The sequence below is a fragment of the [Mycobacterium] fortunisiensis genome (assembly GCF_019050325.1).
Taxonomy (GTDB): Bacteria; Actinomycetota; Actinomycetes; order Mycobacteriales; family Mycobacteriaceae; genus Mycobacterium; species Mycobacterium fortunisiensis.
On the sequence record NZ_VOMB01000010.1, the window covers coordinates 286,117 to 338,742 of the forward strand.

Consider the following 52,626-nt stretch of genomic DNA (forward strand, 5'->3'; position numbering starts at 1 on the left):
TGGAACCACAGGACGTGCTCGACGCGATGTTCCGGGATTTCTTCCCCGAGGGGGTGGGGGCGTTCGAGGTGCCCGACGGGCAGTCGGCCCGGCCCATCGTGGCCGCGGCGATGCGGGAGAACCTGGCCCAGACCACCGGGGCGGATCTCTCGGGGACCAGCGATTCGGAGATCCTGGACGCGATCCAGTATTTCGTGTTCCCGAACATGGTTCCGTGGGCCGGTGTCGGCGCTCCGCTGACCTATCGGTTCCGGCCGTACGGCAACGATCCGAACCGGTGCATCTTCGACATCCTGATGCTGATCCCGCTCCCGGCGGGCGTGCCCAAACCCAAGACGGCGCCGCCACATTGGCTCGGAGCCGACGAGGATTACAGCGCCGCGCCCGAGTTGGGCGGCTTGTGTGCGGTGTTCAACCAGGACCTGGCGAACCTGCCCCGGGTGCAGCGCGGACTGCGATCGATGACCAAACCCGGTGTGACACTGGCCAATTACCAGGAAGTCCGGATACGGCAGTTCCACCAGGACCTGGATCGGTACGTGTCCGGTGACGACTGAACTGCCACTGGGCGCCCCGCCGGAGGCCGAGCTGCGCGATGATGGGCCGATGAGCGAGGTCACCACCGCCAGATCGGGTCCGGGCCGGCCGGCAGGCACCGACAGCGTCGACACCCGGCAGCGGGTGCTCGACGCCGCCTGCCGATGTTTCGCGCAGCACGGCTACGGGCCCGCCACCAACAACCTGATCGCGGAGATGGCCGGGGTCACCGCGGGTTCGCTGCACTACCACTTCGGTTCCAAGAGCAAGCTCTTCGAGGCCGTGTGTGACTACGTGTACGGCAAGATCGTCGCGCGGTCCGTGGAGGCGTTGGCCGGTCCGCACTCGGTGCGCGGCCTGTTGCGGGCCGTGCTGGCCGAATCGATGCGGATCAACCACGAGTCGCCGGAGCTGGCCGGATTCGTGGCCACCGCGCCGATCGACGCCCGTCGTCACACCGAGCTGTCCGAGGCCTTCACCAAGCAGGCCGAGGCCATGACGACGACGTTGTCGAAGGCGGTCAGTTCGGGTCAGCGGGCCGGACTGATCCCGCAGGAACTGGATCCGGTCGCCGTCGCGGGCATGATCAGTGCGATCGTCGATGGCTTCGCCCACGCCGCGGCCAACACCGACGTCGCGGTCATGGACTCGATGAACCAGCTGTTCGGCAGATTGCTCCTCGAACCTGACGGCGCGCCGTAGTCGATGCTGACCACGCCCGTACCCGACTGCGCGGCCACCGTCGCCCGGCTGCGCGAGACCTTCGACACCGGGCGAACGCTGGACCTGACCTGGCGCCGGGCCCAGTTGCGGGCACTCGCGGCGATGCTGACCGACAATGGTGACGCCATCGTGGACGCGGTGGCGGCCGACCTGCGCCGCCCACCGTTCGAGACCTGGCTCGCCGAGATCATCGCGACCGTGAACGAGGCCCGCCACGCCGCGCGCAACGTGGGCCGCTGGACCAGGCGCCGCCACCGGCGCCTCGAGTGGACCCAGCTGCCCGGCCGGGCCTGGATCCACTACGAGCCCTACGGCACGGTGCTCGTCGTCGGTCCGTGGAATGTCCCGTTCCAACTCACCCTGACGCCGGCAATCGGGGCGATCGCCGCCGGAAACACCTTGGTGCTCAAGCCATCCGAGCTCGCACCTGCTTCCTCGGGATTGCTGGCCGAGCTGGTGTCGCGCTATCTCGATGCCGATGCGGTGGCCGTCGTCGAGGGCGACGGCGTCGTCACCCAGGAGCTGATCACCCAGGGTCTCGACCGGGTGCTGTTCACCGGTGGCACCGCGATCGGGCACAAGATCATGGCGGCCGCGGCCGATCACCTGACCCCGGTCACGTTGGAGCTGGGCGGTAAGAGCCCGGTGATCATCGCCGAGGACGCCGATCTCACGACGGCCGCGCGCCGGATCGCCTGGATCAAACTGATGAACTCCGGCCAGATCTGCATCGCCCCGGACTATGTCCTGGTCCACGCCCGGGTGCGGGACCGGTTCGTGGCCGAGATCCGCACGGCCATCGCGGATTTCCGGCGCGGGCAGCGGAACGGGTTGCCGATCGTCAACGAGCGGCAGTTCGCCCGGTTGGCGGGGGCACTGGCCGCCACCGCCGGCGACGTCGTGACGGGTGGCGGGGCCGATGCCGAGCGACTGGAGATCGCGCCCACGGTGATCGTCGACCCCGACGCCGACGAACCCCTGATGACCGAGGAGATCTTCGGCCCGGTGCTGCCGGTGCTGACCGTCGAATCCGTCGAGCAGGCGATCGAGTTCGTCCGGCAGCGACCCAAACCCCTTGCCGCATATCTGTTCACCGCATCGTCGGCGACGCGTGAGCAAGTGGTGCGCCGGGTTTCGGCCGGCGGCATCGTGGTCAACCAGCTGCTACTGCAGGTGGCGACCGCGAAGATGCCCTTCGGTGGGGTCGGGCCGTCGGGGATGGGCGCCTACCACGGCAGGTTCGGGTTCGAGGAGTTCAGTCACCGTAAAACGGTGCTGACCAAGCCAACTCGCCCGGATCTCACGGCGATGTTCTATCCGCCTTATGCGGACAAGAGATTACGGATGTTGCGCCGTCTGGTGTGACACCTGTCAGCCCTCGACGAACCCTGGAGAACCCATGGATACCAGCCTTGTTCTGGACAGCCCGTTTCTGACCGGCCACCACCAGCCCAACCGGATGGAGGTCGACGCCCCCGATCTGGTGATCCGCGGGCGGCTGCCGGAGGACCTGGCCGGGGTGTTCTACCGCAACGGCGCCGAGCCGCTGTACCCGCCGACCGACGAGGACTACCACTGGTTCGACGGCGACGGCATGGTCTACGGGTTCTTCATCGAGAACGGCCGGGTGTCGATGCGCAACCGGTGGGTGCGCACCGACAAGTTCCTGCTCGAGCAGGGGCAGGGGCGCCGGCTGTTCGGTGTGCTGGGCAACCCGATGACCACGGACCCGTCCACCGAGGGCACCCGCTACAACACTGCCAACACCAACGTGATCATCCACGGTGGCAAGCTGCTGGCGCTGATGGAGGGCGCGCCGCCGGTGGCCCTGGAGCCACGCACACTGGACACCCTGGGCGAGGAGACCTACGGCGGCCTGATCACCACGACCTTCTCGGCGCATCCCAAGGTGGATCACGCGACCGGCGAGCTGATCAACATCGGCAACGCGGTGCACGGCCTGGGTGGGGATCCGGTGATCCGTTACGACGTCCTCGATTTCGACGGTGTACCGGTGGTCACCGAGTTGATCCCGGTGCCGCACATGACGATGCTGCACACCTTCTTCGTCACCGAGAACTGGGTGGTGTTCCCGGTGATGCCGCTGGAACTGAGCCTGCAGCGAGCCATGCGCGGTGGGCCGATGACGGCCTGGGTGCCGGGCCGGCCGAGCAAGCTCGGGTTGATGCCGCGGCGGGGGACCGCGGCCGACGTGCGCTGGATCGAGGTGGAGCCGCGGCACATGCTGCACGAGGCCAACGTGTGGGAGGACGCGCAGGGCCGGATCGTCGCCGACGTGGCGGCCGCCGAGGGCACCGCGCTGTTTCCCGATGTCGACGGCAACCGCGCCAGTCATGCCGAAACCCAGCAGAGCCTGCGCCGCTGGACGATTGACCCGAAGGCGCCGACGGACACCCTCAACGAAGAGATCCTCAACGACCGCGACATCCAGTTCCCGCGTCCCGACGACCGGTTGATGGCCCGGCGTAGCCGCCACGCTTTCGCAAACAGCAATCTGAACTCGCGTGACGGCCGGGTTGACGGCATGGATTCGGCGCTGCGGGTGGACACCGTGACCGGGGCCGAGGACCTGTACCACTTCGGTGCCGGGACCGCGGCCGGGGAGTTGATTTTCGCGCCGCGAGTCGGCAGTGCCGGTGAACTCGACGGCTACGCATTGACTTTGGTGCACCGGGCCGGCGCCGCGGAAAGCGAGCTCGTGGTCTTCGATGCCGCCGACATCGCCGGCGGGCCGATCGCGAGGGCGGTCATCCCGTTCCGCGTTCCCAGCGGGTTCCACTGCAGCTACTACAGCGTGGACAGCCCGCTGTACCAGCAGGCGTTCGTTTCCCGCCGAGCAGACGCATAGGTACCCGGGTAACGACCGCCTGAATCCAAGGACGTTACGGGGTACCGCAGCGTCTGCTCGGCGGGGAAATTGGGCCCACAAAACCGTCGTTGACATCGAGAAGTGATCTCTGTTACTAATTAATTATCTGACCGACCAATAGTATGGGGAGCTGATGACGTCAACGGCACACATCGGCCTCGGGGTCACCGAGCTGACGCAGATCTTCACCACCGCCACGCGGATCAAGGTGTGCGACGAGAAATTCCGTTCACTGATCCTGACCGGCCAGGTCAGCGCCCAGTACTACTCACCGCGCGGCCAGGAGATCGTGTCCTCGTCGATCGGCGCGCTGCTGCGGCCGGACGACTATCTGGTCACCACGTACCGCGGCCTGCACGACCAGCTGGCCAAGGGCGTGCCGATGCGAGAGCTGTGGGCCGAGTTCTTCGGTAAGGCCACCGGCACCTGTAAGGGCAAGGGCGGCCCGATGCACATCACCCACCCCGACTCCGGGCTGATGGTCACCACCGGCATTGTCGGCAGCGGGCTGCCCATCGCCAACGGTTTGGCACTGGCCGCTCAACTCCAGGGCGGGGACCGGGTCACGGTGGTCAACTTCGGTGACGGAGCGACCAACATCGGCGCGTTCCACGAGGCCTGCAACCTGGCCTCGCTGTGGAAGCTGCCGGTGGTGTTCTGTTGCCACAACAACCGCTACGCCGAGCACACGTCCTTCGAGGACGGCACCAGTGTGGACCGGGTGGCCGACCGTGCGGCGTCCTACAAGATGCCCGGCGTGCGGGTCGACGGCAACGACCCGGTGGCGATGTACGGCGCGGCGCGCACCGCGATTGAGCGGGCCCGCGCCGGTGAGGGCCCAACCCTGTTGGAGGCCATGACTTTCCGGTTCTACGGTCACCAGATGTCCGACCAGAACGAGTATATGAAGCCCGGCGAACTCGACGCCGAACGCGCCGCCGACCCGGTGCTTCGGTTGCGGGCCAGGGTGATCGAGGACCGGGTGCTGACCGAGACCGAGGTGGAGGCCATCGAGGCGCAGGCGAAAGCCGAGGTGGCCGACGCCTTCGAGTTCGCCGAATCCAGCCCGGTTCCCGAACTTTCCGAACTGTTGACCGATGTCTACGAAGGGGTCTGAGGTGAGTCAAGAGACCGTCCCGATGCTCGGGTTCCAGGCCCTCGGCAGTGCGCTCGACGACGCGCTGTCCCGCGACCCGTCGGTGATCCTGCTCGGCGAGGACATCGCCGATCCCAGCGGCGGCGTGTTCAAGGTGTCCGCCGGGTTGTCCACCAAGTACGGCACCGACCGGGTGCGCGCCACCCCGATCAGCGAGCAGGCCATCGTCGGTGCCGCGGTGGGCGCCGCGATCGCGGGCATGAAGCCGGTGGCCGAGATCATGCTGATGGACTTCCTGGCCGTGTGCCTGGACCAGGTGTCCAACCATGCCGCCAAGCTGCGCTACATGTCCGGTGGGCAGACCGCCGTACCGCTGACCATCCGGTGTGCGGCGGGTGCCGGGATGCAGTTCGGCGCACAGCATTCCGAGATGCTCGAGGCCTGGCTCACTCACGTCCCCGGTCTCAAAGTGGTGGTGCCGAGCAATCCGGCAGATGCCAAGGGGCTGCTCACGGCGGCGATCTTCGATCCCGACCCGGTCGTGGTCGTCGAGCAGAGCCTGCTGTATTTCGCTCCGCCGCAGCCGGTTCCGGTCGGCCACCACGTGGTGCCGCTGGGCTCGGCGGCGACCGTCCGGCCTGGCGACGACATCACCCTGATCAGCTACGGCAGGCAGGTGCACACTGCGCTGGCCGCCGCCGAGGAACTCGCCCAGCAGTCGATCGACGCCGAGGTGATCGACCTGCGTTCGCTGGTACCGCTCGACGAGCGCACCGTGCTGGAATCGGTGGCCCGCACCCGCCACGCCGTGGTGATCCACGAAGCGGTGCGTCGCGGCGGATTCGGTGCCGAGCTCGCCGCCCTGATCACCGAGAACCTGTTCGACGAACTCGGGGCACCGGTGGCGCGGGTGACCGGCCCGGACACGCCGATCCCGTTCGCGAAGGTGCTGGAGGACGCGTTCGTGCCCGGTCAGGACGCCATCGTGGCGGCGGCCACCCAGGCGGTATCCCGGTCGCGGGCCACTGCGGGATCGAACGGCTGACGTTCGTGGTCCATGCGATCGACCAGTACGCTCGCCGGGAAGCCCAAGCGGTCGCACTGTCGGATGGCACCACGTCGTGGACCTGGCCGCAGCTGGACGAACGACTGAACCGGACGGTCAATTGGCTTCTGGCGCAGCATGTTCCACCCGGGCGACGGGTGGCGGTGATGGGCGCCAACAGCGTGCACGTGGTGCTGGCGCACTTGGCGACGACCTACGCCGGGTTGTCGACGGTGCCGGTGAACTACCACCTGACCGCCGACGAGGTGGGTTACATCCTGCGCGACGGCGCGGTGCACACGGTGCTGTGCAGTGCCGAGGCGGCCGCCACCGTGCGTGCCGCCGACGCCGATGTCCAGGTGCTGGCCCCCGATGAGCTCGACGCCGCGACGGCTCGGTATCCCGCCACCGCACCGTCGGCGGAGATCGCTCCGGCCAAACCGCTGTACTACACGTCGGGAACCACCGGATACCCCAAAGGTGTCGAACTGCCGGATCAGATGTTCCCCGGTGGCGCCTCGATGATCGAATATGTGCAGCGCGTGGTCGATTCACCGATCCGCACCCCCGGCAAGCACCTCGTGGTCGCCCCCATGCACCACACCGGGCCGATGGCCGGAGTGCGCGGCATCCTGACCGGCCAACCGCTGGTGATCCTGCCGAGGTTCGACGCCGAGCGGGTGCTCGCCACGATCGACCGCGAGCGTATCGAGGCCACCATGATGGTGCCCACCCACTTCTCCCGGCTGCTGCAGCTGCCGGCCGGGGTTCGCGACCGCTACGACGTCAGCAGCATGCGCAGCATCGTGCACACCGGGGCGGCCTGCCCGGTCGAGGTAAAGCGGGCCATGATCGAGTGGTTCGGCCCGATCCTGACCGAGGCGTACGGCTCCACCGAGGCCGGGACGGTAACCTTGATCAACTCGACCGAATGGTCGGCACATCCCGGGTCGGTCGGACGGGCCATGCCCGGCTACGAACTCAGTATCCGCACCGAGCGCGGCGAGGTACTACCCAGCGGCACAGCGGGTTTGGTCTGTGCGCGGTCCACGACCGGGCACCGCCCGGCCTATCATGGCGATCCGGAGAAGACCCGGCGCAGCTATGTGGCCGACGGGGTGTTCGCACTGGGCGAGATCGGCTACCTCGACGACGACGGTTACCTGTACCTCACCGACCGGGCCTCCGACATGGTGGTCAGTGGCGGGGTCAACGTCTATCCCGCGGAGTCGGAGGCCGTGCTGCGCCGGCATCCGGCGGTGACCGATGTCGCCGTGATCGGTATCCCGCACGAGGACCTCGGCGAACAGCTGTGCGCCCTGGTGGTCAGCACCGCAGAGATCGAGCCCGCCGAGTTGGTGGCATGGACGCGAGAACGACTGGCGCACTACAAATGTCCGAGCCTGATCGAGATCGTGGACTTCGATCTGCGCTCGGTGATGGGAAAGCTGAACAAGCGGCAGCTGCGGGATCGGTATCTGGCCCGGACAGGTGCTCTCACGACACCGGCCGGGAGGCCCTGATGACCGCCGAACTGACCCGCGAGGCCGCACCCGCGGAGTTCGCCTTCACCGAGGAGCACGCTGCGCTGCGCGACGTGCTCGCCGAGTTCTTCACCGATCCGGGTGAGAAGGCTTGGCGCAGACTGCTCTGCGATGTCGGCGCCGACGAGGTTGTCTTCGATGTCACCGGCTCCGGCACCGGCACAGGCGGCTCGGCGACGGCGATCGACCTGGCGATCCTGGCCGAACAGGCCGGCGCGGCACTGTTCGGCGGCCCGCTGCTGCCCGGGGTCGCGGCCGGTGTGCTGGCCGCGAGCGTCGCGAAGCCGGCCCTGCTCGACGGGCTGCGCGACGGCACCCGCACGGTGACGGCTGCCGTGGATGCGCGTTTGAGCACGAACTCCGCCGGCGGCATCGACGCGACGGTCGCGCCGGTGTGGAATGCGGCCGCCGGCTCAGCGGTCCACGTGCTCACCGGAACTCTCGACGGCACACCGGCGGTCGCGCTGCTCACCGACGGCGGCGAGGTCGAGGAGCTGGCCGGTCTGGATCTGTCCCGGCCGATCGGCCGATTGACCGTCCGTGGTGTCCGGCCGGCCGTGCTGCTGTGCGGCGAGGAGGCCACCGCGGTGCGTGCTGTGCTGACCCGGCACACCGACCTGGTGGGCGCGGCCGAACTGCTGGGCGTGGCGCAGCACGTGCTGGATGCCACCGTCGAATACGTCGACAAGCGAATCCAATTCGGTCGCAGCATCGGGTCCTTCCAAGCGGTCAAACATCGTCTGGTGGACCTGCTGGCGGCCGTCGAACTCACCCGCTCCGCCGTCTACGGCGCGGCCTGGCGGCTGGTGGGTGACCCGCAGGCACTGGGCACCGACATCGACCTGGCGGTGGCGGCGCTGCTGTCGCGGAAGACCGCGGTCGCGGTCACCAAGGCCGCCGTCCAGCTGCACGGTGGCATCGCGATCACCTGGGAACACTGGGCGCACCGCTACCTGCGGCGGGCCAATTCGGTGGTGGCGCTGAGCGGTTCGCCCAGCGCGCACCGGGCCCGGCTGGCCGACCTGATCGATCGACGGGATGGGTGACAGTGCCTGAGCAACCGCAGTCCGAACACGCCGACGACGGCCTGCGTGAAGCCATCGAGGCGTGGGTGCGCGAGAACCTCCCGGAAAATTCTCGCGACGCCGACGCGGCCTGGTACGCGACACTGGGCCGGCGCGGCTATACCGTGCCGCACTGGCCACCAGAGCACGGCGGCCTCGGCTACACCGAACAGCAGGCCGCCGTGGTGCGCTCGGTCCTGGCCGCCCACGGCGCCGGGCTGCCCGACCACTACTTCGTGCCGTTGATGCTGATCGGCCCGGCCATCATGGCCTGGGGCACCGCCGAACAGCAGCAGCGCTACCTGCCCGGGATCGTCGCGGGTGCGGACATGTGGTGTCAGCTGTTCAGCGAGCCCGGAGCCGGCTCGGATCTGGCGAGCCTGGCCACTCGCGCAGTCCCCGAAGGGCTTTCGTGGCGGATCAACGGGCAGAAAGTGTGGAGTTCGTTCGCCAGTGAATCGCGCTACGGGATGCTGCTGGCCCGCACCGACCCGGATCAGCCGAAGAATGCCGGGATCACGTGCTTCCTGGTCGACATGGCCGCGCCGGGTGTGACGGTCCGGCCGCTGCGTCAGCTCACCGGCGACGAGCACTTCTGCGAGGTGTTCCTCGAAGATCTGGTGTTGGGGCCCGAGACGGTGCTCGGGGAGGTCGACGACGGGTGGCGGGTGGCGATGTCGACGCTGAACGCCGAACGGTCCGGGCTCTCGGAGACCTCCAGCGCCAGCGGAGTCCCGCTGGCACCGGTGCTGGACCTGGCGCGGCGCACCGGAGGCTGGGACGACCCGGTGGTGCGGGATCGGCTGGTGGACCTCTACGCCGTCGAGCATGCGCTGGCATTGACCAACCTTCGGTCGCTCGCCGAATCCCGCACCCCGGCAGGATCGCCCACCGGCTCGATCACCAAACTGGTGTTGTCCGAATTGTCCCAGAACATCGCCGAACTCGGGTTCGAGCTGGCCGGCGCCGAAGCCGCCTACTGGGATGGGCCGATGCCGCCGGAGACGCACAACCTGCTCGACAGCCGCCGATTCACCATCGCCGGCGGTACGTCGGAGGTGCAGCGCAACATCGTCGGCGAGCGCGTGCTGGGCCTGGAACGCGAGATCGACCCGGGCCGTGGTAAGCCCTGGCGTGAGCTGCGGCGCAGCTGACATGCCGACCGTCACCGTGCGGCCGTCGGGGATCTCCTTCGAGGCCGCCCAGGGGCAGACGGTGATGGCCGCCGCGCAGGCGGCAGGCATCCGGTGGCCCACGGTGTGTGGCGGCAACGGAGACTGCCTGGTCTGCCACGTCGGCGTGCTCGAGGGTCCCGAGCACCTGTCGGAGCCGTCGGCCACCGAAACCCTGGCGGTGCGCAACCTCACCGGCGATCGGGGTGGACGCGGCGAGCACGTGCGACTGGCCTGTCAGGCGACCGTGCGCGGTGACGTGGTGGTGGAAAAGCGTGGTGTGCGCAAGCAGCGCACACCATCGGAACATCGAACAGGACAGGAGGAGTCGGATGGCTGAGGTCATCGATCCCGACATCATGGAGATCGTCGACGGCCGGCTCCGGTTGGTCGGTGGCCGCTGCGGGGCCTGCGGCGAGATCGAGTTCCCGCGCAAGCAGTCCTGCCGGGACTGCGGCGGGGGCGACATCGACGCGGTCGGCCTGGCCGATCAGGGGGTGCTCTGGAGTTGGACCGTGCAGCGGTTCCCGCCGCCGAGCCCGCCCTACTTCGGATCTGCCGACGACTTCGAGCCGTTCGGGGTGGGCTATGTGGAGTTGCCCGGCGAGGTCATCGTGGAGGCCCGGCTGACCGAATCGGATCCGAGCCGGCTGCGGATCGGCATGCCGATGGCGCTGGCCACCGTCGAGGTGGTCACCCAAACCGGGGAAGCCACACGCACTTTCGCTTTCGCGCCGGCTGAGCAAGGAGGAGATCGGCCATGAACTCGGTGGCGATCATCGGTGTCGGTTGCCGGCCGTTCGGCCGCTACCAGGACACCTCGGTGCGGCAGGAGGCGGTGGCCGCGGTGCGGCAGGCACTGGCGGACGCATCGGTGACCTGGCCGCAGATCGACTATGCCGTGGGCGGCAGCATGTCCGCCGGGTCGGCCGACACCCTGGTCTCGGATCTGGGTTTGACCGGGGTCCCGTTCGTCAACGTGTTCAACGGCTGTGCGACGGGCAGCAGTTCGCTGATCTCGGCGGTGCACACCATCGAGGCCGGGGCGGCGGATCTCGCGCTGGTGGTGGGCTTCGACTCGCACCCGCGCGGCGCCTTCGCGATCGATCCCGCCGCGATGGGTCTCGGGGACTGGTATGGCCCGTCGGGTCTGGCGCTGACCTCGCAGTTCTTCGCCCTGAAGATTCAGCGGTACCTGCACGAGCACGGCGTGCCGGAGCGCCTGCTGGCCAAGGTGGCGGCCAAGGCGTTCCGCAACGGTGCGCTCAATCCCAATGCCTGGCGGCGCAAGCCGCTCTCGGAAGCCGACGTCGACGCCTCGATGATGCTGTCGGATCCGCTGCGCCAGTACATGTTGTGCTCGCCAGGTGACGGTGCCACCGCGGTGGTGCTGTGCAGGGCCGGGAAGGCCAGGGAGTTCAGCCCACATCCGGTGTATGTCGCCTCGGCGGCGGTGCGGACTCGTCGCCCCGGCTCCTTCGAGGTGCTCAGTCCGTCGCTGTCGGTGCGGCGCGGGGTCAGCCCCACCGTCGACGCGGCCGCCGCCGCATTCGAGTTGGCCGGCATCGACCCCGCCGAGGTGGACCTGGCCCAGCTGCAGGACACCGACGCCGGCGCGGAGATCATCCACATGGCCGAGACCGGGCTATGCACCGATGGCGAACAGACCGAGCTGATCGATTCCGGCGCAACCGAACTCACTGGGCGGCTACCGATCAACACCGATGGCGGTTGTCTGGCCAACGGTGAACCGATCGGCGCCTCCGGGCTGCGCCAGATCCACGAGAATGTCCTGCAACTTCGCGGTGCCGCCGGCGAACGCCAGGTGCCCGGCGCGCCCAAGGTGGCACTGGCGCACGTCTACGGCGCACCGGGGCTGAGCGCGGCCACGATCCTCACCCGGTAGCGGTGCGAACGATGAAGGTGATCGTCGATCAGGACCGATGTGTCGGAAACGGGATATGTGAGGCGCTGGCCCCCGACCTGTTCGAGGTCGGTGACAGCGGTCAGGCCCACCTGCTCGTCGACGAGATCCCGTCCGAACACGAACAATTGGCGCACACCGCAGTGCAGTCCTGCCCTGCGCTGGCGCTGCGCATCGACTGCTGAAACCCCGAAAGGCTGCACCATCATGGAAATCAAGATGCCCAAGCTCGACGTGACGATGACCGAGGGGACCTTCCTCGGCTGGTTGGTGCCCGACGGCACCACCGTGGAGGAGGGGGAGGACCTCTACACCGTCGGCACCGACAAGGTGTCCGCCGACGTTCCGGCGCCCACCGCCGGGGTATTGCGCTACGGCTCGGCTGCCGAAGACGAAACCTACGCGGTGGGAACCACTTTGGGTACCTTGGAGGTCTAGTCGACCGGGCTGGTCACGCGGACGAACTGGAGGCCGGTGTTCTGTCCGCGCGCCAGCCGGTTCATCGCCGCAGGGGTGCTGTGCAGGCCGGTGCTGAACTCCTCCCGGTAGATCAGGCTGCCATCGAGCAGCCACGGGGTGACGATCTCGCGGAACTCCGCTCGGCGCGACATGTAATCGCGCACGATGAAGCCCTGGATCCGGCCGCGCTTGTTGACCAGGTTCATCAGCGAGCGTCCCGCGGTCTGCTCGTTTCCGTTGTAGGTGGAAACCATGCCGCACAACGCGATTCGGGCATGGGTGTTGATCCGGTCGATGATCAGGTCCATGATCGGTCCGCCGACGTTCTCGAACGCGATGTCGATGCCGTCCGGGCACAGTTCGTCGAGGCGGGCCGCGACGTCTTCGCCCTTGTAATCGATGGCGTCGTCCACGCCGCAGGAGTCGCGCAACCATGCGCACTTGGCCGGCCCACCGGCGATGCCGATCACCCGCAGGCCGAGCTTCTTGCCGATCTGGCAGACCAGTGAGCCGACGCTGCCGGCCGCGGCGGTGACGACGAGGGTCTCCCCGGCGGCGGGCCGACCGACATCGGTGAGGCCGTAGTAGGCGGTGAGCCCCTGCAGGTCGAGCACGCCGAGGTAGGCGGTCAAACCGATGTCCGGGTGCGGATCCAGCGCCGTCCACGCGCGCTCAGGTCCCACCGAATACTCCTGCCAGCCACCCATTCCGGTGACATGGGTGCCGACCGGAAGGCGTTCGGATTCGGAGTGCTCGACGACACCCAGCGTGATGCCGCGCATCACCTCACCCAGCGGTTGCGCCGGCAGATAGGTGTCCTCGGCGTCCATCCAGATCCGCATCGAGGCCGGGACCATCAGGTAGATGTTGCGGACGACGACATGGCCGGGGGCCGGCTCCGGCACCGGTTCGGTTCGGACGTCGAAGTGGTCGCGCTCGACCAGGCCGGAAGGTCTGGAGTGCAGACGCCAGGAAGTGTTCAGCAGTGGGGTCACGGGTTCCGCCCTCGAGATGGCTCCAGCCACAAATATATTGGTCGAGCAATTAGTTTAGGTGAATCGCCGGCGCCGATGGGCAGAAGACGGTGGAGCGTCGCGGCTACGGCTTGAGCAACGCGACGACCTTGTCCTCCAACGCCACCGGATCGGCATTCGGATCGGCGGGCTCGGTGTGGGGGAGGGCAGCGTCGGGATCGGCGAAATCCCGATAGGTCTTGTCGCCGGCCAGCGCGGCCAACAGGTACCCCGTGAGCAGCCCCCGCACCGTCTTCTGGGTGTCGCGGTCGGCCCCGGGCAGTCCGACGAAACGGGCCAACCGGCGGCCCTCGACCAGACCGCCGGCCTTGGCCTTGCTGACCGTGCGCAGCGTGGCACCGTCCCAGGCCCGGGCCAACTCGACAGCGTTCGAACGCAGCGTCATCGGATCGCCCGGCGCCGTCAGCACCAGGCCGGGCACCTGGAGCGTCGCCGCCGGTTCCTCGGCCGCCGGCGTGGTCACCGTCGGGAACAGCGACACCACCGCCTTCGGCCGGTGCACATCGCCGGACATCCCGGCGGCGGCGAACACCGCGGCCGAACCGCCGAAGCCGTGTCCCACCACGGCGCGTTTGCCCGGGTGCACGCTGATCTTGCCCGGCCCCAGCCGCACCCCGGTGATGATCTCGAGGGCCGCGCCCAGGTCGAACGCGAAATTGAGCACCGAGGGCGCCAACCCCTTTTCGGTGTCGGGGGCCGCGGCCACGATGCCCCAGGACGCCAGGTGTTCCAGGGTGCGCGTGTAGTTACCGGCCTGGGCCATCCAGTCGTGACCGAAGACCACGCCGGGCAGGTTCAGGCCGGATTCCGGCGTGTACACCACGCCCGGCATGCCGGCGAAAGCCAGGTCGCCGCGCAGCACCTTGTGCGGTCCGCGCCGGGTCAACCGTCCGAAAAGCTTCTTTGTGCTGGCCACGCGTTGACCGTAGCGCAGGGTGCCGGATCTGCGCCCAGGCAAATCGGGCCAATCGGCCGACTGCACTACCCTGGGACCCTATGTGTGGAATCGTCGGCTACGTCGGGGCGCGCCCGGCCCGCGGCATCGTGGTCGACGCGCTGCGCCGGATGGAATACCGGGGCTACGACTCCGCCGGGATCGCGCTGCTCGACGGCCACGGCGGGATGACGGTACGCCGTCGCGCCGGGCGGCTGGCCAACCTGGAATCCGCCCTCGCCGAGACCGACGACGGCGTGCTGACCGGTACGACGGGCCTGGGGCACACCCGGTGGGCCACCCACGGCCGGCCCACCGACCGCAACGCCCACCCGCACCGTGACGCGGCCGCCCAGATCGCCGTCGTCCACAACGGCATCATCGAGAACTTTGCGGTGCTGCGGGCCGAGCTCGAAGCCGACGGGGTCGAGTTCGCCAGCGACACCGACTCTGAAGTGGCCGTGCACCTGGTGTCCCGTCAGTACCGCGACGGGGCGACCGCCGGGGACTTTCCCGCCTCCGTTCTGGCCGTGCTCCAGCGCCTGGAGGGCCACTTCACGCTGGTCTTCGCCAACGCCGACGATCCGGGCACGATGGTCGCCGCCCGCCGGTCCACCCCGCTGGTGGTCGGGATCGGCGACGGTGAGATGTTCGTCGGCTCCGATGTGGCGGCGTTCATCGAGCACACCCGGCACGCCGTGGAACTGGGCCAGGACCAGGCCGTCGTGCTCACCGCCGACGGCTACCGGATCACCGACTTCTTCGGCCGCGACGATCTGCAGGCCGGCCGGGACTACCGGGAATTCCACATCGACTGGGATCTGGACGCTGCCGAAAAGGGCGGCTACGACTACTTCATGCTCAAGGAGATCGCCGAGCAGCCCGCCGCGGTCGCCGACACCCTGCTGGGGCACTTCGTCGACGGCCGCATCGTGCTCGACGAGCAGCGCCTCTCCGACCAGGAACTGCGCGAGATCGACAAGGTCTTCATCGTCGCCTGCGGCACCGCCTACCACTCCGGCCTGCTGGCCAAATACGCCATCGAGCACTGGACCCGGCTGCCCGTCGAGGTCGAACTCGCGAGTGAATTCCGGTACCGCGACCCGGTGCTGGACCGCAGCACGCTGGTGATCGCCATCTCGCAGTCCGGCGAGACGGCCGACACGCTCGAGGCAGTGCGGCACGCCAAGACGCAGAAGGCCAAAGTGCTGGCGATCTGCAACACCAACGGCAGCCAGATCCCGCGTGAGGCCGACGCGGTGCTCTACACCCGGGCCGGGCCGGAGATCGGCGTGGCCGCCACCAAGACGTTCCTGGCTCAGATCGCGGCGAACTACCTGGTGGGGCTGGCCCTGGCGCAGGCCCGTGGCACCAAGTACCCCGACGAGGTGGAGCGCGAGTACCGCGAGCTGGAAGCCATGCCCGAGCGGGTGGGCCGAGTGCTGGCCGGGATCGAGCCGGTGTTCCAACTGGCGCAGCGGTTCGCGACATCGCCCACGATCCTGTTCCTGGGCCGCCACGTCGGTTACCCGGTGGCCTTGGAGGGCGCGCTCAAGCTCAAGGAGCTGGCCTACATGCACGCCGAGGGCTTCGCCGCCGGCGAGCTCAAGCACGGTCCGATCGCCTTGATCGACGACGACCTGCCGGTGATCGTGGTGATGCCCTCACCCAAGAACGCGGCGATGCTGCACGCCAAGCTGCTCTCGAACATCCGGGAGATCCAGGCCCGCGGCGCCGTCACGATCGTCATCGCCGAGGAAGGCGACGACACCGTCCGGCCCTACGCCGATCACCTGATCGAAGTGCCCGCGGTACCAACCCTTTTGCAGCCGTTGCTGTCGACGATCCCACTGCAGGTGTTCGCCGCCGGAGTGGCCCGTGCCCGCGGCTACGACGTGGACAAGCCACGCAACCTGGCCAAGTCCGTCACGGTGGAATAGCGCTCGCGGTCTGATGGATCTGCGGGTTCCACGGGTCAACATCGCCGGCAGGTGGGACCGAAGTGGACTCGGGGCCTTCGCCTCCGAGGCGGCGTTCGAGCACTTCCTGGCCACCTACCGGGCCGGTATGGCAACCCTGCCGCCCTTCGAACTCTTCGACGTGCCAACAACGTTCGGCACCGTCCGGGCCTATCGGTTCGCCGGACCGGACACCGGGGCGCCGGTGGTGTTGTTGCCCGGCCGCAACGCCTCGACCCCTATGTACCGCACCAACCTGGGGCCGCTGCTGGAACACCGCACCGTCTATGGCATCGACCTGCTCGGTGAGGCCGGTCTGTCGGTGCAGCACAAGGTGATTCAGAGTGGGTCGGATCAAGCCCACTGGCTCGACGAGGCGTTGATCGGTTTGGGTCTGGGCAAAGCGCACCTGCTCGGTGTGTCCATGGGCGGCTGGACCGCCACGAACTGTGCGGTGCAGCGGCCGGGGCGAATCGCATCGCTGACCTTGCTCGATCCGGTGTTCACCTTCACCGGTGTCACCGCCAAGGCGATACTCGCCTCTGTGGCGTTGCTCGCGCCGGGTGTCCCCGAACGTTGGCGCCTGCGGGTGCTGAGCTGGATATCCGGTGGCGCCGACATGGACGCTGCCGCGATCGAAGCCGCGTTGATCTCGGCTGGCTCCAGGGATTTCACGCTGCGCACACCGACGCCGAAACTGTTCACCGATGAGCGGCTGCGGGGTCTCGACGTGCCGGTGCTGGCGTTGATCGCCGGCCGCAGCGTCATGCTCCACCCGCAGCGCGCCGAGGCGCGGGCGCGCGCGCTGTTGCCCCGCGGTCAGGTCGAACTGTGGTCCGCTGCCTCCCATGCGATCAACGGCGAATACCCGGACGAGATCGCCGAACGGACGGGGCGCTTCTGGGGCGAGGTCGACAGCCGAGAGTGAGTCAATACAGCTCGTTTTCGTAGTGATCGTCGATCACGGCGTGAAGTGAGCCGGCCAGGTCGCCGAGTTTGTCGGCCATCTTCGCCGCGCTTTCGGTGATCGAGAGGGTGTAGAAGTCCCCGCCCAGTGTCACGGCGTCGGCCAGTCCCCGGCTGTCGCCTTCCCAGAGCTTGGCCCGGATCACGGCTTTGCCGCACTGCCCGAACACTTCGCGAATGCGCACGATGGTGGCCAGCACCGCGGGTTTACCGTCGGCGCTGAGCATTTCGAGTAGCTCCGGGTCGTCGGTGACGAATGCGTCCCCGTTCACCCGGATCACCTCACGGATGCCCGGTACGAAGAAGACCAGCCCTACCGCGGGATGTGTGGTGATGTTCTCGTGGGTGTCGGCGAGCTTGTTGCCCGGCCGGTCGGGGATGGCGAGCGTCCACGGGTCGAGGATCCGCACCGACCCCGGTGGGTCCCCGCGCGGGCTGGTGTCCAATTGACCGTCGGCACCCACGGTGGCCATGCAGAAGAACGGACTGTGTGCGATGAACCGCGCCGAGAACTCACCGAGTCTCGGCTCCTTCTTCTCCGCGATGAACCGCTCGGGGTACCCAACGATCTCCCTGACGCGCTCCATGGAGATCGGGGAGTACGAGTCTGCTGCTGTGCTTGTGGTTTTCATCATCGAATCCCTAGACGTCGAGAACCAGCCGGGGAGTTTGTGCCCGGGAAACGCAGATGAACATGCGATCGTTGGCGGTGCGCTCGGACCCCGAGAGGATGTCGTCGCGGTGGTCGGGCACGCCCTCGATGACGGCGGTCTCACAGGCGCCGCAGATCCCGGACCGGCACGACGATGGCACGTTGATCCCGGCGCCCTCAATCGCGGTGAGAATGCTCTGGCCCACTTCGACGTTGACCGTCTTTCCGGACGCTGCGCACACCACTTCGACCGGCTTGTCTTCGGCGGATGCCGCCCGCTGGCGGGGCTTGAAGCGCTCGAGATGCAGACTGTCGGCCGGCCAATGGGCGGTGGCGTCCTGAAGTGCCGACAGCAGCGCCGAGGGGCCACACGCATAGATCTTCGCGCCGGGCTGGACGTCAGCGAAGTACTCACCAACAGGGATACGGCCGTCGGTATCAGAGGCATAGAAGTCGACGCGGGTTCCGTATTCGCAGAGTTCGTCCGCGAAGGGCATAGCGGCCGCGGTGTGCCCGCCGTAGAGCAGTTTCCAATCCAGGCCCCAGGACTCGGCCCGGCGGATCATCGGGAGGATGGGGGTGATGCCGATTCCGCCGGCCACGAACACATATGAAGTGGCCCGATGAAGCTCGAAGGTATTCCGCGGTCCGGTAACCGTAAGTTGTTGTCCTGGTCGCAAAAAAGCGTGCACATACTCGGAGCCGCCGCGGCTGGTGCGTTCCCGCCGTACCCCGATGCGGTAGTACGACCGCTCACCGACCGGCCCGCACAACGAGTATTGGCGCCGGATGCCGGTCGGCAGGAGCAGATCGATGTGGGCGCCTGGCTCCCACGCCGGCAGCAGCTCGCCGGATCGCGGCTGCAGTTGCACGGACACCACACCGTCGGCCTCCCATCGGAGTTGGCGGACGGCGACGCCGATCTCGTCGGCTGTCAGTTCGCTTGCCACTTCCGCCCTCCTCGGTTATTAACAATGTTAATTGCAGGTCGGAGCGTAGTGTTAACATCGTTAACGTGTCAACCGCCTCGACTGGCCGCGATCGCGTGGCGCTGGCCAACCTCTCGGTGGACCGCGTGGTCACCGAAGCCCTGGCGCTGGTCAACGAGGGCGGGCTGGAAGCGCTGACGATGCGCCGGCTGGCCGACCGGCTGCGTGCGCATCTGCCGACGATCTATCGGCTGGTCGACGGCAAGGATGCCCTGATCGACGAGATGGCCGAGGCGATTCTGGCGAAGGCGCTCGATAACGCCGAGACTGCCGATCCGCAGTGGAGCACTCGCGTCAAAAGCCTTGCCGCGGGCCTGCGTTCGGCGCTGCTGGCACAGCGTGACGGAGCCCGTATCGTCGGCGGCAACTACGCCGCCAAGCGGGCCAACCTGACTTTCGTCGACACGCTCGTCGGCGGTGTCCAAGCCGGTGGCCTCACGGGTGAACGCGCCTTGTGGGCAGCGAGCTCACTGTTCTGCTACGTCCTCGGCGAAGTCCTTGAGCAGCAGGGCGCCGCCGGCGGCGAGACCGAGATGCTCGAAGGCGTGGTTCGCGCCGGGGACTACCAGCACCTCGCGTCCAGTCCCGTCGAGCAGTTGCTGGACTTCGATGCACGGTTCGAGTTCGGGCTGGCGCTGCTCATGTCGGGCATGCACCCCGGGGACCGCTGCGGCTGACCGGCGCCGGCAGCCGTGACGTCGCATTCGGTGACGCCCGACAGCAAACACACGTAACCTGTTGGCGCGCGGTTACAACTGGAGCGGGGCGGGAGCTGATGCGGTACTACTACTCGGCCGATGCGATCCGTGCCGCCGAAGCGCCGTTGCTGGCTTCGTTGCCCGACGGCGTGTTGATGGGGCGCGCCGCCTACGGTTTGGCGACGGCGATCGCTGCCGAACTGAAGCTGCGCACTGGAGGGGTGGCCGGGCGGCGGGTGTGCGCGGTCGTGGGTTCCGGCGACAACGGTGGCGATGCCTTGTGGGCGGCGACCTTCCTGCGCCGGCGCGGCGCCGCCGCAGATGCGGTGCTGCTCAACCCCGAACGCACCCACGCCAAGGGGCTGGCCGCGTTCCGCGCAGCAGGCGGCCGGGTGGTGCAGAGTGTCGCGGCCACAACCGATCTGGTGATCGACGGTGTCGTCGGCATCTCCGGACGAGGCCCACTGCGTCCCCACGCCGCGGCGGTGTTCGAGGCCGCCACCGCGCCGGTGGTCGCCGTCGACATTCCCAGTGGTCTCGACGTGCAGACCGGTGCCGCCGACGGCGCGCACGTCACGGCCGCGCTGACCGTCACGTTCGGTGGGCTCAAACCCGTACACGCACTGGGTGAATGCGGCCGGGTCGAACTCGTCGACATCGGCCTGGACCTGGCGCCGACCGACCTGGCCGGCTTCGATGCCGCCGAGGTGAAGGCCCGCTGGCCGGCACCGGGCCGGCGCGATGACAAGTACACCCAGGGTGTGACGGGCGTGCTGTCCGGCTCGGCTGCCTATCCGGGTGCGGCTGTGCTCAGCGCCGGCGCCGCGGTGGCTGCCACCTCCGGGATGGTGCGCTATGTGGGAAGTGCTGCCGCACAGGTTCTTTCGCGCTGGCCCGAGGTGGTCGCCGCGCCCAGCCCGCAGCAGGCCGGCCGGGTGCAGGCCTGGGTTGTCGGGCCGGGACTGGGCACCGACGCAACCGCCGAGGACACCCTGCGATTCGCACTCGGATCGGAGGTTCCGGTGATCGTCGACGCCGACGGGCTCACCCTGCTGGCCGCCGAACCCGACCTGCTCGCCGGGCGCAGCGCGCCGACCGTGCTGACCCCGCACGCCGGGGAATACGAACGGCTGGCCGGTGCGCCCGTCGGCACCGACCGGGTGGCCGCCGCCCGCGCTCTGGCCCAACGTCTCGGTGCCACGGTACTGCTCAAGGGCAATGTCACCGTCATCGCCGAACCGGACGGCCACGCCTACCTGAGCCCGGCCGGGCAATCCTGGGCCGCCACCGCCGGGTCCGGTGACGTGCTGTCGGGCATCATCGGCGCGCTGCTGGCCGCTGGGCTGCCCGCCGGAGAAGCCGCCGCTGCCGCCGACTTCGTGCATGCCCGGGCTGCCAACCTGTCGGCCGCCGATCCCGGCCCCAGCCCGACGCCGACCTCGGCGTCGCGGATCCTGGCCCACGTCCGCGCCGCGATTGCCCGATTGTGACGAAGCCCAGTTGTGACGAAGCCAAGCTGCCATCGAAAGGATCGTTATGCCGCACAAACATCCCCGCACCCCGCACATCGCGCCGGCCTACACCGGCCGGTTGGCGATGGCGCCGGTCCCGTCGCTGCGGCTGCCCGATGATGCGATGGAACCCGGTGCGGCCTACCGGTTCATCCACGACGAGCTGATGCTCGACGGCAGCTCGCGGCTCAACCTGGCGACGTTCGTCACCACCTGGATGGATCCCGAGGCCGAGAAGCTGATGGCCGAGACGTTCGACAAGAACATGATCGACAAGGACGAATACCCGGCCACCGCCGCCATCGAGGCGCGCTGTGTGAACATGGTCGCCGACCTCTTCCACGCCGAGGATCTTCGCGACGACGACCCGAACAGCGCCGTCGGGGTGTCGACCATCGGCTCGAGTGAAGCGGTGATGCTGGCCGGGCTGGCCCTCAAGTGGCGGTGGCGGGCCCGGGTGGGGGACGGTTGGAAGGGGCGCACCCCCAACCTGGTGATGGGCTCCAACGTTCAGGTGGTGTGGGAGAAGTTCTGCCGCTACTTCGACGTCGAGCCGCGCTATCTGCCGATGGCCGAAGGCCGTTACGTCATCACCCCGCAGCAGGTGCTCGACGCGGTCGACGAGGACACGATCGGCGTGGTCGGCATCCTGGGCACCACCTACACCGGTGAGCTGGAGCCGATCGCCGAGATCTGTGCGGCACTGGATCAGCTCGCGGCCGGTGGCGGCGTGGACGTTCCGGTGCACGTCGACGCGGCCAGCGGCGGGTTCGTCGTGCCGTTCCTGCATCCCGATCTGGAATGGGATTTCCGGCTGCCGCGGGTGGTGTCGATCAACGTCAGCGGGCACAAGTACGGCCTGACCTATCCGGGCATCGGCTTCGTGGTGTGGCGCAGCGCCGAACACCTGCCCGAGGAGCTGGTGTTCCGGGTCAACTATCTGGGCGGCGACATGCCCACGTTCACGCTGAACTTCTCCCGGCCGGGCAACCAGGTGGTCGGTCAGTACTACAACTTCCTGCGGCTGGGGCGCGGCGGCTACAGCCAGGTGATGGACTGCCTGTCGCAGACCGCCCGCTGGCTCGGCGACGAGCTGCGCGACAGTGAGCACTTCGAGCTGATCTCCGACGGCTCGGCCATCCCGGTGGTCAGTTTCCGGTTGAAGGGCGATCCCGGCTACACCGAGTTCGACGTGTCCCAGGCGTTGCGGGCCTACGGCTGGCAGGTGCCCGCCTACACCATGCCCGACGGCGCGGAGGATGTCGTGGTGCTTCGCGTCGTGGTCCGGGAAGGGTTTTCGGCCGATCTGGCGCGGGCGCTCAAGGAAGACACCATCACGGTGCTCAAGCAGCTCGACGAGCTCAAACCGCAGGGGCAGTTCGACGATCAACAGCCGTTCGCGCACTGACGGCGCGGTGACGCGGGTATCGGCCGCGGTGCAGCTCAACGGCCGTGCAGAAAGGCGATGACGGCCTGGACGCGGCGGTGATCGTCCCTGGTCTCGGCGATCCCGAGCTTGTTCATGATGCTGTGCACGTGCTTTTCGACCGTGCCTTCGGCCAGGTACAGCCGCCGCGCGATGCCGGTGTTCGAACGGCCTTCGGCCATCAGCCTCAGCACCTCGTGTTCGCGTGCGCTCAGGGTGGTCAGTGGATCCCCATTCCGGCGTGCCGACACCAGCGCCTGGGCCACCGCGGGGCCGACGATGCACGCCCCCTTGGCGATGTGCTTGAGGATGTCGATGAAATCCTCGATGTCGGTGACTCGGCTGTTGAGCAGGTAGCTGATTCCGCTGCCGCTGGACAGCGCATCAATCGCGTGTTGCACCTCGACGTGGGCACAGAGCACCAGCACACCGGTGCCGGGGAACTCGGCACGGATCGACTGGGCGGCCCGATACTCGTCTGGGCGATCAGACGGTACCGGGATGCTGATCACCACGAGTTCGGGTGTCGTGGTACGCACGAGCGGCAGTAGCCGGGCGGCGTCCCCGGCCTGCGCGACGACGTCGAAACCCCAGCGGCCGAGCAGGCAGGCCAGACCTTCGCGGAACAGCACGTCGTCTCCGGCCACGATCACGCGCTCGCCGCCTGCCGTTGGGCTCGTCATTGCTCCTCCAGACCGGCCGCCACACCACGGTTGGGATGGAAAAACCCGGTTGCCACCCATTTTCCTCCGCGTACCGGCTGGCCGGGTGCGGGTTGGGGGCCAGCACCAATGCCGCCGCCGTGCCCGGCGGGAACTCTGGAGTAAAGACCAACGATGAAGGAGCGTGCACTGTGACCAGGACTGTGATCTCGGTGATGGCCGGTGCGCTGGCGGCGGTGAGTATCGCGATGGCGCCGAATGCGCTCGCAGAGCCCACGGCCGGCTGTCGCAATGACGGCGGTTCGGTGGTGTGTCAGACGCCTGGCAACGCGCAGGTGTATTCGGAGCCGCCGATCACCAGCCCGTCGGTCGGAATCGGCTCGAACGGCCCCTATGGGCCGTGGGGCAACCTGCCGCCCGAAGGCTAGCGGCCACCGAAGAGTCGCCGCCGTCCGCCGCTCTGGGACAATGGTCGGCGGTGATATGACATGCAGACGACCGAACTCCCGACTTCGCTGACCCCGGACGCCGCGCCGCACGCGATGGTGGATCTGGGCGCGATCGACCACAACGTGCGCCTGCTGCGCGAACACGCCGGCAATGCCCAGGTGATGGCGGTGGTCAAGGCCGACGGCTACGGGCACGGTGCCGTCGAGGTGAGTAGGGCCGCATTGGCCGCCGGGGCCAGGGAACTCGGCGTGGTGACGATCGACGAGGCGGTGGCGCTGCGGGCCGCCGGGATCACCGCCCCGGTGCTGTGCTGGCTGCACCCACCGGGCACCGATTTCACCCCCGCGCTGCAGGCGGACGTGCAGATCGCGGTGTCCTCGGTGCACCAGCTCGACGACGTGGTTGCGGCCGTGCACCAAACCGGGCGCATCGCGACCGTCAGCGTGAAGGTCGACACCGGCCTGAGCCGCAATGGCATCAGCCCGGCCGACTTCCCGTCGATGATCACCGCGCTGGGGCGCGCCCAGGCCGACGGTGCGATCCGGGTCCGCGGCATCATGAGCCATCTGGTGCACGGCGACGACCCCGACAACTCGTTCAACGATCTGCAGGGCAAGCGGCTGACCGCGATGCGTGAGCAGGCCGCTGTCCAGGGCGTGGTGTTCGAGATCGCCCACCTGTCCAATTCGCCTGCGGCCATGACCCGGCCGGACCTGGCCTTCGACATGGTCCGGCCCGGCATCGCGGTGTATGGCCTCACACCGATACCGGAGCGTGGCCAGATGGGCTTGCGGCCGGCGATGACCCTCAAATGCCCGGTGGCGCTGGTTCGTTCGGTTCATGCCGGTGACGGGGTGTCCTACGGCCACCAATGGGTCGCCGAGCGGGATACCACGCTGGCGCTGCTGCCGGTGGGCTATGCCGACGGCATCTTCCGTGCCTTGAGCGGGCGGATCGAGGTGCTGATCAACGGACGACGACGGCCGGCGGTGGGGCGGATCTGCATGGACCAGTTCGTCGTTGACCTCGGGCCCGGCGCCACCGACGTCACCGAAGGTGACGAGGCGATCCTGTTCGGCCCCGGCACCCAGGGCGAGCAGACCGCTCAGGACTGGGCCGAACTCCTCGGCACCATCAACTACGAGGTGGCCACCAGTCCCCGGGGCCGGATCACCCGCACCTATCTGCAGGCAGGTCATCGGCGTTGAGTCGCAATGCGCAGTGGTTGGCCGGGGCCGCCGGGCTGACCGCTGTCGGCACGGTGGCGGGAATGTCGGTGGCGCGTTCCCTGACCCGACGCCGCGATGAAGATCCTTATGCGGGCGAGGATTTCGAGCGCCTGGATGCCGACCGGAGCTCGGTGGTGACGACCGCCGACGGCGTGCCGTTGGCGGTGCGCGAAGTCGGCCCCAACGATGCGCCGTTGACCGTGGTGTTCGCCCACGGGTTCTGTTTGCGGATGGGCGCGTTCCACTTTCAACGCACCCGGCTGGCCGAGCAGTGGGGCCCGCAGGTGCGGATGGTGTTCTACGACCAGCGCGGTCACGGTCAGTCCGGGGCGGCCCCGCCCGAGACGTACACCGTGGAGCAGCTCGGCCGTGATCTGGAAGCGGTTCTGGCGGTGACGGTTCCGCGGGGACCCGTGGTGTTGGTCGGCCATTCGATGGGCGGCATGACCGTGCTGTCGCATGCCCGGCAGTTTCCGCACCGCTACCCGAAGCAGGTCGTGGGGGCCGCGCTGATTTCCTCGGCAGCCGAGGGGGTGGCGCGCTCGCCGCTCGGTGAGATCCTGCGCAACCCGGCGTTGGAGGCGGTGCAGTTCGTGGCCCGTTACGCCCCGGGCGCGCTGCACCGTACCCGCGGTGCGGCCCGCTCGGCGATCGGGCCGATTCTGCGGGCCGCGTCCTTCGGTGACGAGGCGGTCAGCCCGAGTGTGGCCGCGTTCTCGCAGCGGATGATGCACGGCACCCCGATCACCACGCTCGTCGAATTCCTGCATGCGCTGGAGGTTCACGACGAGGCCGCAGCCCTGCCGGTGCTGGCCACGGTGCCGACACTGATCGCCTGTGGTGACCGGGACCTGCTCACACCGATGGAATACTCAAAGGCCATGGCCGCACAGTTACCCCGCTCCGAGCTGGTGATCGTCGGGGGAGCGGGTCATCTCGTTCAGCTTGAGGAGCCGGCGGTGATCGACGACGCACTGGTCCGGCTGGTGCAGCGGGCCACCCCGTCCAAACTGATCACGCTCGGCCGGCGGGTACGCGATCGGGTCCGGTTCCGTGGCTGAGCTCAGCGCCGGGACGGCGCAGTTGGCCACCACCGAAGACACCATCGCGCTGGGCGCCACGCTGGGCGCCGGGCTCAAGGCCGGCGACGTGGTGGTGCTGTCGGGTCCGCTGGGCGCGGGCAAGACCGTGATGGCCAAGGGCATTGCCGCGGCCATGGACGTCGACGGCCCCGTCGTCTCACCGACGTTCGTGCTGGCCCGGGTGCATCCGGCACGGCAGCCCGGCCGGCCGGCCATGGTGCATGTGGACATGTACCGGCTGCTCGACCACCCCGGGGTGGATCTGCTGGGTGAGCTCGACGCGCTCGACCTCGACACCGACCTGGACGACGCCGTGGTGGTGGTCGAGTGGGGCGAGGGATTGGCCGAACGGCTCTCCGACCATCACCTGGACATCCGCATCGAGCGCGATACCGAGACCGAGACGCGCACGGTGATCTGGCAGTGGAGCACCCCATGAACGTGTTGACGATCGACACCGCCACGCCGGCGGTCAGCGCGGGCGTGGTCCGCCGCGACGACGACGGCACGGTGCGCACCCTCGCCGAACGGGTCACCGTGGATGCCCGGGCGCATGCCGAGCAGCTCACACCCAACGTGTTGGGCGCGGTGTCCGATGCCGGACTCACCGTCGCCGATCTCGACGCCGTCGTCGTCGGCTGCGGCCCCGGCCCTTTCACCGGACTGCGGGTGGGGATGGCCAGTGCGGCGGCTTTCGGTCACGCGCTGGGGGTGCCGGTGCACGGGGTGTGCAGCCTCGACGCGATCGGGATCCACACCGACGACGACGTGCTGGTGGTCACCGATGCCCGGCGTCGTGAGGTGTACTGGGCGCGCTACCGCGATGGCGTCCGGATCGACGGCCCCGCAGTCAACGCGCCGGCTGATGTCGCACTGGATTCCTCGACCGCGGTTGCCGGTTCGCCCGAGCATGCCGCGCTGTTCGCCCTGGCGCGGCTGGACGTGGCGTATCCGACGCCGGACGGCCTGGTGCGCGCCGTCGGCGACTGGGGTGACCCGCAGCCGCTCGTGCCGCTGTACCTGCGCCGGCCCGACGCCAAACCTACGGTGCCAAAATCCTCTGTGCCCAAATCTGCTGTGGCGGAGCGGAAATGATCGTCTTCGACGCGTTGACACGTGCCGATGCCGCCCGATGTGCCGAGCTGGAAGCCAAGTTGTTCGCCGGTGACGACCCCTGGCCGGCTCGGGCGTTCCTGGCCGAGCTGGACGCCAAGCACAACCACTACGTCGCGGCGCGCAGCGACGGACGACTGGTCGGCTACGCCGGCATCTCCCGGCTGGGCCGAATGCGTCCATATGAGTACGAGATCCACACCATCGGCGTCGACCCCGACTTCCAGGGGCAGGGCATCGGTCGCCGGCTGCTCGACGACATACTTGAATTCGCCTCCGGTGGAACGGTTTTCCTGGAAGTCCGGACCGACAACGAGCCCGCCATCGGGCTGTACGAGAGCGCCGGATTCGTCAACATCGGTCTGCGCAAGCGGTACTACCGCGTCAGTGGCGCCGACGCCTACACCATGCAACGCCTTCCCCAAGGGGACCCGACATGATCATCCTGGCCATCGAAAGTTCTTGTGACGAAACCGGTGTCGGTATCGCCGATCTCGCCGAAGACGGAACGGTAACGCTTCTCGCCGACGAAGTCGCCTCCAGCGTCGACGAGCATGCCCGCTACGGCGGCGTCGTCCCCGAGATCGCCTCACGAGCCCACCTGGAAGCACTAGGCCCGACCATGCGGCGAGCCCTGGACGCCGCCGGCATCGAGCGTCCCGATGTCGTCGCCGCCACCATCGGCCCCGGATTGGCCGGTGCCCTGCTGGTCGGGGTGGCCGCGGCCAAGGCGTACGCGGCCGGCTGGAACGTCCCGTTCTACGGCGTCAACCACCTGGGTGGGCACCTGGCCGCCGACGTCTACGACCACGGGCCGCTGCCCGAGAGCGTGGGCCTGCTGGTCTCCGGCGGACACACCCACCTGTTGCACGTCCGGTCGCTGGGTGAGCCGATCATCGAGCTGGGTAGCACCGTCGACGATGCCGCCGGGGAGGCCTACGACAAGGTGGCCCGGCTGCTCGGCCTCGGCTATCCGGGCGGGAAGGTGCTCGACGAACTGGCCTGCACCGGGGACCGCGACGCCATCGTCTTCCCGCGAGGCATGACCGGCCCGCGTGATGACCCGTACGTGTTCAGCTTCTCCGGGTTGAAGACCGCGGTGGCCCGTTATGTGGAGGCTCACCCGGAGGCGTCGCAGGCCGATGTGGCGGCCGGTTTCCAGGAAGCCGTCGCCGATGTGCTGACCGCCAAGGCCGTGCGCGCGGCCACCGATCTCGGGGTGTCCACCCTGCTGATCGCGGGCGGGGTGGCGGCCAACTCCAGGCTGCGCGAACTGGCCGAGGAACGCTGCGCGGCGGCCGGGCTGACGCTGCGGGTCCCGCGCCCGCGATTGTGCACCGACAACGGTGCGATGATCGCCTCGTTCGCGGCACACCTGATCGCCGCCGGGGCGGAACCGTCGCCGTTGGATGCCGCCAGCGATCCGGGTCTGCCGGTGGTCAAAGGCCAAGTGGCGTGAGCTCTCTGGCCGAGAAGCTGGCCGACAAGCTGGAGATCACCGAGCTGCTGTACCGCTACGCCGAGTTGATCGACGCCGGGGACTTCGACGGGGTCGGGGAATTGCTCGGGCGCGGCACATTCATGGGTGTGGCGGGCGCGCCTGCCATCGCGAAGTTGTTCGCGCGCACCACCCGCCGGTTCCCGAACCACGGCAACCGCACGCGAACCCGGCACCTGGTGCTCAACCCGATCGTCGCGCTGGACGGGGACCGGGCTGCGGCCCGCTCGACGTTCTGCGTCGTGCAGAGCACCGAGACGGTGCGGCTGCAGCCGATCGTGGTCGGGCGCTACGCGGACGTGCTCGCCCGCGACGAAAACGGCTGGTACTTCACCGAACGCACGGTCGATGTGGAGATGGTCGGGGATGTGTCCGAGCACCTGAACATCGACCTGGCCTGACGGTTGTCAGCCCTCCGCTCATGCGGCAGGGTGCAGTTTCACGACGTGGATGTCGCTGGTCAGGATTCGGGCCCCGTCGGGTAGTGGGGGTGCGGTGCTTCGGTAGGTGCGGCCGGTGGGTGTGGTGAGTTCGGTGGTGTGGCGGCCGTGTCGGTCGTAGACGGTCGCGGTGGTCCAGCCGGGGTGTTCTTTGGTGTAGTTGCAGCGTTCGCACAGGCCTTGGCCGTTGCCGGCGCTGGTCGGACCGCCGTCGGCGTGGCGGGTGATGTGGTCGATGTGGCGGACCGGTGCGTTGCAGTAGGGGGTGCGGCAGCGCTGGTCACGCAGCGCGATCAGCCAGCGCAGCCCTTTGGGGAAGGCCCGGGCGGCCGATTCCAGGGCGACCAGGTTGCCGGTGGCCGGATCGGCGTAGAGCTTGCGCACCGTGGCCTCGGCCTCGGGATCGAGCAGTGCGGCCAAGGCCATCTGCCGGGCCACCGCCGCGGGGATGGGGCCGTAACCGGTCAACACCGCCGGGTCGGGGCCGTGGGCCAGCAAGCTTTCGTCGGAGACCACCAGGTTGAGCGCGACCGGGACCGCGGCGGCGACCTCACGGCCGGTGACGCGTCGGTAGAAGGCATCGGCCATCAACGCGCCCCGCCCCTGGCATCCATCGCCGGCGGCGATCGAGGCCGCCGCGGCGGCAGCGGCTTCGGCCTGCAACGCCTGATAGGCCGTGAGGCCTTCGGCCGAGGTCAGCAGCGCCGTGACGTACATCATGCCGTGCGGGGCCGGCCGCGCGGTGACAGCACGGTCGCACTGATGGCGGCTGATGCGCTCCATCACCGCGTCGTGGTCGAGCCGAATCGCCACCCGCCCGGCCGCGGCCTCCACCTTCCGGTCGCCCAGACCATCCAGCACGTCGGGATCGGCGCACAGTTCGGCATCCATCACGCGCCGATCGGCCGGTGCCAGGCAGGCGGCCTGGTCGGCGATGATCATCGCCCGCGCCTCGGTCAGCCGCCCCGACTGCAACGCGGCCAGCGTGTAGGGCATGTCCTCGACCAGTATCCGCGACATCTTCAGGTACTTGGCCCCATGCCACGGGGAGGCCTTGCGGGCCAGCCCGACCTCGGAGGCCAGACCACGGCCCCGCTGGGCCACCGCCACCCCCGCGGCCGCCTCCCGCGCATGACGTTTGGCCTCCAGCAGTGCGGTCACCCGCACCTGCCCGGCCGCGATCGCGGCAGCGGCGCGCTGCATCGCGGCCAGCTGATCAACCAACGCCCCCTCAGAGGCATCGGGATCAACCCCACACTGATCGAACACATGTTCGAGTCTATGCCGCCAAAACCGCCGGCGCAACCGTCGGTTGGTTCAGCCCTCGGCGAGTTCGGGCAATAGGCACAACCCAACCCTTGAGTGCTAGCACTCGCCTGTATAGAGTGCTAGGTGGCACGCGGCCAACCCCCCAGCGCCGGCACCCGCGACGACGGAGCGAGGGGGACGGGTGCATGCCGAACACCTGGTTAACCCGAGGGCCCCGGAGTACACCGGGACTCAATACCCAAACAAGTGGAGGGCTTCCATCGTGGCAGTCAACATCAAGCCACTCGAGGACAAGATCCTCGTTCAGGCCAACGCGGCCGAGACCACGACCGCTTCCGGTCTGGTCATCCCCGACACCGCCAAGGAAAAGCCGCAGGAAGGCACCGTCGTCGCAGTTGGCCCCGGCCGCTGGGATGAGGACGGCGAGAAGCGGATCCCCCTGGACGTTGCCGAGGGCGACACCGTCATCTACAGCAAGTACGGCGGCACCGAGATCAAGTACAACGGCGAGGAGTACCTGATCCTGTCAGCCCGCGACGTGCTGGCTGTCGTCGCTAAGTAAGCACCTGTGTCCCGCCCCGGAGATCCCCGTGTCCGCACGGGTGGTTTCCGGGGCGGTATGCGTTAGGTAGTCAGAAAGAGACTTATGAGCAAGCAGATTGAATTCAACGAAACTGCGCGCCGGGCCATGGAAGCCGGGGTCGACAAGCTCGCCGACGCGGTCAAGGTGACCCTGGGCCCGCGGGGCCGCCATGTGGTGCTGGCCAAGGCCTTCGGCGGCCCGCAGGTGACCAACGACGGTGTCACGATCGCTCGTGAGATCGACCTGGAAGACCCGTTCGAGAACCTGGGCGCCCAGCTGGTCAAGTCGGTGGCCACCAAGACCAACGACGTCGCAGGTGACGGCACCACCACTGCCACCGTCCTGGCGCAGGCCCTGGTCAAGGCCGGCCTGCGCAACGTTGCCGCCGGTGCCAACCCCATCGCCCTGGGTCTGGGCATCAGCAAGGCGGCCGACGCCGTGTCGGAAGCCCTGCTGGCCGCGGCCACCCCGGTTTCGGACAAGACCGCCATTGCCCAGGTCGCCACGGTCTCCTCGCGCGACGAGCAGATCGGTGAGCTGGTCGGCGAGGCCATGACCAAGGTCGGTCACGACGGTGTGGTCACCATCGAGGAGTCCTCGACCCTGAACACCGAGCTCGAGGTCACCGAGGGCGTCGGCTTCGACAAGGGCTTCATCTCGGCCTACTTCGTCAACGACTTCGACTCGCAGGAAGCCGTGCTCGAGGATGCGGTGGTGCTGCTGCACCGCGACAAGATCAGCTCGCTGCCCGACCTGCTGCCGCTGCTGGAGAAGGTCGCCGAATCCGGCAAGCCGCTGCTGATCATCGCCGAGGACGTCGAGGGCGAGGCGTTGTCCACGCTGGTGGTCAACGCCATCCGCAAGACGCTCAAGGCCGTGGCCGTCAAGGCGCCGTTCTTCGGTGACCGTCGCAAGGCGTTCCTGGATGACCTCGCCATCGTCACCGGTGGCCAGGTGGTCAATCCCGACGTGGGCCTGGTGCTGCGCGAGGTCGGCCTGGACGTGCTGGGCTCGGCTCGCCGCGTGGTGGTCAACAAGGACAGCACCGTGATCGTCGACGGTGGCGGCTCCAATGACGCGGTCGCCGACCGGGTCAAGCAGCTCAAGGCCGAGATCGAGACCACCGACTCCGACTGGGATCGGGAGAAGCTGCAGGAACGGCTGGCCAAGTTGTCCGGCGGCGTCGCGGTGATCAAGGTCGGCGCGGCCACCGAGACCGACCTGAAGAAGCGCAAGGAAGCGGTCGAGGACGCCGTCGCGGCGGCCAAGGCTGCTGTCGAGGAGGGCATCGTCACCGGTGGTGGCGCGGCACTCGTGCAGGCCCGCGCGGCCCTCGACAAGCTTCGCGGTGAGGTCTCCGGCGACGAGGCCCTCGGCGTCGCGGTGTTCGCCTCGGCGCTGTCGGCCCCGCTGTACTGGATCGCCACCAACGCCGGCCTGGACGGCTCGGTCGTGGTGAACAAGGTCAGCGAGCAGTCCAACGGGCAGGGCTTCAACGCCGCCACGCTGTCCTACGGTGACCTGGTCGCCGAGGGCATCGTCGACCCGGTCAAGGTGACCCGCTCTGCGGTGCTGAACGCCGCTTCGGTGGCGCGGATGATCCTGACGACCGAGACGGCCGTCGTGGACAAGCCCGCCGAGGAAGACGAGCACGACGGTCATCATCACGGCCACGCTCACTAGGTAGTCACGTAGAACACCCCCGGTCCTGTTGGGCCGGGGGTGTTTTCGTTGAGCTGGACTGCTTCAGCTCAGCGCGAGCAGCGCTCCGCCCGAGAACATCGAGTCGTGGCACTCTATTGCCGAGGGAGTCGCACCCGGCGGGATATCGAATACAGCCTGCGTATCGATTCCCAAGCCGGGGTTGATGTCCTCCATCCAGCCGTTGTCCATGATGCTGGTAGCCGCGTACTCGTTGCCGTTGATGAGTAGCTTCTGGCTGGTGGCTGAGAAACTGCGGGCCTGATCACCGATGTTTGTCACGCGGAGCTTTACGATGAAGAACTCGCCCTTGGCGATCTCAGGCGAGAACGCATCAGCGATCTGTGTCACGCCCCGTTCGACGCCCAGTACCTGGAATTCGAACTTGCCGTCACGAACGGAGGCCCCTGCCGGAGCGGGCACGTCCGCGTCTGCGACGGGTTTTGCAGTGGACGTGGATGGCTCGGACAACGAAGCGATCGGACTAGTCGAGCCGGACTTGGTTTCGGCGCTCTTCTCGCTGTCGCCTAGAGAGCCGATGGCGACCAACGCCAAGAACCCGGCTCCTACCCCGAGCCCGATCTTTTTCCCTCTGGACATCCCCGGCTTAGGTTGGCCAACGGCAGGTGTCGGTAGGCCGACCGGCGCGTAGTGTTCGGTCCAAACTTTGCCGTCGAAGTAACGCTGGCGGCCCGGATCTGATGGATCTGGATACCAACCTGCTATTGGCTGCGTCATGTAATCCCTGTCTCTGTTAGCTGTGGTGCTCACAGCTGGCGGTCAGCATAGCCGCCGGGGCCGACAAGGCGCGCTGATTTAGCTGCCAGTGCGACGGTCATGAGCCGATCGGTCCAGTAACTCTGGAAACCGTCTGCAAAGAGAGTGATGCCTTTCCAGAAACCGACGTATCACTCTGTTTCCAGTTGCAACGATGAGTTTCTGAACCGACCCCGGTCGGTACGGGTATGACCGAAGAAACCATGAGTAGCGCGTGCACCGTCGATGCTCCGGCCGAGACCGTATTCGGGGTGCTGGCCGACCCGACCACCCATCAGGCGATCGACGGCACGGGTTGGGTGCGGGAGTCGCTCGACGGCAAGCGGCTGACCGACGTCGGCCAGGTCTTCCGGATGGCGATGTACCACAACAACTACGGCGGCATGCACTACGAGATGGCCAACCGGGTCGAGGTGTTCGAGCCGCCGCACGCGATCGCGTGGCTGCCGGGCCAAGGCGCCGGCGGCGCCACTCTCGACTTCGGCGGATGGATCTGGCGTTACGATCTGAAATCGTTGGGTGACAACAAGACTGAGGTCACGCTGACGTACGACTGGTCGGCGGTACCGCAGGCCATTCGGGAGAACATCGAGTTCCCGCCGTTCGGCCGGGAGCACCTGGACAACTCGCTCAAACATCTCGCCGGGCTGGCGCAGGATCGGGTGCAGACCCGGACCAAGCCCAGCACCTAAGGTCAAGTAGTCCGAAACGCCCGCGCTCACCAGGGCGAAGGTGTTTTGTTTCGGCATGGACCGGATCTTTCAGTGGGTGTGGGATCGGTGCGGGCCGAGGTACTCCTGGGCGATCTGCCCGTTCGTCTACCTCGCGGGTCTGTCGGTCTATCTCGCCTATCCGTTGATCATCGTCGCGTTCGAAGGATCCGACCGCTACGCCGAGGCGGTGGCCATCACCTGTGTCGCCATGCTGGTGCGGGTCTACCTGTTCGTGCTTCCCGGCTCGAAGTGGTTACGTCCGATCGAAAAGTGGGCTGCGGGCCATGAGGTGGATCCGGTGGCGGCGCTGCGCGCTACCTTCATCTACGCGCGCCGGACGATCGTCCGGGTGCTCGCCACCGACGTGCTGTGGGCGCCGTGCCTGGGGATCATTCTGGCCACCATGGCCGGTGCGACGGGGTGGCGGTTGGTCCAATACGGGATCGTGGGAGCGGCGTATGGCGCGGCCACCGGGGTGATCGGCGTGCACAGCTTCACCGAAGGTTCGCTGCGTCCGGCTCGGGCCGCGATCGCCGGTGATACCGCGATGGGCGACGCGCTGCCCCGGTCGCACCCCACCTTCGCCGCGTGGTCCAACATCACCATGCTCGCGATGGCTTTCGGCTTCGCCGTCGGTGCGGCGCTGTTGGCGTCGGTGATCACTCGGGCCCACGAGGATCCGGTCGTCTCGCTCGGGATCGGGGCGGTCCTGATGCTCATCGCCGGGCCGGTCGCGGTCATGACGGTCTCGCCCTTCCTGCGGCCGGTCCGCGATCTTGCCGAGGGCACCGAACGGGTAGCCGCCGGTGACTACAGCCGGCGCCTGCCCGTAGTCCAGGATGACGACCTGGGTGCCCTGTCTGCCTCGTTCAACCGGATGCAGGCGGGTTTGGCTGAGCGGCAACGACTTCAGGCGGCATTCGGAACGTACGTCGATCCGGCGTTGGCCGCGCGGCTGCTCGAGCAGGGTGACGACGTGTTCGCCGGCGAGCGGCGGGATGTCACGGTGATGTTCGTCGACGTCCGCGATTTCACACCGTTCGCCGAGGCCAACAGTGCCGAGGACACCGTGTCCCGGCTCAACGCACTGTTCGAGATCGTGGTGCCCGCGGTGGTCGATGCGGGTGGGCATGTGAACAAGTTCCTCGGTGACGGTGCGCTGGCGGTGTTCGGCGCTCCGAATGGGCTTGCGGGCCATGCGGATGCGGCGGTGTGCGCTGCCGTGCTGATTCAGCGGCTTGTCGATGAGCGATTCGACGGTGCGCTTCGGATCGGGATCGGGATCAACACCGGGGTGGTGATCGCGGGCACCATCGGGGGCGCGGGCAAGCTGGAGTTCACGTTGATCGGTGACGCCGTCAACGTGGCAGCCCGCGTGGAACAGCTCACCAAGACCACCGGTGACACCATCTTGCTGACCCAGCAGACCGTCGACGCGGTGGCCACTCGCCCAGCCGGGCTTTCCGCGCGAGGACCGCATGTCCTGAAAGGAAAATCAGCGGCCGTGCAGCTCTTCGGTTTCGATCCGTTATGACGCGCGGTCTCCGGTGTTCTCCCTCGCGAGGATCCGCCACGCTTCTTCGATCACATCTTCGTCGATGTCCTCGGGGCGGGTGTTCGCGGCGACGGCCGTAGCGTAGATGTCATCCAGGTCCGCAAGGCCATCGGTCAGTTCGTTTTGGTGGCCGAAGGTTTCGTGTGCCCACGCGGTCAGTGCCCTCGGTTCCATTGCGCCCAATACGGTTTCGGTGGCCATCGCGATCAGGCCGGCGTGCACCGCAGCCGGGCTTGCGGGCGGGTAGAAGGGAATCCCGAGGTCGGTAAGGACTGGCTCGAGCAGTTCGGGGACTTCGCCGCCGGCATCCGCCAAGGGGACGGCGGCAAGTTCACTCAGTGCCTGGCCGTCAAGCTCTGCCACCAGCAGGTCACACGCGGCCAGGACGACGTCGGGGCCGCTGGCCTGGCCGACGTACCACAACCCGACCACGCGCTGGAAGCGTGCGAGTGCGGTGCGATGGCTCATCCCAGACGTCATACCTCCGATTTTCGTCTAACGAGTGGGCTGAATGGACACCAATTTCAGGGCGTCTGCCCGTGTGTCATCCAGTGTGAACCGGACCAGCAGGGTGTCGGGGGGAAACTTGGTGGCCAGGTCATTGAGGGTCCTGGGCAAAAACACCTTGGCCTTGGCGTTGCCGTACCAATTGGGATCGGGTGGGTCGGTGTTGAGGTCGCCCACCCGGTCGATCTCGGCGTCCCACTCTTGGACGGGTGCGGGCGGATCGTCCCCGAACCCGGCCGACTTCAGATACGCGTCTTCGGGGCCGGCAAGGGTGACTGCCTCCGTCCCGTCCACGGGCGTCCCGGTGATCGTGCCGTCGATGACATCGGCTGTCACCGAGGTCAGCCGCGCCGTGCAGACGTCGTCGACCAGCTTGGGCGGCACGCAGAATTCGGGCAGCGGGACCGCCTGAGCCGGGGCGGCATTCAGCACGGCCGGCACCGCCAGTACCGCCGCGGCGGTACCGATGCCGGCCAGTGCCCGGCGGAAATCGTTCGGCATCGCGGCCTCCTCTTTCAAGGTCCTTTCAAGGTCCCCGCACCGTATGTCGGCCCGCTCGTCGCCAGGGTTACACGGTGGCGCGGGAGCTCGCTGAAAAGTGCAGGTCAAGACGCCTGCGAGGGCTACTGTCACGCCATGGACCGCATCTGGCAATGGGCGTGGGATCACTGCGCCACGCGGTATTCGTGGGTGTTCTGTGGCGTCATGTTCGCCCTGGCCCTGCCGATCTACCTGTTTTTGGCGTTCGTCGTCGTCGCTCTCGAACGATCCGACCGCTACCTCGAGGCCGCCGCGGTCGCCGTTGTCGCGCTGCTGACCACGACATTCGGGCCCCGACCCGCCATGGCCGGGATCCGCCGTGCAGAGCGGTGGGCAGCCGGCGACCAGGCCGATCGAGAGGCAACGCTGGAAGCCACCTACACGTGGGCGCGCGAGGTGGTGATGCGAGCGGTGGTGAGCAACGCCATCATGGGCGCCCTGCTTCTGGTCCTCGTCGGGATGCTCGTCGGGGCCGGGCAATCACGATTGGTCCAGTACGGGGTGGTGGGTGCCGCCTTCGGGGCGGCCGCGATGACGCCGGGTGTGCACAGCTGCATCGAAACTGCCATGCGGCCCATCAGGGTGGCTCTCGCCGGTGACTCCGGGATCGGTGACGCACTTCCCCGCTCTCGTCCCAGTTTTGCCGCCTGGGCGAACGTGTCCATGCTCGCGATCACATTTGCGTTCGCCGGAACGGGCGCCATGCTGGCAGCCGTGTTGGGCCGTACCGCTGAGGTTCCGCTGCTCCTCGTCGTGATCGCCTGCGTGATGACCGTCTTTTTCGCGGTGCCGATCACCGTCGTCGGCGTGTTTTCGCCGTCGCTACGACCCATCAGGGACCTCGCGGAGGGCACCCGCCGGGTTGCGGCCGGTGACTTCAGCAGACGGCTGCCGGTGACGCAGGACGACGATCTGGGCGCGTTGGCCGCCTCGTTCAATCGGATGCAGGCGGGTTTGGCTGAGCGGCAACGACTTCAGGCTGCGTTCGGGACGTACGTCGATCCCGCGCTGGCGGCCCCGCGATTTCACACCCTTCGCCGAGACCAATACCGCCGAAGACGCTGTCGCGCGGCTCAATGCGCTGTTCGAGATGGTGGTACCCGTGGTCGTCGATGCCGGCGGGCATCTGAACAAGTTTCTCGGCGACGGCGCCCTGGCGGTCTTCGGCGCCCCGAATGATCTTGCGCACCATGCCGATGCGGCGCTGCGGACCGCGGTGCAGATTCAGCAACTCGTAGCCGAGCGATTCGACGGTGAACTTCGGATCGGGGTCGGGATCAACACCGGCGTGGTGATCGCGGGCACCATCGGTGGTGGCGGCAAGCTGGAGTTCACCCTGATCGGCGACACGGTCAACGTCGCCGCGCGCATCGAGCAGCTCACCAAGACCACCGGTGATCCAATCCTGCTCACCAGGCAGTCGGTCGACGCCCTGGCTTCTCGGCAACTCGGACTGACCGACAGGGGATTTCATCCGGTACGGGGCAAATCGACAGCCGTGCAGCTCTACGGACTGGATCCGCGGCGCGTGTGAATCAATTTGGTATCGGTGGCACGACACGTCCGTCCGCCGGGTGGTTTTCGTCGCCACGTGGCACACAATGCGGATATGACGGAACCGCGGGAGTCGCCGCGCGGGGTCTCGCGTCAGGTGTTTCTGCGTGGCGCTGCTGGGGCGCTGGCGGCCGGAGCGGTGTTCGGAACCGTTCGTGCCAGTGCCGAGCCGACCGGCTGGGAGGCGCTGTCATCCGCCATCGACGGGCAGGTCATCCTGCCCGGCAGTGGTGGGCAATTCGATTCGGCCAAGCAGGTTTTCAACACCAACTTCAACGGGTTGGCGCCCGCAGCGGTCGTCACCCCCGCGTCAGCGTCCGACGTGCAAAAGGCGATGGCCTTTGCCGCGACGCACAAACTCAAGGTCGCCCCACGCGGCGGTGGGCATTCCTATGTAGGTGCGTCGACGGCACCCGGCACCATGGTGCTGGACCTGCGTCAACTGCCCGGCGACATCCACTACGACGGCACCACCGGGCATGTCACGGTGACGCCCGCGACCGGCCTGTATGCGATTCACCAGACGCTGGCCGGAGCCGGCCGGGGGATTCCCACCGGCACCTGCCCGTCGGTCGGCGCGGCCGGACATGCGCTGGGCGGCGGGCTGGGCGCGCAATCGCGCCACGCCGGCCTGATGAGTGACCAATTGGTGTCGGCCACAGTGGTACTGCCCGGCGGCGGGGCCGTCACCACCTCGGCTCAGGAACACCCGGACCTCTACTGGGCCCTGCGTGGCGGAGGTGGCGGCAATTTCGGCGTGACTACCGCGCTCACCTTCGGCACCTTCCCCATCAGTGACGTCGATATCGTCGGCCTGCACTTTCCGTTGCAGGCGTTCGCGCAGGTTCTGGTCGGCTGGCAGAACTGGCTGCGCACCGCCGACCGCAGCAGCTGGGCTTTGGCCGACACCATCACCGACCCCCAGGGCGCGCACTGCCGCATCCTGGCGACCTGCCCGGCCGGATCCGGTGACAGCGTCGCGGCCGCTGTCGTCAAAGCGGTGGGCCTGCAACCGGCCAACATGGACACCCGCACATCCAACTACCTGGATCTGGTGAAGTTCCTGGCCGCCGACAACCTCAATCCGTCACCGCTGGGTTATGTCGGCGGGTCCGACGTGTTCGGGTCGATCACCCCGGCGACGGCCCAGGCGATCGCCGCGGCATTCGAGGCTTTCCCCGGCGGAGCGGGCCGTCCGTTGGTGATCATGCATGCCCTTGACGGTGCATTGGCCACCGTGGGGCCGGGGGACACCGCGTTCCCGTGGCGCAGGCAGTCGGCCCTGGTGCAGTGGTATGTGGAAACCTCGGGTTCCCCAGCGGCAGCGGCCAATTGGCTCAGCACCGCACATCAGGCGGTGGCACCGCATTCGGTCGGCGGCTACGTGAACTACCTTGAGGCGAATCAACCGGCGTCGCGGTACTTCGGTGCCAATCTGTCGCGGCTGTCTGCCGTCCGGCAGAAATATGACCCGGGCCGGATCATGTTCTCTGGCCTGAACTTCTGATGTGACACTTTTGATCCGGCGGCGCCAGGGTCGGCTTTCCCGCCCCGGACAACCGCTGCCGCTCTAGCCTCGAGGCCAGGGACCACACCAGCGGAGGAAACCGAACATGCGAGCAACCGTGATGTACGAGGCCGGCGACGTGCGGGTGGAGAACGTGCCCGATCCGGTCTTGAAGGAACCGGCAGACGCCATCGTGCGGGTCACCCGCGCGTGCATCTGTGGCAGTGACCTGTGGCCGTACCAGTCCATGCCGCACAAGGACGGCGGCCGGCGCATGGGACACGAGTTCATCGGCGTCGTCGAGGAACTCGGTACCGAGGTGTCCGGTCTGCGGCGCGGCGACCTGGTGGTGGCCCCGTTCGTCTGGGCGGACAACACCTGTGACTTCTGCCAGGAGGGGCTGCAGACGTCCTGCCGTCACGGTGGGGGCTGGGGTGAGCGCGGGGTCGACGCCGGCCAGGGTGAGGCCGTGCGCGTACCGCAGGCGCAGGGCACGCTGGTGAAGCTTCCGGTGGGCGAGGATTCAGCGCTGATGGCCTCGCTGCTGACCCTGTCCGACGTGTTCTGCACCGGTCACCACGGGGTGGTGACCGCGCACGTGCAGCCGGGTTCGAGTGTGACCGTGATCGGCGACGGTGCGGTCGGACTGTGTGCGGTGCTGGCCGCCAAGCGGTTGGGTGCCGAGCAGATCATCCTGAACGGGCGCCACACCGACCGCACCGATCTGGGGCGGGAATTCGGTGCCACCGACGTTGTACCCGAGCGTGGTGAGGAGGCCGTCGCGAAGATCCGTGAGCTGACCGGCGGCGACGGGACGCAGGCGGTGATCGAGTGCGTCGGGACCGAGCCGTCGCTGGCCACCGCGCTGGATGCGGTGCGCGCCGGCGGCCGGGTCAGTAGGCTCGGGGTGTCCCAATACACCCAGGTCCCAATGGGTTTCGGCACATTCTTTCGCAACGTCACCCTCACCGGAGGCGTCGCGCCGGCTCGGGCCTACATCGAAGAACTCATGCCCGACGTGCTGGACGGGACCATCGAACCCGGCCGGGTGTTCGACCGGACCATCGGCCTCGACGAGACTCCCGAGGGATACCGCGCGATGGCCGACCGCAAAGCGCTCAAGGTGTTGATCGAGCCGTGAGACCGGGGTGCTGACACCGGGTGAGGCTGCGTGACGGGGGCGTTGGCGGACTCGTTGCGGTACATCTCGCGGTAACGCGTCACCTGGCTCGGTGGGATCGGGGTGGCGAAGATGCTGACGTTGTTGGCCGGGGCCTGCGGTCCCCGGGCCGCTGCCAGCCTGGCCGCACCGGCCCGGAAGTTGATGACGGTGCCGCTCAGGCACACGACCAGGGTCACGCCGGCCACGATGGCCAGCTTGCTACCGAGTGCCAGGGCGGCGACAAAGGTCCCGAGCGAGACGAACGCGAGCAGCAGCAGCAGGTATGCGACGCCGGGGAGTGGGATGCGGCTGGGGTGTGCGGGACGGATGGACATGTGATCACCTCGGAAAACTCGGACAATCATCGAAACGCTACGCGGAGCGTATCGATGCTACGTATAGCGTAGCGCAAAATGGAGCTGGGATATTCCCGGTAGAGGTGATCGGTACACGGACAGGGGACTGATGGCGCAGCAGGGTCGGGTCGAGGACGGTATTGCGGAGTCGACGCTGCAGCTGCTGCGCAGCGGAGGCCCGCGGGCGGTCACCATCGAGGCGGTCGCGGCGCACTCGGGAATCGCCAAGACGACGATCTACCGTCGGCATCCGAATCGGCGGGACATGCTGGCCGGCGTTCTGCAACGGCTTGCCTCGCCGCCGCCGCTGGACCCGCAGGCCGACGCGCCCGATCGGCTGCGATGGCTGATCACCCACGCCATCGGCACGATTCAGGACGGCGTCGGGCTCGGGGGCCTGGCGGCGATGCTCACCGAAGACGACCCCGAATTCACCACGCTGTTTCGCAAACTGCTCATCGAGCAGCGCGCAGCGCTGGCGGCGGTGATCGACGCCTCCAAGGATGACGGCTCGATGCGCAAGGGCATCGACACCGCGACGCTGATCGACGCGGTGGTGGGCGCTTTTATCGCCGAATACGCCCGCACCGGCACCAACGAAGATGGTTGGCAGGAGCGCTTGTTCGACATGTTCTGGCCCACGGTGCGCGCAACGCCATGACGTCGCGAGCGCCGCGGCCCGTCAGCGGCGCTGCAGTTCGATGACCGGGATGACCCGATCCGTCTTGGTCTGATATTCGCCGAATCCCGGTGCCTGCTCGACGATTCGGGGGTAGGCCGCGTCCCGCTCCTCCCGTGGCATCTCGCGGGCGTGCACATCGTAAGCGTCGGTGCCGATTTCGATATGGGCGTCCGGATGGGCCCGCAGATTGTGCAACCACGCCGGGTCGACGTCGGCGCCGGCATAGGAGCCGACGATGGCGAGTTTCCCGTCGAGGTCGAAGGCCATCACCGGGTTGATGCGCTCCTTGCCGGACTTGGCACCGGTGGTGTGCAGCAGGAGCAACGTCGCGCCCTCGAACGGGCCGCCGACCTTGCCTCCGTTGGCGCGGAACTCGGCGATGATCTTGTCATTCCAGTTGTCGGTCATGACTTCCTTCTTACGCCTGTCAGCTGTTCGCCGATGGGTCAATCCGCCAACGTCACGGCCGCCGATGCCAGCCGATCCGGGTCGCCGACGATGTCGATGAGAGATACCCGGCCGTCACGGATGTCAAGACGCAGTAGGGTTTTCAGTTGCCCTGCCGGTGCGATGACGATGCCTGCGAAACCGTCGAGCACCGCGACCTCGCCACCGCGTGCGACCGCGGCGAACATCTTGGACTCCTCGACGAACTCACGCGCACCCCGCAGTTCGGTGGGGATGTGTTCGCCGACGAGCACGCGGTCGACGCGGCGCACCACGTCGGGATCGAGGATCTCGAGCAGCGCGGCGAGGTCACCCTGTTGTGACGCGGCCAGGAAGGTCCGGGCGATCTGGAGGTGCTCGCTCGTGGGGCGCTCGGCGGGCACGGCGCCGTGAACCCGGTCCCGGGCCCGGCTGGCCAGCTTCTTGGCGGCCTGCGGCGTGCGGTCCAGCAGTGCGGCGATGTCGTCGAAGGGCACGGCGAAGGCGTCGTGCAAGACGAACGCCACCCGCTGGGCCGGGGAGAGCCGGTCGAGCACGACGAGCAGCGCGCGGCCCACGGACTCGGCCATGGCCACTTGCTCGTCGGCGCCGGGAGCGGAGGCAGCCGGGGTGACCTCGCCGGCTCCCAGTAGTTCGGCTCGCCGGTTGCGTTCGCGGAGCCGGTCGAGGCATTCCCGGGCGACCGTCGTGGTGAACCAACCGGTCGGATTGTCGACGTCGGCGATCCCACGCCGGCTGACCTTGAGCCAGGTGGCCTGGACGGCGTCGTCGGCGTCGTGCACCGAGCCGAGCAGTCGGCAGGCGACGGCGCGCAAGTGTCGACGGTCCTGGTCGAACCGGGTCGCCAGGGCCTGTTGGTCGGTCATGGGTCACCTTTCGTGCGCGGCGAGCGTCATCAGGGTGAACCACCATCCGACGAACCCCACACAGGAGACGACTGCCATGACCCTACAACTCGGCGTGACCGCGGTCCTGATCGTCACGATCACCGCCGCCGCCAACACCGCGATGGCAGTGGCCGACCTCGCCGGGGCCCGCTTCGTGCTGGCCAATTCCGCGGAGGTAGGTGTGCCGCGCACCTGGATTCGGACACTCGGCCTGCTGAAAGGGGCGGGCGCGGTGGGACTGCTGACAGGTGTGCTGGCGGTCCCGCCGATCGGGGTGGCGGCCGCGATCGGGCTCACCGCCTTCTTCATCGGTGCCGTCGTCACCCACATCCGCGCCCGGGTGTTCTACAACATCGGTTTCCCCGTCACGTTCCTGGTACTCGCGGTGCTGTCGCTGGGGGCGTTCGCCGCCGGCTGACGCCCGACGCCGAAGGCCCGGGCCCCGCATCGGGGACCGGGCCTCGGGCCGTGCTGAAAATCAGGCGCTGCGGCGGATACCGCGCTTGAGCAGGAGTTCGCGCTCGGACTCGCTCAGGCCGCCCCAGATGCCGTACGGCTCACCGACGGCCAGCGCATGCGAACGGCATTGCGCGATCACCGGGCAACTGCGGCACATCTCCTTGGCGCGCGTCTCACGCTGGGCGCGGGCACGTCCACGTTCACCGTCCGGATGGAAAAACATCGACGAATCGACTCCACGGCAAAGTCCTTGCATTTGCCAATCCCAGATATCCGCATTGGGGCCGGGAAGCTGCTGCGGCTGCGGCATATGGAAAACCCCTCTCTGCTCGCCCATTTCGCCAAAGCGGGCGGGTGTGAGTCGGTGGAACCGAAGTGAGCTTGTGTCGCCGATGACCGCTCGTGCACACAAACTAGGGGGACCGAATAAACCGCGTCAATAGTCTCGCGCTGTGCGAAAGGACATATCCGCAGGTCGAGAATTTACATCACGTTCATCGTGGCGATGCTTTCGCCACTGCGCGTGACTCCGAGATCTGCTCGCGGCCTTTGGTTTTCCCGCTGCCCCGGGCCGGTGATCAATGCGACCGAATAACGTTGGTCGGTGGTTGTTGACGTGCCATTAACAGTGCAGCCATCAATTGTTAACGAATAGCCGCACGGCAATTTATATTCTTGCCGCCGGTCGTCGCGAGGTTGCCCGCGTACCCGCGACACCCCTGGTATTGATAGCGTCGCGAACCGATGACCGCCACCGCCGAGGCCGCCACGGTCCTGGCCGACGCCGCATTCGGCGCCGACCCGGGCCGGTGGCCCCTGCCCGCCGCCACCACCTCGCACGAGCGCTGGCTGCGGGCGGTGGCCGCGGGTGGGCAGGGCCGTTACGCGTGCGCGCTGACCGAGCTCGCCGGCGTGCTGCGGAGCCCAGGCAGCGGACCCCTGGTGTCGCTGGCGCACAGCACCCGCGCCTCCTTCCTGCGTCAGCTGGGTGGCCACGTCCGCGCTCGTGGTGTCGACGGCCTGGCCTGGGCCCACCGCGGCGAGGACGGCGAGGCGGCCGCCGATGCCCTCGTCGGGCTCGCCGCCGACGCGCTGGGGGTGGGCCGGTTCGGGCTGTCCGGCCGGCTTCTCGAGCGGGCCCGCGACGTCTCGGCCGCGCCGCGTCCACGGGTCCGGTTGTCGTGGGTCAGCGCCGAGCTGGCGATGGCGCGCGGACACGGCGCCGAAGCGGTCGAGCATGCCCACCGCGGTGTTGCGGCGGCGGCCGACTACGGCTCGACGCGTCATGCGGTCAAGTCGGATGTGGTGCTGGCTGCGGCACTGTGCAGCGCCGGCGAGCTCGACGCCGCACGGGAGGTCGCCGACGCGGCGCTGTCGGCCGGCGAGAAGTCCGGGCTGATTCCGCTGTGCTGGGCCTTGGCGTGCCTGCTGGCCGACATCGGCAGCGCCACGCACGACGCGCCACAAATCATCGGCATCCGCGACCGCTGCGCGGATACAGTGCGCCGCAGAGGCGGCGTGTGGGCCGGAGCCTGATCCGGCACCGGCCCGGTCGCAGCCGAGCGATCGTTATTGTTTAGCTCGGCCATACCGCCAAGAGTGTCGGTGCTACGTAACGCTGGAGAGATCGCCCACGATGACAAGTTCGGGAGAGCGTCTCGACATTGTCGTTGCTGAGGCAGTTGCCGGCGATCGGAACGCGCTCTCAGAAGTGCTGGAGATCATTCGGCCGATCGTCGTGCGGTACGTCCGGGCGAGGGTCGGGGCAACCGAGCGCAGTGGTCTCTCAGCTGATGACGTTGCGCAGGAGGTGTGCTTGGCCGCCATTACGGCGCTGCCGCGCTACAAAGATCAGGGACGCCCGTTCCTGGCCTTTGTCTACGGCATCGCTGCGCACAAGGTTGCTGACGCGCATCGCGCGGCAGCCCGGAACCGTGCCGAGCCCACTGACGTAGTGCCCGAGCGGTTCTCCCTCGACGCGGGGCCCGAACAGTCCGCTCTCGACTCCGAATCTTCGCAGCGGATGGCCCGGCTGCTGTCCGTGCTGCCCGAGAAGCAGCGCGAGATCCTCATCCTGCGGGTCGTGGTCGGCATGAGTGCCGAGGAGACCGCCGAGGCCGTCGGCAGCACCGCCGGCGCCGTGCGCGTGGCACAGCACCGTGCCCTGGCCCGGCTCAAGACCGAGATCATGGCGACGAGGCCGGACCATGCCTGACTTCGGCCGCTGGACCTCAAACGGTGGTGATCCGTCCCTCAACGAGATCAACCGGACCGAGAAATTCATCGAGGCGCTCTCCCTCGAGCGGCAGGTCTATGCCACCGATCGGGAAGAGGCCGAGCTGTCCGTCCTGCTGGCCGGATGGCGAGACGACGCACGACGCACGCCGATGTCGGGTATCGCGACGCCGCGCGAAGCCGTCGCGGCTCTCGACAAGGCCACCGCGCAGGGCCGGGTGCGGATCCCCATGGCGCTGGTGGGGTCGATGGCCGCCGCGGTGCTCTGCGTCGGCGGTTTCGGTGCCGCGGTGTACGGTTCCGGCCCCGGCGACGCCCTGTTCGGGGTGCGCGGTGCGGTCTTCGGGACCCAACAGACCGCGCGCGACGTGCATGTCGAGTTGGCGTCCAGCGAGCTCAGGCAGGTGCAGCAACTGATCGACGAGGGCCAGTGGGAACAGGCCCAGGAGAAGCTGCAGACCATCACCACCACGGTGGCCACCGTCGACAACGAACAACGCAAGCAGGAACTCGTCGACCGTTGGCAACAACTGTCGGTCAAGGTCGAGAACCGCGACCCGAATGCGACCGTGCCGCCCGACGCGCCGCCGGTGGTGCTGCCCGAGGTGACGGTGACGACGACGCCGTCGTCCGGCGAGAGTCCCACCGAGGAGACTCCGACGTCGACGCCGGTGAGCCCGACGACGAGTCCGACGAGTCCAACGAGCCCGACGAGCCCGGGTACGACGCCCACGACCGCTCCGCAGGAGCCGGTGCCGGGATCGGAGACGGTGGTCCCGTCCACCCCGGCGCCGTCGTCGGCGCCCGAGACCACAGGTCCGGAACATTCGGCGACGTCATCGCCGGTGACGACCGAGCCGACGGCCCCGTCGCCCTCGAGCAGCGCCCGGCCGACGGTTCCGGCGACCTCGTCAGCACCGACTGCTCCGGCGACCACCGCCCGGCCGTCCACCTCGCCGGCTCCTGCCGCCGAGGCGCCGACCACCACCACGACGGTGGTCACGCAGGTGGAGCCGACATCGGTGCCCTCGGCGCCGCCGGTGCGCGCCACGACGGCCGCACCCACAGCCGACGAGGCCGAAGGCCCGTCGGATGAGATTCCGCTGTTGCCCGGGTCAGGCGAGACCGGGTCGGGCGAGCGCTAGTGGACGGTCAGCGGTAGCCGTCGGTTTCCGACGTGGCCTCGTTGAGCGAGGCGTCGGCGTAGCCGCGGCAGTAGTCCCACGTGACGTAAGCGTCGGGCTCGGGGTCGTAGGCCGGCTCGTGCGGCCGCACCGTGCCGTCGACGAGCAGCTGCAGCAGGTTGGCCCGCAGCATGTCCCAGTCGTGGTAGTGGTCCTGCTGGCACTCGTCGCAGCACACGACGAGGCCACGGATTCCCTTGTGCGCCAACAGCGCTTCATACACCGCCAGATCGGCGAGATCCGCCTCCACGGCCGTCCGCTCCTGAGGGTCCAGGGGCTGGCCCGGCTCGATCGCGTCCAGCGCAGCCGAGGGATCGCAGGGATCGTCGGCAAACGGATCGGGCGGCAAACCAGGGGGGAGATGGTCACGCACGTGTCCCACACTACGCAGCCGTACAGGTATCGCGCCAGCCGTCCTGGGTGCGTGGCGACGGCTGCCGGATGCGCGTCGGATGCGCAAGGAGCGGCAACAACACTGTCAATATGCGAGCCGATAGAATCGGGTCACACGCCCCACGCCTGCCACTGGAGGCCCCACCCATGTCGATCGCTGAAAGCAGCGTTCCCATCGCCGTACCGGTGCCGACCGGTGGCGATGATCCCACCAAGGTCGCGATGCTCGGCCTGACTTTTGACGACGTCCTGCTGCTGCCGGCCGCTTCCGATGTGGTGCCCGCCACTGCCGACACCTCCAGTCAACTGACCCGCAACATCCGGTTGCGGGTGCCGCTGGTCAGCTCTGCGATGGACACCGTCACCGAGTCCCGGATGGCCATTGCGATGGCCCGGGCCGGCGGCATGGGCGTGCTGCACCGCAACCTTCCGGCCGCTGAACAGGCCGCCCAGGTCGAGACCGTCAAGCGCTCTGAGGCCGGCATGGTCACCGACCCGGTCACCTGCTCGCCGACCAACACCCTGGCCGAGGTGGATGCCATGTGCGCCCGGTTCCGGATCTCCGGGTTGCCGGTGGTGGACGAGGGCGGGCAACTGGTTGGCATCATCACCAACCGCGACATGCGCTTCGAGGTCGACGAGAACAAGCCGGTCGCCGAGGTGATGACCAAGGTGCCGCTGATCACCGCGCAGGAAGGCGTCTCGGCCGAGGCCGCCCTGGGCCTGCTGCGCCGGCACAAGATCGAGAAGCTGCCGATCGTGGACGGGCACGGCAAGCTGACCGGCCTGATCACGGTCAAGGACTTCGTCAAGACCGAACAGTTCCCGCTGGCCACCAAGGACAGCGACGGCCGGTTGCTGGTCGGGGCCGCCGTCGGCGTCGGGGAAGACGCCTGGGCGCGGGCCATGACCCTGGCCGACGCCGGCGTCGACGTGCTGATCGTCGACACCGCCCACGCCCACAATCGGGGCGTGCTCGACATGGTGGCGCGGTTGAAGAAGACCGTGGGGGACCGGGTCGAGGTGGTCGGCGGCAACGTGGCCACCCGAGCCGCAGCTTCGGCGCTGGTGCAGGCCGGCGCGGATGCGGTCAAGGTCGGCGTCGGACCCGGCTCGATCTGCACCACCCGTGTCGTCGCCGGCGTCGGTGCCCCGCAGATCACCGCGATCTTGGAGGCCGTCGCGGCCTGCAAGCCCTACGGCGTCCCGGTGATCGCCGACGGCGGGCTGCAGTACTCCGGCGACATCGCCAAGGCGCTGGCCGCCGGTGCGTCCACGGCCATGCTGGGGTCGCTGCTGGCCGGTACCGCCGAATCGCCCGGCGAGTTGATCTTCGTCAACGGCAAACAGTTCAAGAGTTACCGCGGCATGGGTTCGCTGGGGGCCATGCAGGGACGCGGTGGCGGCAAGTCCTACTCCAAGGACCGCTACTTCCAGGACGACGTGCTCTCCGAGGACAAGCTCGTGCCCGAGGGCATCGAGGGCCGGGTGCCGTTCCGCGGGCCCCTGGGCACCGTGATCCACCAGCTCACCGGCGGTCTGCGGGCGGCCATGGGCTACACCGGCTCGGGCACCATCGAGCAGTTGCAGCAGGCGCAGTTCGTCCAGATCACGGCGGCCGGGTTGAAGGAAAGCCACCCGCACGACATCACCATGACTGTCGAGGCCCCCAACTACTACACCCGCTGACTCGGTGGGGCAGGAGACAAAGAGCAGTCATGCGCGACATGGTTGAGATCGGCATGGGCAGAACCGCCCGCCGCACCTATGAGCTCGACGACATCACGATCGTGCCTTCGCGGCGGACCCGGTCATCACAGGACGTGTCGACGGCCTGGCAGCTCGATGCCTACCGCTTCGAGGTTCCCGTGGTCGCCCATCCGACCGATGCGCTGGTGTCGGTCGAGTTCGCGATCGAGATGGGCCGGCTCGGCGGGCTCGGCGTGCTCAACGGTGAAGGGTTGATCGGCCGGCACGCCGACGTCGAGGAGAAGATCGCCCAGGTCTTGGACGTGGCAGCCGGCGCCGACGACGATTCGGCCGCGATCCGGCTGCTGCAGGAACTGCATGCCGCGCCGCTGGATCCGGAGCTGTTGGGTGCGGCGGTGGCCCGCATTCGCGAGGCCGGGGTGACCACGGCGGTGCGGGTGAGCCCGCAGAACGCCCAGGCGCTGACCCCGACGCTGGTTGCTGCCGGGATCGACCTGCTGGTCATCCAGGGCACCATCATCTCCGCCGAGCGCGTCGCATCCGATGGCGAGCCGCTGAACCTCAAAACCTTTATCTCCGAGCTCGACGTGCCGGTGGTGGCCGGCGGTGTGCTCGATCACCGCACCGCGCTGCATCTGATGCGCACCGGGGCGGCCGGCGTGATCGTGGGTTACGGCTCCACGGCCGGGGTGACCACCAGCGACGAGGTGCTCGGTATCAGCGTGCCGATGGCCACCGCGATCGCCGACGCGGCCGCCGCGCGTCGCGAGTATCTCGACGAGACCGGCGGCCGGTACGTGCATGTGCTGGCCGACGGCGACATCCACACCTCCGGCGACCTGGCCAAGGCGATCGCCTGTGGGGCCGACGCCGTCGTGCTGGGTACGCCGCTGGCGGTGGCCGACGAAGCGCAGGGCGGCGGCTGGTTCTGGCCGTCCGCGGCCGCGCACCCGTCGCTGCCGCGGGGCGCGCTGCTACAGGTGGCCCTCGGCGAGCGGCCCGGCCTGGAGCAGGTGCTCACCGGACCGTCCGACGATCCGTTCGGGTCGTTGAACCTGGTCGGTGGCCTGCGCCGGTCGATGGCCAAGGCTGGGTACTGCGACCTCAAGGAGTTCCAGAAGGTCGGCCTGACGGTCGGATCCTGACCTGGATCGAGGTTCTTTACAAGTTAGGGCCTCCTGTCTAGAAGTTACCTGTCGGTAGCGTCATACTGATCACATGAAGCCCGACTACGACGTCTTGGTGATCGGTTCCGGATTCGGCGGCAGCGTGAGTGCGCTGCGGCTGACTGAGAAGGGTTATCGGGTCGGTGTACTCGAAGCCGGCCAGCGCTTCGCCGACGCCGATTTCGCCAAGACCTCGTGGGATCTGCGCAAGTTCCTGTGGGCACCGAAGTTCGGCATGTACGGCATCCAGCGCATCCATCTGCTGCGCAACTGCATGATCCTGGCCGGTGCGGGGGTGGGCGGCGGCTCGCTGAACTACGCCAACACGCTGTACGTGCCGCCGGCGCCGTTCTTCAACGACCCGCAGTGGAAGGACATCACCGACTGGCGCGCTGAGCTGATGCCGCATTACGACCAGGCCCAGCGGATGCTCGGCGTGGTCACCAACCCAACTTTCACCGATGCCGACCGGGTGATGAAGGAGGTTGCCGACGACATGGGTTGCGGCGACACGTTCGTCCCGACGCCGGTCGGCGTGTTCTTCGGTCTCGACGGCGAGAAAACCCCCGGCGAGACGGTGCCCGATCCGTTCTTCGGCGGGGCCGGCCCGGCCCGCACCGGTTGCCTGGAGTGCGGCGAATGTATGACCGGATGCCGGCACGGCGCCAAGAACACGCTGGTCAAGAACTACCTCGGCCTGGCGGAATCGGCTGGGGCGCAAGTACACCCGATGACCACGGTGACCAGCTTCGAGCAGCGCGCCGACGGTGTGTGGGAAGTCAGCACGGTCCGCACCGGCAGCAAGCTGCGTCGCAACCGCAAGACGTTCACCGCGACGCACCTCATCCTGGCCGCCGGGACTTACAACACCCAAAAGCTGCTGTTCAAGATGCGCGACACCGGCAGGCTCAATCGGCTCTCGGCCAAGCTGGGCGTGCTGACCCGGACCAACTCCGAGTCCATCGTCGGTGCGGGCCGACTGTCGGTGGCGCCGGATCTGGATCTCACCCACGGCGTCGCGATCACGTCGTCGATTCACCCGACCGCCGACACACATGTCGAACCGGTGCGGTACGGCAAGGGCTCCAACGCCATGGGGCTGCTGCAGACCCTCATGACCGACGGCGCCGGCCCGCAGGGCACCGATGTGCCGCGCTGGCGGCAGTTCGTGACGCAGGTCCGTGAGAACCCCGGGCAGATGGCCCGGTTGCTCAACCCCAGGCAGTGGAGCGAGCGCACGGTGATCGCGCTGGTGATGCAGCATCTGGACAACTCGATCACCACGTTCACCAAGCGCGGCCCGCTGGGCGCCCGGATCATGTCCTCCAAGCAGGGCCACGGCGAACCCAACCCGACCTGGATCCCTGCCGGCAACGAGGTGACCCGCCGGATCGCCGAGAAGATCGACGGGGTGGCCGGTGGCACCTGGGGCGAGCTGTTCAACATCCCGCTGACCGCACACTTTCTCGGTGGGGCGGCCATCGGTGCCGACGCCGAGCATGGCGTCATCGACCCGTACCAGCGGGTGTACAACTATCCGACGCTGTATGTGATGGACGGCGCGTCGATCTCGGCGAACCTCGGGGTGAACCCGTCGTTGTCGATCACCGCGCAAGCCGAGCGGGCGGCGTCGCTGTGGCCGAACAAGGGGCAGGACGATCAGCGGCCCGCGCAGAACCAGCCCTACCGCAGGCTCGCACCGATCGCCCCCGAGCATCCGGTGGTGCCGGCCGAGGCGCCCGCCGGGTTGCGGCGGCTGCCCATCGAGCCGGTCAACTCGGCCGGTTAGCCCGCTCGAATCCGGGTATCCAACTCCCACCCCGGGCGGCCGCGCCCGGGCGGGAGGGATTGGTGATGCGGGAGGCGTTCCGCGACGAGTTGGCCGCGTTGTGCAACCAACTCGCCGAGATGTGCGGGCTGGCCGTCAGCGCGATGCAGCGGGCCAATCAGGCGCTGCTGGATGCTGATCTGTCGCTGGCCGAGCAGGTAATCGCCGACCACGAGCACATCGCCGACTACAACCATCGCATCGAGGAGTCGGCGTTCCGGTTGTTGGTGTTGCAACAGCCGGTTGATTGCGCTCATCGAACGTCCCCAGGTGTGCTCGTTGAAATTCCTCACCTGTGAGCACCGGTCAGTGTAG

Annotated in this window: 55 protein-coding genes and 1 pseudogene (1 of these 56 only partly in view); 43 read left to right on the forward strand and 13 right to left on the reverse strand. The window is 68.0% G+C overall.

What is annotated here, in order from left to right; all coding sequences use genetic code 11:
- The 14 genes from FR943_RS08070 to FR943_RS08135 form a co-directional block, all read left to right on the forward strand.
- Positions 1-557, forward strand: partial view of an aromatic ring-hydroxylating oxygenase subunit alpha gene (locus FR943_RS08070; protein WP_217155821.1) — the 3' end only. Its footprint begins 853 nt before the window's first position; 557 of the gene's 1,410 nt are visible here — the last part of the coding sequence; the start codon falls outside the window, past its left edge; the stop codon is at positions 555-557.
- Entirely contained in the window at positions 547-1,239 is a 693-nt protein-coding gene (locus FR943_RS08075) for a TetR/AcrR family transcriptional regulator (protein ID WP_308170497.1), read from the forward strand. Before FR943_RS08070 ends, FR943_RS08075 begins: the two co-directional genes overlap by 11 nt.
- 3 nt (positions 1,240-1,242) lie before the next feature.
- Positions 1,243-2,625, forward strand: a complete 1,383-nt coding sequence (locus FR943_RS08080) for an aldehyde dehydrogenase family protein (RefSeq protein ID WP_217155823.1) — start codon at positions 1,243-1,245, stop codon at positions 2,623-2,625.
- 34 nt (positions 2,626-2,659) lie between these two features.
- The gene (locus tag FR943_RS08085; RefSeq protein WP_217155825.1) at positions 2,660-4,129 is read left to right on the forward strand and encodes a carotenoid oxygenase family protein; all 1,470 of its coding nucleotides are present in this window, start codon (positions 2,660-2,662) and stop codon (positions 4,127-4,129) included.
- A gap of 154 nt (positions 4,130-4,283) precedes the next feature.
- Positions 4,284-5,267 (forward strand): thiamine pyrophosphate-dependent dehydrogenase E1 component subunit alpha, encoded by a 984-nt coding sequence (locus FR943_RS08090; protein ID WP_217155827.1) that lies wholly within the window; start codon positions 4,284-4,286, stop codon positions 5,265-5,267.
- A gap of 22 nt (positions 5,268-5,289) precedes the next feature.
- On the forward strand, positions 5,290-6,291 hold the full coding sequence (locus tag FR943_RS08095) for an alpha-ketoacid dehydrogenase subunit beta (protein ID WP_246584925.1): 1,002 nt from the start codon (positions 5,290-5,292) through the stop codon (positions 6,289-6,291).
- 5 nt (positions 6,292-6,296) lie between these two features.
- The gene (locus FR943_RS08100; protein WP_217155831.1) at positions 6,297-7,814 is read left to right on the forward strand and encodes an AMP-binding protein; all 1,518 of its coding nucleotides are present in this window, start codon (positions 6,297-6,299) and stop codon (positions 7,812-7,814) included.
- Positions 7,814-8,881: an acyl-CoA dehydrogenase family protein gene (locus FR943_RS08105; protein WP_217155832.1), complete on the forward strand. Its 1,068-nt coding sequence runs from the start codon at positions 7,814-7,816 to the stop codon at positions 8,879-8,881. The genes FR943_RS08100 and FR943_RS08105 overlap by 1 nt, the downstream gene beginning before the upstream one ends.
- 2 nt (positions 8,882-8,883) lie before the next feature.
- Complete coding sequence (locus FR943_RS08110; protein ID WP_308170498.1) at positions 8,884-10,053, forward strand: acyl-CoA dehydrogenase family protein; 1,170 nt, start codon at positions 8,884-8,886, stop codon at positions 10,051-10,053.
- A gap of 1 nt (position 10,054) precedes the next feature.
- Positions 10,055-10,411, forward strand: a complete 357-nt coding sequence (locus FR943_RS08115; protein WP_217155834.1) for a 2Fe-2S iron-sulfur cluster-binding protein — start codon at positions 10,055-10,057, stop codon at positions 10,409-10,411.
- Positions 10,404-10,835: a Zn-ribbon domain-containing OB-fold protein gene (locus FR943_RS08120; protein ID WP_217155835.1), complete on the forward strand. Its 432-nt coding sequence runs from the start codon at positions 10,404-10,406 to the stop codon at positions 10,833-10,835. Before FR943_RS08115 ends, FR943_RS08120 begins: the two co-directional genes overlap by 8 nt.
- A complete protein-coding gene (locus FR943_RS08125; RefSeq protein WP_217155836.1) occupies positions 10,832-11,977 on the forward strand; it encodes a thiolase family protein in 1,146 nt (381 codons plus the stop codon). Before FR943_RS08120 ends, FR943_RS08125 begins: the two co-directional genes overlap by 4 nt.
- Positions 11,978-11,988: 11 nt before the next feature.
- Complete coding sequence (locus FR943_RS08130) at positions 11,989-12,180, forward strand: ferredoxin (RefSeq protein ID WP_217155838.1); 192 nt, start codon at positions 11,989-11,991, stop codon at positions 12,178-12,180.
- A 22-nt stretch (positions 12,181-12,202) separates the two neighbouring features.
- Positions 12,203-12,433, forward strand: coding sequence for a biotin/lipoyl-containing protein (locus FR943_RS08135; protein WP_217155840.1), 231 nt, complete (start codon positions 12,203-12,205; stop codon positions 12,431-12,433).
- Here the strand turns inward: FR943_RS08135 and FR943_RS08140 are convergent.
- Positions 12,430-13,449 carry an NADP-dependent oxidoreductase gene (locus FR943_RS08140; protein WP_217155841.1) on the reverse strand — a complete coding sequence of 340 codons (1,020 nt, stop codon included), beginning with the start codon at positions 13,447-13,449 and terminating at the stop codon, positions 12,430-12,432. The genes FR943_RS08135 and FR943_RS08140 overlap by 4 nt on opposite strands.
- Positions 13,450-13,552: 103 nt before the next feature.
- The gene (locus FR943_RS08145) at positions 13,553-14,404 is read right to left on the reverse strand and encodes a dienelactone hydrolase family protein (protein ID WP_217155843.1); all 852 of its coding nucleotides are present in this window, start codon (positions 14,402-14,404) and stop codon (positions 13,553-13,555) included.
- Between the two features lie 80 nt (positions 14,405-14,484).
- Between FR943_RS08145 and glmS the strand changes: the two genes are divergently transcribed.
- Entirely contained in the window at positions 14,485-16,362 is a 1,878-nt protein-coding gene (gene glmS, locus FR943_RS08150) for a glutamine--fructose-6-phosphate transaminase (isomerizing) (RefSeq protein ID WP_217155844.1), read from the forward strand.
- Between the two features lie 13 nt (positions 16,363-16,375).
- Positions 16,376-17,308, forward strand: a complete 933-nt coding sequence (locus tag FR943_RS08155; protein WP_217155851.1) for an alpha/beta fold hydrolase — start codon at positions 16,376-16,378, stop codon at positions 17,306-17,308.
- 1 nt (position 17,309) lies between these two features.
- Here the strand turns inward: FR943_RS08155 and FR943_RS08160 are convergent, their stop codons facing one another.
- A complete protein-coding gene (locus tag FR943_RS08160; RefSeq protein WP_246584906.1) occupies positions 17,310-17,978 on the reverse strand; it encodes an MSMEG_1061 family FMN-dependent PPOX-type flavoprotein in 669 nt (222 codons plus the stop codon).
- Between the two features lie 10 nt (positions 17,979-17,988).
- Entirely contained in the window at positions 17,989-18,948 is a 960-nt protein-coding gene (locus FR943_RS08165) for a PDR/VanB family oxidoreductase (protein ID WP_217155860.1), read from the reverse strand.
- Between the two features lie 65 nt (positions 18,949-19,013).
- Here FR943_RS08165 and FR943_RS08170 point away from each other — a divergent pair, with 65 nt between their 5' ends.
- The 3 genes from FR943_RS08170 (at position 19,014) to gad (ending at position 22,604) form a co-directional block, all read left to right on the forward strand.
- Positions 19,014-19,664 carry a TetR/AcrR family transcriptional regulator C-terminal domain-containing protein gene (locus FR943_RS08170; RefSeq protein WP_308170499.1) on the forward strand — a complete coding sequence of 217 codons (651 nt, stop codon included), beginning with the start codon at positions 19,014-19,016 and terminating at the stop codon, positions 19,662-19,664.
- 98 nt (positions 19,665-19,762) lie between these two features.
- Positions 19,763-21,175 (forward strand): NAD(P)H-hydrate dehydratase, encoded by a 1,413-nt coding sequence (locus tag FR943_RS08175; protein WP_217155861.1) that lies wholly within the window; start codon positions 19,763-19,765, stop codon positions 21,173-21,175.
- Positions 21,176-21,221: 46 nt separating this feature from the next.
- A complete protein-coding gene (gene gad / locus FR943_RS08180) occupies positions 21,222-22,604 on the forward strand; it encodes a glutamate decarboxylase (protein WP_217155863.1) in 1,383 nt (460 codons plus the stop codon).
- A gap of 35 nt (positions 22,605-22,639) precedes the next feature.
- Here the strand turns inward: gad and FR943_RS08185 are convergent, their stop codons facing one another.
- Entirely contained in the window at positions 22,640-23,305 is a 666-nt protein-coding gene (locus FR943_RS08185; RefSeq protein WP_217155865.1) for a response regulator transcription factor, read from the reverse strand.
- A gap of 170 nt (positions 23,306-23,475) precedes the next feature.
- Between FR943_RS08185 and FR943_RS08190 the strand changes: the two genes are divergently transcribed.
- The 8 genes from FR943_RS08190 to FR943_RS08225 are packed head-to-tail and all read left to right on the forward strand — an operon-like array spanning position 23,476 to position 29,057.
- The gene (locus FR943_RS08190) at positions 23,476-23,712 is read left to right on the forward strand and encodes a hypothetical protein (protein ID WP_217155867.1); all 237 of its coding nucleotides are present in this window, start codon (positions 23,476-23,478) and stop codon (positions 23,710-23,712) included.
- A gap of 60 nt (positions 23,713-23,772) precedes the next feature.
- The gene (gene alr / locus FR943_RS08195) at positions 23,773-24,942 is read left to right on the forward strand and encodes an alanine racemase (protein WP_217155869.1); all 1,170 of its coding nucleotides are present in this window, start codon (positions 23,773-23,775) and stop codon (positions 24,940-24,942) included.
- Positions 24,939-26,024 (forward strand): alpha/beta fold hydrolase, encoded by a 1,086-nt coding sequence (locus tag FR943_RS08200; protein ID WP_217155871.1) that lies wholly within the window; start codon positions 24,939-24,941, stop codon positions 26,022-26,024. The genes alr and FR943_RS08200 overlap by 4 nt, the downstream gene beginning before the upstream one ends.
- Complete coding sequence (tsaE, locus tag FR943_RS08205; protein WP_217155877.1) at positions 26,017-26,484, forward strand: tRNA (adenosine(37)-N6)-threonylcarbamoyltransferase complex ATPase subunit type 1 TsaE; 468 nt, start codon at positions 26,017-26,019, stop codon at positions 26,482-26,484. The genes FR943_RS08200 and tsaE overlap by 8 nt, the downstream gene beginning before the upstream one ends.
- Entirely contained in the window at positions 26,481-27,140 is a 660-nt protein-coding gene (gene tsaB, locus FR943_RS08210; RefSeq protein WP_217155878.1) for a tRNA (adenosine(37)-N6)-threonylcarbamoyltransferase complex dimerization subunit type 1 TsaB, read from the forward strand. Before tsaE ends, tsaB begins: the two co-directional genes overlap by 4 nt.
- The gene (rimI, locus tag FR943_RS08215) at positions 27,137-27,598 is read left to right on the forward strand and encodes a ribosomal protein S18-alanine N-acetyltransferase (RefSeq protein ID WP_217155880.1); all 462 of its coding nucleotides are present in this window, start codon (positions 27,137-27,139) and stop codon (positions 27,596-27,598) included. Before tsaB ends, rimI begins: the two co-directional genes overlap by 4 nt.
- Positions 27,595-28,617 carry a tRNA (adenosine(37)-N6)-threonylcarbamoyltransferase complex transferase subunit TsaD gene (gene tsaD / locus FR943_RS08220; RefSeq protein ID WP_217155882.1) on the forward strand — a complete coding sequence of 341 codons (1,023 nt, stop codon included), beginning with the start codon at positions 27,595-27,597 and terminating at the stop codon, positions 28,615-28,617. Before rimI ends, tsaD begins: the two co-directional genes overlap by 4 nt.
- A 5-nt stretch (positions 28,618-28,622) precedes the next feature.
- Positions 28,623-29,057 carry a nuclear transport factor 2 family protein gene (locus FR943_RS08225; protein ID WP_217155972.1) on the forward strand — a complete coding sequence of 145 codons (435 nt, stop codon included), beginning with the start codon at positions 28,623-28,625 and terminating at the stop codon, positions 29,055-29,057.
- An 18-nt stretch (positions 29,058-29,075) separates the two neighbouring features.
- Here the strand turns inward: FR943_RS08225 and FR943_RS08230 are convergent, their stop codons facing one another.
- On the reverse strand, positions 29,076-30,365 hold the full coding sequence (locus FR943_RS08230; protein ID WP_308170500.1) for an HNH endonuclease: 1,290 nt from the start codon (positions 30,363-30,365) through the stop codon (positions 29,076-29,078).
- Between the two features lie 259 nt (positions 30,366-30,624).
- On the opposite strand from FR943_RS08230, the gene groES reads away from it, so the two are divergent.
- Together groES and groL are read left to right on the forward strand one after the other, a co-directional pair.
- Positions 30,625-30,927, forward strand: a complete 303-nt coding sequence (gene groES / locus FR943_RS08235; protein ID WP_036390082.1) for a co-chaperone GroES — start codon at positions 30,625-30,627, stop codon at positions 30,925-30,927.
- An 84-nt stretch (positions 30,928-31,011) separates the two neighbouring features.
- Positions 31,012-32,631 carry a chaperonin GroEL gene (gene groL / locus FR943_RS08240; RefSeq protein ID WP_217155884.1) on the forward strand — a complete coding sequence of 540 codons (1,620 nt, stop codon included), beginning with the start codon at positions 31,012-31,014 and terminating at the stop codon, positions 32,629-32,631.
- Positions 32,632-32,694: 63 nt separating this feature from the next.
- Here groL and FR943_RS08245 read toward each other — a convergent pair whose 3' ends face one another.
- Positions 32,695-33,420, reverse strand: coding sequence for a DUF4352 domain-containing protein (locus tag FR943_RS08245; protein WP_308170501.1), 726 nt, complete (start codon positions 33,418-33,420; stop codon positions 32,695-32,697).
- 194 nt (positions 33,421-33,614) lie between these two features.
- On the opposite strand from FR943_RS08245, the gene FR943_RS08250 reads away from it, so the two are divergent.
- A complete protein-coding gene (locus FR943_RS08250) occupies positions 33,615-34,118 on the forward strand; it encodes an SRPBCC family protein (RefSeq protein WP_217155886.1) in 504 nt (167 codons plus the stop codon).
- Positions 34,119-34,173: 55 nt separating this feature from the next.
- Entirely contained in the window at positions 34,174-35,673 is a 1,500-nt protein-coding gene (locus FR943_RS08255; RefSeq protein WP_217155888.1) for an adenylate/guanylate cyclase domain-containing protein, read from the forward strand.
- Here FR943_RS08255 and FR943_RS08260 read toward each other — a convergent pair.
- Positions 35,668-36,162: a hypothetical protein gene (locus FR943_RS08260; RefSeq protein ID WP_217155890.1), complete on the reverse strand. Its 495-nt coding sequence runs from the start codon at positions 36,160-36,162 to the stop codon at positions 35,668-35,670. The genes FR943_RS08255 and FR943_RS08260 overlap by 6 nt on opposite strands.
- Positions 36,163-36,189: 27 nt before the next feature.
- On the reverse strand, positions 36,190-36,702 hold the full coding sequence (locus tag FR943_RS08265) for a hypothetical protein (protein ID WP_217155892.1): 513 nt from the start codon (positions 36,700-36,702) through the stop codon (positions 36,190-36,192).
- A gap of 135 nt (positions 36,703-36,837) precedes the next feature.
- Between FR943_RS08265 and FR943_RS08270 the strand changes: the two are divergent.
- The 4 genes and pseudogenes from FR943_RS08270 (at position 36,838) to FR943_RS08285 (ending at position 41,981) form a co-directional block, all read left to right on the forward strand.
- Positions 36,838-38,275: pseudogene (locus tag FR943_RS08270) on the forward strand (adenylate/guanylate cyclase domain-containing protein).
- Positions 38,276-38,350: 75 nt separating this feature from the next.
- Positions 38,351-39,802, forward strand: coding sequence for an FAD-dependent oxidoreductase (locus tag FR943_RS08275; protein ID WP_217155894.1), 1,452 nt, complete (start codon positions 38,351-38,353; stop codon positions 39,800-39,802).
- A gap of 106 nt (positions 39,803-39,908) precedes the next feature.
- Complete coding sequence (locus FR943_RS08280; RefSeq protein ID WP_217155896.1) at positions 39,909-40,943, forward strand: zinc-dependent alcohol dehydrogenase family protein; 1,035 nt, start codon at positions 39,909-39,911, stop codon at positions 40,941-40,943.
- Between the two features lie 486 nt (positions 40,944-41,429).
- A complete protein-coding gene (locus tag FR943_RS08285) occupies positions 41,430-41,981 on the forward strand; it encodes a TetR/AcrR family transcriptional regulator (RefSeq protein ID WP_217155899.1) in 552 nt (183 codons plus the stop codon).
- 21 nt (positions 41,982-42,002) lie between these two features.
- On the opposite strand, the gene FR943_RS08290 is transcribed toward FR943_RS08285, so the two are convergent.
- Together FR943_RS08290 and FR943_RS08295 are read right to left on the reverse strand one after the other, a co-directional pair.
- On the reverse strand, positions 42,003-42,410 hold the full coding sequence (locus tag FR943_RS08290; RefSeq protein WP_217155901.1) for a nitroreductase family deazaflavin-dependent oxidoreductase: 408 nt from the start codon (positions 42,408-42,410) through the stop codon (positions 42,003-42,005).
- A 38-nt stretch (positions 42,411-42,448) separates the two neighbouring features.
- Positions 42,449-43,315, reverse strand: a complete 867-nt coding sequence (locus tag FR943_RS08295; RefSeq protein WP_217155908.1) for a sigma factor — start codon at positions 43,313-43,315, stop codon at positions 42,449-42,451.
- A 76-nt stretch (positions 43,316-43,391) separates the two neighbouring features.
- On the opposite strand from FR943_RS08295, the gene FR943_RS08300 reads away from it, so the two are divergent.
- Positions 43,392-43,754, forward strand: coding sequence for a DoxX family protein (locus tag FR943_RS08300; RefSeq protein ID WP_217155909.1), 363 nt, complete (start codon positions 43,392-43,394; stop codon positions 43,752-43,754).
- A gap of 60 nt (positions 43,755-43,814) precedes the next feature.
- Here the strand turns inward: FR943_RS08300 and FR943_RS08305 are convergent, their stop codons facing one another.
- A complete protein-coding gene (locus FR943_RS08305) occupies positions 43,815-44,105 on the reverse strand; it encodes a WhiB family transcriptional regulator (protein ID WP_217155910.1) in 291 nt (96 codons plus the stop codon).
- A gap of 434 nt (positions 44,106-44,539) precedes the next feature.
- On the opposite strand from FR943_RS08305, the gene FR943_RS08310 reads away from it, so the two are divergent.
- From FR943_RS08310 to FR943_RS08320, 3 genes are all read left to right on the forward strand, one after another.
- Positions 44,540-45,331 carry a hypothetical protein gene (locus FR943_RS08310; RefSeq protein WP_217155911.1) on the forward strand — a complete coding sequence of 264 codons (792 nt, stop codon included), beginning with the start codon at positions 44,540-44,542 and terminating at the stop codon, positions 45,329-45,331.
- A 100-nt stretch (positions 45,332-45,431) separates the two neighbouring features.
- On the forward strand, positions 45,432-46,010 hold the full coding sequence (locus tag FR943_RS08315; protein WP_217155912.1) for a sigma-70 family RNA polymerase sigma factor: 579 nt from the start codon (positions 45,432-45,434) through the stop codon (positions 46,008-46,010).
- Positions 46,003-47,175, forward strand: a complete 1,173-nt coding sequence (locus FR943_RS08320) for an anti-sigma-D factor RsdA (RefSeq protein ID WP_217155913.1) — start codon at positions 46,003-46,005, stop codon at positions 47,173-47,175. The genes FR943_RS08315 and FR943_RS08320 overlap by 8 nt, the downstream gene beginning before the upstream one ends.
- Positions 47,176-47,182: 7 nt before the next feature.
- Here the strand turns inward: FR943_RS08320 and FR943_RS08325 are convergent, their stop codons facing one another.
- Positions 47,183-47,587 (reverse strand): DUF5319 domain-containing protein, encoded by a 405-nt coding sequence (locus tag FR943_RS08325; protein WP_069404784.1) that lies wholly within the window; start codon positions 47,585-47,587, stop codon positions 47,183-47,185.
- A 167-nt stretch (positions 47,588-47,754) separates the two neighbouring features.
- Here FR943_RS08325 and guaB point away from each other — a divergent pair, with 167 nt between their 5' ends.
- From guaB to FR943_RS08345, 4 genes are all read left to right on the forward strand, one after another.
- The gene (gene guaB / locus FR943_RS08330; RefSeq protein ID WP_217155914.1) at positions 47,755-49,296 is read left to right on the forward strand and encodes an IMP dehydrogenase; all 1,542 of its coding nucleotides are present in this window, start codon (positions 47,755-47,757) and stop codon (positions 49,294-49,296) included.
- A gap of 29 nt (positions 49,297-49,325) precedes the next feature.
- Complete coding sequence (locus FR943_RS08335) at positions 49,326-50,462, forward strand: GuaB3 family IMP dehydrogenase-related protein (protein ID WP_218045399.1); 1,137 nt, start codon at positions 49,326-49,328, stop codon at positions 50,460-50,462.
- A 73-nt stretch (positions 50,463-50,535) separates the two neighbouring features.
- Complete coding sequence (locus FR943_RS08340; protein ID WP_217155915.1) at positions 50,536-52,272, forward strand: GMC oxidoreductase; 1,737 nt, start codon at positions 50,536-50,538, stop codon at positions 52,270-52,272.
- A 65-nt stretch (positions 52,273-52,337) separates the two neighbouring features.
- On the forward strand, positions 52,338-52,610 hold the full coding sequence (locus FR943_RS08345; RefSeq protein WP_217155916.1) for a PhoU domain-containing protein: 273 nt from the start codon (positions 52,338-52,340) through the stop codon (positions 52,608-52,610).
- Positions 52,611-52,626 lie beyond the last annotated feature (16 nt).

Excerpts from the sequence above, each read along its gene's own strand:
- FR943_RS08080 (WP_217155823.1), top strand. The coding sequence starts at position 1,243 with ATGCTGACCACGCCCGTACCCGACTGCGCGGCCACCGTCGCCCGGCTG.
- FR943_RS08085 (WP_217155825.1), top strand. The coding sequence starts at position 2,660 with ATGGATACCAGCCTTGTTCTGGACAGCCCGTTTCTGACCGGCCACCAC.
- FR943_RS08090 (WP_217155827.1), top strand. The coding sequence starts at position 4,284 with ATGACGTCAACGGCACACATCGGCCTCGGGGTCACCGAGCTGACGCAG.
- FR943_RS08095 (WP_246584925.1), top strand. The coding sequence starts at position 5,290 with ATGCTCGGGTTCCAGGCCCTCGGCAGTGCGCTCGACGACGCGCTGTCC.
- FR943_RS08105 (WP_217155832.1), top strand. The coding sequence starts at position 7,814 with ATGACCGCCGAACTGACCCGCGAGGCCGCACCCGCGGAGTTCGCCTTC.
- FR943_RS08115 (WP_217155834.1), top strand. The coding sequence starts at position 10,055 with ATGCCGACCGTCACCGTGCGGCCGTCGGGGATCTCCTTCGAGGCCGCC.
- FR943_RS08120 (WP_217155835.1), top strand. The coding sequence starts at position 10,404 with ATGGCTGAGGTCATCGATCCCGACATCATGGAGATCGTCGACGGCCGG.
- FR943_RS08125 (WP_217155836.1), top strand. The coding sequence starts at position 10,832 with ATGAACTCGGTGGCGATCATCGGTGTCGGTTGCCGGCCGTTCGGCCGC.
- FR943_RS08130 (WP_217155838.1), top strand. The coding sequence starts at position 11,989 with ATGAAGGTGATCGTCGATCAGGACCGATGTGTCGGAAACGGGATATGT.
- FR943_RS08135 (WP_217155840.1), top strand. The coding sequence starts at position 12,203 with ATGGAAATCAAGATGCCCAAGCTCGACGTGACGATGACCGAGGGGACC.
- glmS (WP_217155844.1), top strand. The coding sequence starts at position 14,485 with ATGTGTGGAATCGTCGGCTACGTCGGGGCGCGCCCGGCCCGCGGCATC.
- FR943_RS08155 (WP_217155851.1), top strand. The coding sequence starts at position 16,376 with ATGGATCTGCGGGTTCCACGGGTCAACATCGCCGGCAGGTGGGACCGA.
- FR943_RS08160 (WP_246584906.1), bottom strand. The coding sequence starts at position 17,978 with ATGAAAACCACAAGCACAGCAGCAGACTCGTACTCCCCGATCTCCATG.
- FR943_RS08175 (WP_217155861.1), top strand. The coding sequence starts at position 19,763 with ATGCGGTACTACTACTCGGCCGATGCGATCCGTGCCGCCGAAGCGCCG.
- gad (WP_217155863.1), top strand. The coding sequence starts at position 21,222 with ATGCCGCACAAACATCCCCGCACCCCGCACATCGCGCCGGCCTACACC.
- FR943_RS08185 (WP_217155865.1), bottom strand. The coding sequence starts at position 23,305 with ATGACGAGCCCAACGGCAGGCGGCGAGCGCGTGATCGTGGCCGGAGAC.
- alr (WP_217155869.1), top strand. The coding sequence starts at position 23,773 with ATGCAGACGACCGAACTCCCGACTTCGCTGACCCCGGACGCCGCGCCG.
- tsaB (WP_217155878.1), top strand. The coding sequence starts at position 26,481 with ATGAACGTGTTGACGATCGACACCGCCACGCCGGCGGTCAGCGCGGGC.
- rimI (WP_217155880.1), top strand. The coding sequence starts at position 27,137 with ATGATCGTCTTCGACGCGTTGACACGTGCCGATGCCGCCCGATGTGCC.
- tsaD (WP_217155882.1), top strand. The coding sequence starts at position 27,595 with ATGATCATCCTGGCCATCGAAAGTTCTTGTGACGAAACCGGTGTCGGT.
- groL (WP_217155884.1), top strand. The coding sequence starts at position 31,012 with ATGAGCAAGCAGATTGAATTCAACGAAACTGCGCGCCGGGCCATGGAA.
- FR943_RS08250 (WP_217155886.1), top strand. The coding sequence starts at position 33,615 with ATGACCGAAGAAACCATGAGTAGCGCGTGCACCGTCGATGCTCCGGCC.
- FR943_RS08255 (WP_217155888.1), top strand. The coding sequence starts at position 34,174 with ATGGACCGGATCTTTCAGTGGGTGTGGGATCGGTGCGGGCCGAGGTAC.
- FR943_RS08260 (WP_217155890.1), bottom strand. The coding sequence starts at position 36,162 with ATGAGCCATCGCACCGCACTCGCACGCTTCCAGCGCGTGGTCGGGTTG.
- FR943_RS08265 (WP_217155892.1), bottom strand. The coding sequence starts at position 36,702 with ATGCCGAACGATTTCCGCCGGGCACTGGCCGGCATCGGTACCGCCGCG.
- FR943_RS08275 (WP_217155894.1), top strand. The coding sequence starts at position 38,351 with ATGACGGAACCGCGGGAGTCGCCGCGCGGGGTCTCGCGTCAGGTGTTT.
- FR943_RS08280 (WP_217155896.1), top strand. The coding sequence starts at position 39,909 with ATGCGAGCAACCGTGATGTACGAGGCCGGCGACGTGCGGGTGGAGAAC.
- FR943_RS08285 (WP_217155899.1), top strand. The coding sequence starts at position 41,430 with ATGGCGCAGCAGGGTCGGGTCGAGGACGGTATTGCGGAGTCGACGCTG.
- FR943_RS08290 (WP_217155901.1), bottom strand. The coding sequence starts at position 42,410 with ATGACCGACAACTGGAATGACAAGATCATCGCCGAGTTCCGCGCCAAC.
- FR943_RS08295 (WP_217155908.1), bottom strand. The coding sequence starts at position 43,315 with ATGACCGACCAACAGGCCCTGGCGACCCGGTTCGACCAGGACCGTCGA.
- FR943_RS08300 (WP_217155909.1), top strand. The coding sequence starts at position 43,392 with ATGACCCTACAACTCGGCGTGACCGCGGTCCTGATCGTCACGATCACC.
- FR943_RS08305 (WP_217155910.1), bottom strand. The coding sequence starts at position 44,105 with ATGCCGCAGCCGCAGCAGCTTCCCGGCCCCAATGCGGATATCTGGGAT.
- FR943_RS08310 (WP_217155911.1), top strand. The coding sequence starts at position 44,540 with ATGACCGCCACCGCCGAGGCCGCCACGGTCCTGGCCGACGCCGCATTC.
- FR943_RS08315 (WP_217155912.1), top strand. The coding sequence starts at position 45,432 with ATGACAAGTTCGGGAGAGCGTCTCGACATTGTCGTTGCTGAGGCAGTT.
- FR943_RS08320 (WP_217155913.1), top strand. The coding sequence starts at position 46,003 with ATGCCTGACTTCGGCCGCTGGACCTCAAACGGTGGTGATCCGTCCCTC.
- guaB (WP_217155914.1), top strand. The coding sequence starts at position 47,755 with ATGTCGATCGCTGAAAGCAGCGTTCCCATCGCCGTACCGGTGCCGACC.
- FR943_RS08335 (WP_218045399.1), top strand. The coding sequence starts at position 49,326 with ATGCGCGACATGGTTGAGATCGGCATGGGCAGAACCGCCCGCCGCACC.
- FR943_RS08340 (WP_217155915.1), top strand. The coding sequence starts at position 50,536 with ATGAAGCCCGACTACGACGTCTTGGTGATCGGTTCCGGATTCGGCGGC.
- FR943_RS08345 (WP_217155916.1), top strand. The coding sequence starts at position 52,338 with ATGCGGGAGGCGTTCCGCGACGAGTTGGCCGCGTTGTGCAACCAACTC.